This window comes from Streptomyces sp. NPDC059989 (assembly GCF_042736975.1).
Classification (GTDB): Bacteria; Actinomycetota; Actinomycetes; order Streptomycetales; family Streptomycetaceae; genus Streptomyces.
This window is the reverse complement of the sequence record NZ_JBHWUO010000011.1, coordinates 1-46,396: the sequence shown is the minus strand read 5'-3', so window position 1 is coordinate 46,396 and position 46,396 is coordinate 1. Positions and strand designations below refer to the sequence as shown.

The window sequence follows — 46,396 nt, the reverse complement described above, 5'->3', positions numbered from 1 at the left end:
CATTCGGCGGCTGCTTATTTTGTTTATATGCGCCTGGACGTGGGGTGTGGGGTGTTTCCAACCACCCTCGGGGGCGGGGGCGGGGGCCGCGGCGGGCGCCCACGGCCCGGACGGGCTAGCCCAGCTGGACGTTGTCGACGGTCCAGTACCAGTTGTTGTTCCCGCTGTAGCGGAAGCGGATCTGGACGTCGGTGGCACCCGCCGGGATCTGCAGCGGGAGGGACTCCGCCTTGGCGACGGTGTCCGCGGTGTAGGACTTGACCACGGTCGGGGCGGCGCCGTTGTAGGAGACCAGGACCTGGGCGGTCTGGCCGGACTCCTGGCGGTAGTGCGTCTGGAAGGTCAGGTTCCGCGTCGTGCCGCCGGTGACCGCCCACTTGGGGGTGATCAGGGTGGAGTCGAAGGTGCCGGTGTGGCTCTTGTCGTCCCACTCGTCGGAGTCGGCGACGGCGAAGACGTCACGGGAGCGGACGTTCAGCTCGCGCCACTGGTCGCGCTGCGACTGGCTCCAGAACTCGTCGGTCGCGAAGGCCCATCCGGCCCACTCGGTCACGCCGCCCGTGCCCATCTTGGAGTTGTCCACGGACCAGCCGGCGGGCGGGGTGTGCGTGAAGCCCTTCACGCCCGCCGGGATGCCCGTCTCGTCCACGCGGGCCTGGAGGGCCGGCCGCAGGCCGTCGAAGGCGTCGTTGTCCGGGGCGTTCAGCGGGACCCCGTCCAGCCCGGTCGTGGCGACGCCGACCTGCTGGAGCGCGGTGGCCGCCACGTCGACGAGCCGTACGTCGTCCCGTACCGAACCGGCGGGAATGCCCGCGCCCTTGGCGATGACGAAGGTGCCGCGCTCCTGGATGGTGGAGCCGCCGTGGCCGCCGGCGTTGGTGTGGCCGTGGTCGGTGGTGACCAGGATCTTCCAGTTCTCCTGGGCGTACGTCGGGCGGTTCTGGACGGCCGTGAGCAGCCGGCCGATGAGCGCGTCCACGCGGCCGATGGCGTTCAGGTACTCCTGGCTCGCGGCGCCGGAGGTGTGGCCGGCGTGGTCGATCTCGCCGAGGTAGACGAAGGCCGCGTCCGGGTTCTGGTCGCGCAGTTCGGCGGCGGCCGCGGCGGCGATCTTCGGGTCCTCGCTGCCGTAGCCGTCGCGGTCGCCCTTGAGGGAGAGGCGCTTGTCGACCTTGGCGGAGAAGATCGGGCCGTTCTGGTCGGTGGAGGTGATGGGCTCCCAGTCGGCGGCCGCATAGGTGTTGAGCGCCGGCTTGGCGTTCTCGATGCGGGTGAGGAAGTCCGGGTGGGCGGCGTAGTTCTTGCCGGTGAAGGAGTTGTCCTTCACGCCGTGCTTGTCGGGCCAGACGCCCGTGGCGATGGTGGACCAGCCGGGGCCCGAGGAGGTGGCGGCCATCGGGTTCGCGTACAGGGTGCTGCGGGCGGTCAGGCCCTGGGCCATCAGGCCGTTGAGGTTCGGGGCGTTGGCGGCCTTGACGCGGTCGAGGACGGCGCCGTCGATGCCGATGACGAGGACCTTGTCGGTGGTGGCGGCCGCGACGGCGGGGGTGGTCGCGAGGGTGGCGGCGACGAGGGCCGTGGCGGTGGCGGCCACGGCGAGGACACGTCCGGACAGGACAGTGGACACGTACTCCTCCTGGGAGCAAGTGAGCGGCGAGAAGTGCGGGGACATGCACCGGGTCCGGACCGAAGGTGCTCCAGCGCGCTTTCGGTCCAGACCCGTTATGCAAGCGTCACTATCCCGGTCGTGGGTGACCGGGAGGCGACCAGTCAGCTTCCGGTTGCCGACTTCCATGCGTCGACGTAGGCGGTGAGATTCTTGTCGATGTCGGTCCAGTCCGGCTCGAAGATCTCTACACCGGTCATGATCTTGGTGAGTTCGACGGCGTTGGCGTCGGTCGGCTTGACGTCGGTGCGCGCCGGGAAGCCGCCGCCCACCTCGCTGACCAGCTTCTGGGCCTCCTCGCCGAGCATGAAGTCGAGGAGCTTCTTGCCGTTCTCGGTGTGCGGGGCCTTGTCGACCAGGCCGGCCGCGTACGGCAGGGCGAAGGTGGTGGGCTTGCCGCCGTCCTTGGCCGGGAACCAGATGCCCAGGTTCGGCATGGACTTGGACTGCGCGAAGTTCATCTGGACGTCGCCGTTGGCGACGAGCAGCTCGCCCTTGTCGGTCTTGGGCGCGAGCTTGCTGGTGGAGGAGGACGGGCCGACGTTGTTGGCCTGGAGCTTCTTCAGGTACTCGTTCGCCTGCTCCTTGCCGCCGAAGTCGTGCATCGCCTTGATGAGCACGGCGGTGCCGTCGCCCGCGACGCCCGGGGTGGAGTACTGGAGCTTGCCCTTGAACTTCGGGTCGAGCAGCTCCTCCCAGGTCTTGGGGGCCTCGGCGAGCTCCTTCTTGTTGTAGACGAAGCCGAAGTAGTTGTTGACGACCGAGGTCCACTTGCCGTCGGCGGCCTTGTCGGCACCGTTGACCTTCTCGGAGCCCTGCGGCTTGTAGGCCTGGAGGAGGCCCTTGCCGTCGGCCTGCTGGATGAAGGGCGGCAGGGTGATCAGTACGTCGGCCTGGGTGTTGGTCTTCTCGCGGACGGCGCGCTGCACCATCTCGCCCGAGCCGCCCTCGACGTACTTGACCTCGATGCCGGTCTTCTTGGTGAACTCGGCGAAGACCTTGTCGTACCAGCCGTCGCCCTTGTCGCTCTTGAGTCCGTCGGCGCTGTAGACGGTGACGACCTTCTCCCCGCCCTTGGAGTCGGCGGAGGAGGCGGAGCCGCCGCAGGCGGTGAGGGAGGCGGCGAGGGCGAGGCTGCCGGTGACGCCGGCGGTGACACGGAGACTGCGACGATTGCTGGGCTTGCTGGGCATGGAACTTCCTTACGGGGAAAGGGAGTCAGCAGGGGAATCGGTTCAGCGGTACGCGGCTTTGGTGCGGATGCGGGAGACGGCCAGGAGGACCAGCAGGGTGGCGGCCATCAGGACCACGGCGACGGCGGAGCCGCTGAAGAGCGAACCGCGGTCGGTGGCGGTGAAGATGCGGACCGGGAGGGGCATCCAGTCCGGCGGGTAGAGCATCATCGTGGCGCTCAACTCGCCCATGGACAGGGCGAAGCAGAGCCCGGCGGCCGCGGTGAGGGACGGCAGCAGGAGGGGGAGCTTGACCCGCCACAGCACGTACGCGGGACGGGCGCCCAGGGAGGCCGCCGCCTGCTCGTACGCGGGGTCGAGACGAACGATGGCGGCCGAAACCGACTGGTGGGCAAACGCCGTGACAAGAATCGTGTGCGCCAGGATCACGATTGAGCTGGTGCCGTTGAGCAGCAGCGGGGGCTTGCTGAAGGCGACCAGGACCGCGAGGCCGACGACCACGGACGGCACGGCGACGGGCAGCATGAACAGCGCGTCCAGGGACCGCTTCCCGCGCTTGCCGAGGGCGGCGGCGGCCAGGGCGGCCCAGGTCCCGAGGGTGAGCGCGAGCAGGCTGGCGACGACGGCGGTGACCAGGCTGGTGGTCAGGGCCTGGAGGGATTCGCCCTGGACGGCCGAGGCGTAGTTCGCGGTGGTCGGGCCGGAGGGGAAGGCTCCGGACCAGTGGGTGGCGAAGGAGGCCGCGACCACGACGAGCAGGGGCAGGGCGAAGAGGGGGACGAAGAGGAGGCCGAAGAGGGCCCAGGCCGCCCAGCGGCCGGTCCGGCTATGCACCAGCACGCTTGCTCACCACCCGGTAGAGGCCGAACAGGCCGACGGAGATCGCGATGTTGACGACGGCGACCACGCAGGCGGCCGCGTAGTCGGATTCGAGGATCGCCTTGCCGTAGACGAGCATCGGGAGGGTCGTGACGTCCTTGGCTCCGGTGAACAGGACGATCCCGAACTCGTTGAGGCACATGACGAGGACGAGGCTGCCGCCCGCGGCGAGCGCCGGGAGGGCCTCGGGGAGGATCACCTTCCGGATGATCCGGGCGGGGCGGGCGCCGAGGCCGGCGGCCACCTCCAGCTGGGCGGTGTCCAGCTGGGAGAAGGCGGCGAGCAGGGGGCGCATCACGAAGGGCGTGAAGTAGGTGATCTCCGCGAGGAGGACGCCCCAGGGGGTGGTGAGGAAGTGGAAGGGGCCCTCGGCGGCGCCGGTGACGTCGGTGACGAGGCCGTTGGCCATGCCGGCGGTGCCGTAGATGAAGAGGAGGGCGAGGGTGATGAGGAAGGAGGGGAAGGAGAGGAAGACGTCGATGAACTTCGCGACGGCCTTGGCCCCGGGGAAGGGCACGAAGGCGATGACCAGCGAGAGCGCGAAGCCGAGGACGAGACAGCCGGCGGTCGCGCCGACGGCCAGCCAGACGGTGGTCCCGAGGGCCTCGCGGAAGCTGTGCGAGGCGAAGACGGAGGCGTACGCGTCGAAGGCGCCGCCGCCGTTCTCGGGGCTGAGCGACTGCTGGACGACCAGCGCGAGGGGGTAGAGGAAGACGAGCCCGAGCACGACCAGGGGCGGCAGGGCCCAGATACTGCGCGGCAGCCGATTCCCCTGCGGGGTTGCTCGGGGGTTCCGGCTACGGGCCCCCTGCGGGGTGGGCTCCGGGGCACCATCCAGCCCCGCCGGCGTTTGAGGCGCGGGGTCCGGGGCGGAGCCCCGCGACGTCCCCGCCGGGGATGCGGCAGGCCCGGGGGCACCATCCAGCCCCGCCTGGGGGTCCCTCCCAGCGGTAGCTGGGGGAGATTGAGGCGCGGGGTCCGGGGCGGAGGCACGGGGCTCCGCCCCGGAGGGGCCCTGGCCCGGGACTGGCAGGGTGCGGCGGCGCGTCGCGTCAGGCATCCGACACCCCTGCGGCCAGCAGCACCGCATCGCGCGGTTCGAAGTGCAGGGTGACCCGGTCGCCGAGGGCCGGGGTCGCGCGGAGTTCCGGCAGGTCCGCCTTGACGCGGTGGCCGTCGATGTCGACGTAGAGCCGGTGGGTGGAGCCGCGCCACTGGACCTCGGCGATCGTGCCGCTCAGGGCGTTGGGGCCGTCCCCGAGGCCGAGCAGGTGCGGCCGTACGCACAGGGTGGCCGTGGAGCCGGGCGCGGCACGGCCGGGGTCGAGGGCCAGCGGGCGGCCCGCGAAGACCGCCCCGGCCTCGGCGACCGTCACGGGCAGCAGGTTCGCGTTGCCGACGAAGGAGGCCGTGAACTCGGTGCGCGGGGCCCGGTACAGCTCCTGCGGGGTCCCGCAGTCCTGGAGGCGGGCCTTGTCCATGACCGCGATCCGGTCGGCCAGGGTGAGCGCCTCGACCTGGTCGTGCGTGACGTACAGGATGGACACGTCGGGCAGTTCGCGGTGCAGCCGGGCCAGCTCGGCGAGCATCCCGGAGCGCAGCTGCGCGTCGAGGGCCGAGAGGGGCTCGTCCAGCAGGAGCACGCCGGGGCGGATGGCGAGGGCTCGGGCGATGGCGACCCGCTGCTGCTGGCCTCCCGACAGCTCGCGGGGGTAGCGCCGCGCGTAGGCCGCCATGCCCGTCAGCTCCAGGGCTTCGGCGACCCGGCCCGGGATCTCGCCCTTCGGGGCCTTCTGCGCCTTGAGGCCGAAGGCCACGTTCTCCTCGACCCTCATGTGCGGGAAGAGCGCGTACTGCTGGACCACCATGCCGATGCCGCGCTTGTACGGCGGGAGCGCGGTGACGTCCCGGCCGCCGATCAGCACCCGGCCCGCGACGGGCCGTACGAAGCCGGCGACCGCGCGCAGGGCCGTGGTCTTGCCCGAGCCGGAGGGGCCGAGCAGGGCCATCACCTCGCCGGGCTCGACGGTCAGGTCCAGGGAGTCCAGGACGGTGTTGCCGCCGTAGGCGACGGACACCCCGTCGAAACGGATGCCGCTCACGCCGACTCCGCCAGCAGCTGCGGGAGTTCGGCGATGGAGCCGAGGACGTGGGTCGCGCCGTGCCCGGTCAGGGCCGCGCGGTCGTGGGCGCCGGTGAGGACTCCCGCGACGATGCCGGCTCCGGCGCGGCGGCCGCTGAGCATGTCGTACGCGGTGTCGCCCGCGACCACGAGGTCCCGTACGTCGGCCACGGCTCCGGTGCGCAGGAAGGCGGCCAGGACCATGTCCGGGAAGGGCCGGCCGCGGCCGCCCGCGTCGGCGGGGCAGAGGGTGAGGTCGGCGAGGTCCTGCCAGCCGAGGGCGGCGAGGATGGCGTCCTGGGTGACGCGGGCGAAGCCGGTGGTCAGGACGACGGTGCGGCCGTCGGCGCGGAGCTTTTCGATGGTGTCGCGGGCGCCGGGTACCGGGGCGATGAGGCCGCCGTCGACTAGGTCGCCGTAGGCCTCCTCGAAGGCGGAGTTGGCGCGCTGGGCGAGCTCCTCCGTGCCGAAGAGGTGGCGGAAGACGGAGATCTTCGACTTGCCCATGGTGTCGCGGACGTACTGGAGCTTCTCGGCGTGGTCGGGGGTGCCGGCTTCGACGCCGAGGCGCTCGGCGGCGCGCTCGAAGGCGCGCTCGACGAGGCCGCCGTCGGCGACGGTGGTGCCGGCCATGTCGAGGACGATCAGCTGCCTGCTGCCGTTGGCGGCGTTGCTGTTGGCGGCGTTGCTGCTCGTGTTCGTGTTCGTGTTGCTGTTGTCGGTCATGCGGCTCACCAGCCCAGTTCGTTCGCGGTGGTTTCGGCTATGGCGGGCGAGCAGGTCATGCCGCGGCCGCCGGGTCCGGTCACCAGCCAGACGCCGTCGGCCACCTGCTGGCGGTGGACGACGCGGGTGGTGTCGGTGCACTGCGCGTACACACCCGCCCAGCGGTGCCTGATCTTCGGCAGGGGGCGGCCCAGGAAGGACTCGACCACCTCGGTGAGGTGCTCGTAGGGGTCTTCGAGGGTGTCGAACGCGAAGGGGTGCTCGTACTCGTGGGTGTCGCCGATGGTCAGTCCGCCGTCCTGGCGCTGGACCATGAGCAGCTGCATCTTGTGCGCGGCGGCGATCGGGGCCTGCGCCTGCCCGGCGTTGAGCTCGTCGAGGGCGGCGGACTTGTAGGCGGGGTAGTAGCGGAAGCTGTCGGCGTCCGCGACCGAGGTGGTGAGCGGCTCGCCGAGGGGGGCGGTCTGCATCATCTGGAGCCGGACGCGGCGCACGGGCAGGTCGGGGACCAGTTCGCGGACCAGGCCGGACAGCCAGGCGCCGGTGGCGAGGACGACCGCGTCGCCGCGGTGGACGTCGCCGTGGTCGTCGCGGACGGCGCCGGGGCCGGTCACCTCGCGGACCTCGCGTCCGGGGAGGAAGGTGTAGCGGCCGGTCGCCCGGAGGGCTTCGCGGAGGTGGAGCTGGGCGGTGCGCGGCTCGACGGCCGCGTCGCGCTCGCACCACAGCGCGGCCTCGAAGGCGCCGCGCAGGGCCGGGTTGATCTCCCGCGCTTCCGCGGCGGTGACCAGTTCGTAGCCACGGGCGGCGGCGTCGGGGCGGGCCACGGCGGCCTCGGCGACGGCGTACTCGCGGGGGTTGCGGACGGGGGTGAGGGAGCCGATGGCGCGGAAGCCCAGGCCGGGCACCTCCGCGCCGATGCGCTCCCAGAGCTCGCGGGCCCGCAGGGCGGTGTCGAGCTCCTCGCCCCCGGCCCGTCCGCTGACCCAGATCTGGCCGAAATTGCGCAGTGACGCGCCGCGGGCCTCCGCTTCTCGCTCGATCTGGACGACCTCGTGGCCGCGTTCGACTGCTTGCCAGGCGTGCATGGTGCCGACCACGCCGCCGCCTACGACTATGACTCTCACGCGGTCCACGGTGGGCGCGGCCCGTGACCCTCGAGGATCCACCCGGCAACGGGCCGGTGAACAGCCCCCGACGCTTGGACTAGACCCGTTATCTTTCTGTGATGTGAATACGTCCCTTTATGGCCTGTACGGGTGGGTTGGCGCGGGACTATTCGGGCCGCAGGCGGGTCGTGAAGCTGAACCGGTCGCCACGGTAGAGCGAACGCACCCGCTCCAGGGGCCGGCCGTCCTGGTCCCGCGAGAAGCGGTGGATGAGCAGCATGGGGAGCGCGGGCGGGGTTCCGATCAGCAGGGCTTCGCGGGGCGTCGCGAGGACCGTCTCCAGCTTCTCGTCGGCGTCGCCGAAGGAGATGCCGAGGCTGTCGCGGAGGTATCCGTAGAAGGAGGAGTCCGGCCGGAAATCGACGTCGAGGCGGGGGGCGCGGGCCACCCGGATGTACGTGCTCTCCAGCCCGACCCGCTCGTCGTCGGCCAGCAGGACGCGCTCCAGGTGCCAGACGGGCTCGCCGGGCTCGGCGCCGATGCCGGGGGCGAGGTCGGGCGGGCAGGGGAACTGCTCCAGGCCGATGAGGTTTCGGCCGGGCCTGCGCCCCTGGCGCCGTACGCCTTCCGTATAGCTGGCGAGGGAGAGCGGCTGCTCCAGCTTCGGGCCGGCGACGACGGTCCCGCGGCCGGAGCGGCGCAGCCGGCCTTCGAGCAGCAGCTCGCGCAGGGCCTGGCGGACGGTCTCGCGGGACACCTCGTAGCGCTCGGCGAGATCGCGCTCGGTGGGGAGCGTGCCGCCCTCGCCGAGCTCGTCGAGGAGATCGGCGATGCGGGCCTTGACGGCGTAGTACTTGGGGATGCGGCCGTGCTCGGGGATGCCGGAGCGGACGGGCGAGCCCGGGCGGTGGTGCTGGGTCTGTTCTTCCACGGGGGGACTCTATGCGGGCCGCGTGTACGGGCGGCCGCGCGCGGGCCGTACGTCCGTAGGCGAATCAAGGGGCGGGACGGCGCAGCCGCCGGGCCCCCAGCAGCAGTCCGCCGCCGGCGGCGAGGGCGGCCACGGCCCCGGCACCGTACGCCCATTCGCGGGGGCCGGTGTGCGCGAGGGAGCCGGCCTCGACGGGGTCCTCGGGGCCCTCGACGGAGAAGTGGTAGCCGCCGGCCTCGCCGATCCAGTCGCCGTCGTCGCCCTTGCGCTGCACGAGGGCGGCGTCGGCGACGACCTCACCGGTGGGGGCGTCGGGCGCGAAGGCGAGGCCGACCTTGACGGTCCGCGATCCGCCGGGGGCGACGGTGAACCCGGGGAAGGCGTCGCCGCCGTCGAAGACGGCGATGATCTCGTCGCGGTCGGTCCGCTCCAGACTGACGGGGAGGGTGCCGCTCGGGGCGTCGAACTCCATCCGCAGGTGGGCGGGGCGCAGGGCGCGGGCCTTGTCGGTGAGGACGACGACGGGGTGGATGGCGGTGCAGGTGGAGTCCGTGGTGTTGGTCAGGTCCAGGTACCAGGTCTGCGGGCCGCCGCCGGTGCGGTACACGGCCGGGCCGCCGCGGATGCGGGCCCCGATGGGGAAGGCGGTGCTCTTCCCGTCTCCGCAGGTGGCCTGCGCGCGGGACGGCAGCGCGGGCGCGGGGCGGGCTCCGCCACCGGTGCCGATGTCCGCTGCCGCGGTGGGGGCGGTGACGGTGGTGGCGGCGGCCAGGAGTACGGCGGTGAGGGCAAGGGCTTTGCGCAGTCGCATGGAAGACCTTCGCTGCTCGCCGGACGGGACGATGGTCGGACCAGGTGACAATCACCCCGGCCCTGCCCGCACCCTGCCACGCACGCGCGACCTCCTCCCGCGTGCCGCGCCCGAGTTGCTCCGGTTTACGCCCAAACAGAGCAAGCGGTCAAGCCCCTTGCCGCCAGGCCGGGGGGCACGGACCACCGACCGCGGCGCCACTACGCAAGCGGCCCCGGGCTACGCCTGAGCTTCCGGGGCTCCGCCCCGCACCCCGCGCCTCGAACGCCGGCGGGGCTGGATACGACCCCGGTCGCCGGGTGCGGCGCGATTGCGCAAGCGACCCCGGGCTGCGCCCGGGCTTCCCGGGGCGCCGCCCCGGACCCCGCGCCTCAAACGCCGGCGGGGCTGGATGTGGCTGCTGCCGCCCGCAGGTGCGGGATGTTGCCCGTGCGGGCGTTCAAGCCTGCGCCGCGCTCAATTCCGCTGGGCGAGCCGGGTTGCGCGGAGCGCAAATCCAGCCCCCGCCGGGCACGATCCAGCCTCGCCGGCGTTTGAGGCGCGGGGTCTGGGGCGGAGCCCCAGGGCTTTGCGGGCCACGCCCGACGCCTTCACGGTTCAGCCCCGCCGGCGATTGAGGCGCGGGGGCCGGGGACGGCGCCCGGTGGCGAAGGGTCAGCCTGCCCGCCCGAAGAACGGCGCGAGCGCCAGCTCCGCCGCCCCCTCCGCCACCCCCCGAACGGCCAGCCCCACCACCGCCGGCTCTGCGGCCAGCGCCCGCGCCGCCAGTACCTCCCGCACGCCCTCCACGAAGACCTCCGGGGCCGCGCCCACCACGCGCCCGCCCAGCAGGACCTGGTCCACGTCCAGCAGCGCGACCAGGTTCGCCGCCCCCTCCCCCAGGATCCGCGCCGCCTCCGCCAGATCCCCCCTGGCCACCGCCTCCAGGCACAGCACCTCCGCACACCCCCGCCCCCCACACCGGCACGGCGGCCCGTCCAGCCGGAGCACCTGGTGGCCGAACTCCCCCGCCCCCGACCGCACCCCCCGGTAGACCTCGCCGCCGAGCCGCAATCCGGCCCCGAGCCCGGTCCCGACGTGCAGGTACACCGAGGTGGCGGCAAGGGAGGCCGGGTCCCGCGGCGCCGCCACCCCGGCATTCGTGTCCTTGTCCAGCAGCACCGGCACACCCAGCCGCCCCGCCAGCACCTCCCGCAGCGGAAAGCCCTCCCACCGCGGGAAGCCCGTCACCCGGCCCATCACCCCGGTCCGGTGGTCCAGCGGCCCCGGTGCGGCCACGCCGACGCCCAGGGGCCGCGGCCCGGCCGGATCGGACACCCGCGCGACCTCCCGTACGACCGCCTCCGCCACCGCCTCCGGCCCGGCCCCGAAGTCCAGCGGGCCGCCGCTCTCGGCGACGACCCCGCCCGCGAGGTCCACCCGTACCGCCCGGAGCTCGTCGCGGTCCACGTGCACCCCGACCGCGTACCGCGCCTGCGGCACCAGCCGGAGCAGGGTGCGCGGCTTGCCGCCGGTGGACGGGGCCCGGCCGGCCTCCGCGACCAGCCCCTCCGCGACCAGCCGCGCCGCGATCTTGCTGACGGCCTGCGGGGTGAGCCCCGTACGGGCGGCGAGTTCGCTGCGGCCCAGGCCGGCCGGCCCGGCACAGCGCAGCAGGTCCAGCAGCAGTGCCTCGTTGTGCCCGCGCAGCGCCGGCAGGTTCACGCCGCCGCCACCGCCACCGCCCTGCCAGTCCCCGCTACCCCTGTTCACCAGCCCATTGTCCACCCTCCTTGCACTTTGACAACACTGTTGCCAAAGTGGCCGGTATGAACGCCTCCGCCCCCGCCGCCACCCCCACCCCTCCGCTGCGCGTCGGCCTCGTCGGCTACGGACTCGCCGGTTCCGTCTTCCACGCCCCCCTCGTGGCCGCCACCGACGGACTCGTCCTCGACACCGTCGTCACCTCCGACCCCGGCCGGCAGGCCCAGGCCCTCGCCGAGTTCCCCGACGTCCGCATCGCCGCGTCCGCCGCCGAGCTGTGGGAGCGGAAGGACGGCGACGCCCTCGACCTCATCGTGATCGCCTCCCCCAACAAGACCCACGTCCCGCTGGCCACCGCCGCCCTCACCGCCGGCATCCCTGTGGTCGTGGACAAGCCGCTCGCCGCCACCGCCGCCGAGGCGCGCGAGCTCGCCGCCCTCGCCGAGCGGACCGGAACCTTCCTGTCCGTCTTCCAGAACCGCCGCTGGGACAACGACTTCCTCACCCTGCGCCGCCTCCTCGCCGGCGGCGAACTCGGCGAGATCCAGCGCTTCGAGTCCCGCTTCGAGCGCTGGCGCCCCCAGCTCAAGGGCGGCTGGCGCGAGTCGGGCGCCCCGGAGGAGATCGGCGGGCTGCTCTACGACCTCGGCAGCCACGTCGTCGACCAGGCGCTGGTGCTGTTCGGCCCGGCCGTACGGGTCTACGCGGAGGCCGACCTGCGCCGCCCGGGCGCCGAGGCCGACGACGACACCTTCCTCGCCGTCACCCACGCGAGCGGCGTCCGCTCCCACTTCTACGTCAGCGCCACCACCGCCCAACTGGGTCCGCGCTTCCGCGTCCTGGGCTCGCGGGCCGGCTACGTGAAGTACGGCCTCGACCCGCAGGAGGGCGCCCTGCGCGAGGGGCTGCGGCCGGGGCAGGACGCACCCTGGGGCGAGGAGCCCGAGCACCTCTGGGGGCGGCTGGGCTCCGGCGAGTCCCCGCTGACCGGCGGCGGGACCCCGGTTCCGACCGAGCCGGGCGACTACCCCGCGTACTACGCGGCGGTGGCCGCCGCGCTGCGCACGGGCGGGCCCGCTCCGGTCACCGCGTACGAGGCCGCGCACTGCCTCGACGTACTGGAGGCGGCCCGCGTCTCGTCCCGGGACGGGGTGGTCGTGGAGATCCCGGCCGCACCCGCCGCTCCGTAGGGGCGGGTGCGGCCGGGCGACCCGGCGCGGGACGCACGAAGGGGCGGGGCCGCCTCCAGTGGCAGCCCCGCCCCTTCCCGCATGCTCGCGCCGGTCGCGCCGGGTCGCGCCCCGGCGCGTCGCGTTACGCGCCCTTGAACTCCTGGCGCTGACGGCCCAGGCCCTCGATCTCCAGCTCCACGACGTCACCGGCCCGCAGGTACGGCTTCGGCTCCGGCTGGCCCATGGCCACGCCACCCGGCGTACCGGTGACGATGACGTCGCCCGGGTACAGGGTCATGAACTGGCTCAGGTACCGGACGACCTCGCCGACCGGGAAGATCTGGTCCGCGGTGTTGCCGTCCTGCTTGAGCTCCCCGTTGACCCACAGCTTCACGTCCAGGACCTGCGGGTCCTCGATCTCGTCGGCGGTGACCAGCCAGGGGCCGAGCGGGGTGAAGGTCTCGCAGTTCTTGCCCTTGTCCCAGGTGCCGCCGCGCTCGATCTGGAACTCGCGCTCCGAGACGTCGTTGACCAGCAGGTACCCGCCGACGTGCGCGAGGCCCTCCTCGGCGGAGCCCAGGTAGCGGGCGGTGCTGCCGATGACGACGCCGAGCTCGGCCTCCCAGTCGGTCTTCACGCTGCCGCGCGGGATCAGCACGGTGTCGTCCGGGCCGACCACGGTGTCCGCGGCCTTCAGGAAGAGGATCGGCTCGGCCGGCGGCTCGGCGCCGATCTCGGCGGCGTGCCCGAAGTAGTTCAGCCCGATGCCCACGATCTTGCCGATGCGGCCGACCGGCGCACCGATGCGCAGCCCCTCGGCGTCGAGAGCCGGGAGCTCGCCCGCTTCGGCCGCTTCCCGTACCCGGGACAGCACGGAGTCGTCGGCGAGCAGAGCGCCGTCCACATCCGTGATCAGGCCGGACAGGTCACGCAGGGTCCCGTCCTGGTCGAGCAGCGCGGGGCGCTCCGACCCGACCGGTCCGACACGCAGCAGCTTCATGGGCATTCTCCCGTGGTCGAGGGTGGTCGGCCCATGGGCATGCCCCGGGCCGGACGATGGGTTGCGGCCATCGGAGGATTGGTGAATCCTCCAAGAAGTCCGAACAATCCGCAAGACCCTGTTCACAGACTGGAACGCTCAGCTCCGGCAGCCCGGTGCTGAAGCCACGCCCGCTCCGCCACCGACCACGCGGTGGTGGTCAGCAGGTACAGCCCGGCGGCGAGCGGCACCACAGCAGCCGTGATCAGCGTCCCGAACGACAGCAGGGGCAGTACGCCGCCCAGCTTGCGCATGACCTCCTGCTGCTCGGCAGTCACCCCGGCCGGGACCGCACGGGCACCCGCCCGGCCCACGCCACCGCCACCGCCACCGCCCGCGGCACCCCTGCCCCCGGCACGCCCGGCACCCTTGGCACCCGCGGCAGCCGCGCCGCCCGGAACCAAGGCCCCGGCCGCGGCCGCCCGGCGCCCCCGCACCGCGCTCCAGGCCGCCACCACCGCGATGGCCGCGAACAGCCCGAGGAACACCAGCCCCTGCGCCCCGACCAGGCCGCCCTCCCCCAGCGCCTCGGTCCACCGGGCCCCGAGCGGCGCCGCGAACAGCCGGTGCGCGAGCAGCTCGTCCGACGACGAGAACGCCTGGTACATCAGGAAGAACACCGGCAGCTGCAACAGCACGGGCAGGCAGCCGGCCACCGGGGTCGCACCGCGGAAGGCCGCGCGGCTCAGGGGGTGCAGGGCGAGCCGTACGAGCACGGTGAACAGCACGATCGCGGCAGCGGTCGCGGACTCGGCCAGTACCGGTTCGAGAAGCTGGCCCAGCTCTACAACAAGGCGGGTGAAAACGGACACGCGGGCCCTCCGAAGGGTCTCGTCGAACGTCGAAAGAGATGCATTTCGGCGTGACGACCCGCGAGGGGCGTGGCAAGTGAGGAGCAGGGAGGTGCAGAAGTGGTGCGAGCTTGCGCGCCCCTACGCGGCCGTCGGGACCAGACGGCCGGGCGCCCTGGGCCGCGACCGGCCCGAGGCGTCGGGATCGCGCTGCGGCAGGAAGGCCGTGCGCTGCTCGCGATCACGGATCGCGGTGCGTATTCGGTGCGGCGGCACGGGCCGGACGAGGCGTGCGGCCGCGGCCAGGGCCGCGGAGCCCACGGCGACGGTGGCCGCGAGCGCGATCACCACGGCGCCCAGCCCGCTCTCCCCGGCGAACAGCCCGAGGACCACTCCCCCGAGCAGCACCAGCGGCAGCAGCAGGGCCACCGCCCGCGAGATCCGGGAGATCCGCGCGAACAAGAGGAAGGACAGCGGACGGTCCGCGCCGTGCCGGCGTTGCCCAGCCATGGAGACCTCCCCCTTCCCTCCCGCGTCGCACGAACTCCCGTACGAGATCCGGTACTCGCGATCGATACTAACCGGGCCCACTGACAACCGGCACCGGACCCGCCCCCGCCCCCGCCCCCGGCAGCGGATCGCGGGCAAGCACCGCGTCGTCCGGCCGCCCGTCACCCGCCCCCCGCGGCCCCAGCCAGGTCACCGCCAGCGCGACCGCCAGGTTCACGACGAGGGCGACCATCCCGGCGTTCAGCCCCCACACCGGGTCGTTGCCGGTGAAGACCAGCCCGCAGACGAGCCCGACCCCCGCGATCAGCCCGCTGACCGCGCCCGCCGCCGTCAACCTGCGCCACACCAGCCCCAGCAGCAGCATCGGTACCAGCTGCGCCATCCCCTCGTACGAGACGAGCGACAGCCGCACCAGCGTGTTCGGAGCGACGTACGTCATCACCAGCGCCACCGACCCGGCCGCCACCACGACCGCCTGCGAGGCGCCCTTCTGCCGCTCCCCCGACCGCCACCGCGGCAGCAGCGACAGCACGCTCCGCCCCCACATGGTGCCGATGACCAGCATGAACACCGCCATCGGCACGATCGACGACAGCGCGGCCGCCACCCCGACCACCCCGACCGCCCACGCAGGCAGGGAGTCCACGACCAGCTTGAGGAGCGCGAGGTTGGAGTCGGCGCCGGCCAGCCCCGGCACCACGAAGAGCGCGGCCATCCCCAGCAGCATCGGCACGAACAGCAGCACGTTGTAGGCGGGCAGCAGGATCGAGTTGCGGCGCAGCGCATCGGCGCTGCGCGCGCCCAGGTACCCCGCGACGGTGGTCGGGAAGATGACGACGGTCAGCGCGTTGAGCACGGAGGTGGAGGCGAACCACGCGGTCCCCAGCTCCCCGCGCCCGTCCGCCCCGCTCCCGTGCCCGGGCAGGGTCAGCCACTGCGGCTTCTCTTCCGCCAGCCGGTCGAAAAGCTCCCCGTAGCCCCCGAAGTAGTGCACGGGCACGTACCCGGCGAGGAACCCGAGGGTGCCGATGACCAGCACGTCCTTGAGTACGGACACCCACGCGCTGCCGCGCAGCCCGCTGACCACCACGAAGCCGGTCGTCACGGCGAAGGCCACGAAGTAGGCCCACTCCAGCGACACGGCCCCGTAGGTGACGGTGGAGACCACCACTCCCATCCCGGTGATCTGCAGCTGGATGTAGGGCAGCAGGAAGACGGTCGCGAGCACCGCCACGGCTGCCCCCAGCCAGGGCCGCCGGTAGCGGTGGGCCACCATGTCGGTGATCCCGACGAGCCCGTGGCGGCGCGCGTAGTCCCACAGCATCGGCCCCACCACGTACCCGACCGCGTAGCCGCAGGACATGTACGCGACGACGTACATCACCGGGGCCCCGTAGTTGTAGCCCCAGCCGGCCGCCCCCAGGTAGCTGAAGCTGGTGTAGCCCTCGCCCGCCATCAGCACCCAGATGAACACGGTCCCCAGCGAACGCCCGCCCACCGACCACTCGGCGAGCCCGCCCCCGCCCCCGCCGCGCCCGCGCACCGCGAGCAGCCCGAGCGCGACGGTCGCCACCATGGACACGCCGAAGACGGCGGTCGCGACGGCCGCCGCGCTCACCGGTGGTCACCGCGCCAGGCCAGCCACACGGCGAGCGGCGTCACCAGGGTCACCCCGACGAACCAGACGAGCAGGAAGGGCACTCCGGCGACCCTCGGCTCCACCCGGTTCACGAGCGGCAGCACCCCGAGGAAGGCCACGAACGGCACACCCAACCACAGCAATTGCGGACGCATCGCCCCAGCCTAGGAGGTGAGCGTCCCCCAGACGACGAGACGGTACTTGGAGGTGTACTCGGGCGTGCAGGTGGTGAGCGTGATGTACGCGCCGGGGTCGCTGTAGCCGTACTCGGGCTTCACGATGCTCCGCGGCACGGGCGCGATCACCCCGGTGTCCCGCTCGGTCGTCTCGCTCAGGACCTTCCCCACCACGTACGTGTACCTGCGCCCCTTCACGTCCACGATCAGCTGGTCGCCCTCCCGCAGCCGGTTGATGAAGCGGAACGGCTCCCCGTGGGTGTTGCGGTGCCCGGCCAGCGCGAAGTTCCCGCGCTCCCCGGGCCGGGCGGTCCCGGGGTACTGGCCGGCGTACCCCTTGTCGAGCACGCTGCGCTTGTCGACCCCCTGCGCGACGGGGACGACGAGGCCGAGCCTCGGGATGCGCAGGACGGCGTACGCCCGGTCCGACGCGGCGGGCGGTGCGTCGGCGGGGGCCGAAGAGGATCTCGAAGGAGACGCCCCGCCCTCCGATCCACCGGACGGAAGGACAGGAGGCGCGCCCGAGGACGGGTCCCCCACAGGACCGGAGGGAGAGGGAGAAGGAGAGGAGGAGGGTGACGAGAGGAAAGGGGACGCCGCCCACTCACTCTCCAAAGCCCGGACCTGCTCCTGGGCAGCCGCCACGGCCTGCCGATTGGTCCACCACACCTGGTGCACCACCAGCAACGCCACCACCACACCCACCGTGGTGATCGCCTCGGCGCACGCCCACAGCACGCCCGCGAGACCGGCCCGGCGCACCCGCCGGCCGCCCCCCTGCACCACCACGGGAATGCGATCTCGCACGGGCCGCACCTTAAGTCCTCCCCCGTCAACTGACCAGCGGCAGTACGGTGTAAACCATGCGCCCCGATACGACGCCTGCCGAGCACATCGCCGAAGCCGAGCGCCTCATCCGCACGGCGACCCGCTATCCCGAGGACCAGGAGCCCTTGCTCCTCCAGGCCGCGGCCCACCTCGAACTGGCCGACGAACGCGATCGGGCGAGCACCCTCTACGACCAACTCCTCTCGGCCTCCCCCGCCAATCCGTACCTGATCAAGGCCCTCCAGGCGGCGAACCTGTGGGAGTACGGCCACGAGCCGGAGGCCCGCGCCCTCATCTCGGGCATCCGCGCCGCCGCCCCCAAGGACCCGGCGCCGTGGGAGGTCATCGCGGAAGCCCTGGAGACCCACGACGAGTTGGAGGCCTCGCACGACTGCTTCACCGAGGCGGCGACCCTCCTCATCACCGACGAAGAGCCCCTCACCACCGCCACCACCGCCCTCCTGACGGGCCGCCACCGGGTGCGCCGCCTCCTCGGACGCCCGCACGACGACTGGGACATGGTCGCGGACACCCGCCACATCGGCCCGATCCCCCTCGACGAACTCCACGACCCGAAGCGCATCTGGGCCCTGGGCTCCGACGACCCGGCCGAACTCCGCGCCGAGATCGCCCGCCTGCGCGCCGAACTGGGCGACCGCCGCGCCGCCCTCTCCCGCCCCTTCCCGGTGGCGATCCTCCACTGGCCCGCGCGCGAGCTGGCGGAACTCCTCACCAGCTACCCGACCCTCGCCGCCGACTACCCCTCGCACGAGGCCCACCTGCTGGCGGTGGAGTCCTCCCTCCGCGCCCTGGCCGCCTCGGGCACGACGAACCTCGGCATCGTCACGGCGAGCGTCCCCTCCTACGAGGCCTTCGCCGCGTCGGAAAAAACCTCCCCGGCCTCCCCGTCCCTCCTGGCCGAATACGCCACCACCCTGGCCGCCCGAGGCAAAGCCACCCCCTGGCCCCCCACCCCCACTTCCCCGTGCTGGTGCACTTCGGGCAAGCCGTACAGCGAGTGCCACGGGGCAAGGTAAGCGGCCCAGGGCGTCAAGGCGTCAGGTGGGCGGACGGGCCGTCCGGGACTGTCATCCGGACGGCTCATCCATATGGCGAATGAGGGCACGGAGGTCCGCGGCGTCCATACCCCAAGGGGTAACGTCCTCCTCCGGGTCCGCCAGCTCCTGCACCAGCGGGTCATCTAGGATCTTGCCCATGAACTCCAGCTTGTGACCAAGCCGGTCGTGGACGATGCCGTCGATGGTGCCGCGCGCGAGGAGCACCGTGACACGCGTGCGCGTATCCGCAGCCAGCCCCAGCCTGTGGATCCGGTCCAGGCTCTGCAAGAACCGGCCCGCGGCGAAGTCCCTGTCCACGTAGATCGCATCGTGGCACACGTGGTGCAGGCTGATGCCTTCGCCCAGGGTCGCGGGATTGGACAGCAGGACCATGCAGTCGGGGTCTTCGCGGAACCTTCGGATCTCCTCGTCCCGGTCCGGTGTTCCGCCGTGCACCACGGCCGGCCTGTACCTGCCCAGCACCCCTGCGAGCGTGGTCAGGTTCCTGACGAACGTGGACCATACGAGGGTCTTCCGTCCGGCTCGGGCGTTCTCGGAGACCGTCTGCAGAACCGCCTCGTACTTAGGCGAGCTCTCATACCTGGGCAAGTCCCTCATGAGCTCTCTCAGGGGCATACCGTCCGAGGGACGCAAGGGGGGCACGTAGAACGGCAGCGGTTCGTAGCGATCGGACCCTGTATCGAGCAGCGCCGGGTTGGTGCTGGCCATCATGAGGTACACGAGGACCTTGCCGAGTCTGGTGAACTCCTCCTGCTCCCTGGAAGCCAGCCCGGTGAGCTGGTTGCGCAGCGCCGAGTACAGCTTGCGGTGCGCTGCTGGAAGGTCTACGTACTTGACCCGAACGTCAACGGGCGGCAGACCCAGCTCATTCTTCGTCGTGCGTGTGAACAGCGGCCGCAGGACCCTGCTTGCGTGCGCGAGGTCTCCGCCGGCCACAGCCCTGTCCACTGCCCTCCGGCCGTGCCCCGGCCACACGAAGGACAGCAAGCTCTCCAGGTCTCTGGCGCCGTTCGGCGCTGGCGTACCCGTCAGGATCAGCCGGTGGCTGGCCAGCGGACCGAGTGCCATGCAGGTGGCTCCGTACGTTCCCCTGACGCCCAGCTTCATCCGGTGGGCTTCATCCAGCACCATCATGGTGCGTCCCGTGCTGAGCCAGTCGGCGAGCTCCGTCTGGTAGCGGCTCAGCCTCTCGTAGTTGACAAGCAGTATCTCCGCATCGTTGTCGGGCGAGCGTTTGAAGACACGCACGGCCGGAGGTTCGGAGAAGCACAGGACCGCCTCGTCGCTCCACGCCTCGTATGCCGACTTGGGGCTGACAACGAGCATGCGACGTACCGAACCGGACCCCCTCAAGGCTGCGTACACGGCCAGGGCCGTGCGTGTCTTGCCTGCGCCGGGCACGCTGAAGTTTGCTCCGTGCGTGAGCGACAGCAGTTTGGCGATGTCCCGCGTCTGGAAGTCCGTGAGGGGCCCTATCCAGGCCGTTCCCAGCAGCCCGGGAACGGCCGAGACGGCAACCGGTGCCGTGACGTCCTGGCCCCGGCTGCCGGCCGTGAGGCGCGCCTCGACCGCCTGGGCATCCCGGACCGATGCCTCGGCGAGCTCCTTGAGGTCCGGCGCGAAGGACACACCAGCCGGATCGTGCCAGTGCCCCAGCAGGGGAAGGCGAGACAGGAAGTCCTCGAGGTCTACCTCCGCCGCGAGGTTTCCCCGCTGACTGCCGCTACCGAACCGGGCGATCAGCCTGACCAGATGCCCCTGGTCTCCGGGGAGGGCCCGGAAGACAACCTTCGTTCTGGTCTCGTCGAACCCCAGCCGGAGCGACGGCTCCTCCGTGTCGAGCACCCTCAGCCCTCGCTCGCCTTGATCAGCCAGTTAACGCCACTGCCCGGCTTGGCAACGCCGCGGCTGGCCTGGCGCGCCAGCTTCGCCATGCTCCCCTTCAAGCGCAGCAGTGCGCTGTCGAAGCTCTCCTCGTCCAGGCTGCCCTTCCCCAGGGCCTGCACGAGGTCGGCGACGCTCTGGTCGATCGCCGCCCGCGCATCGTCCAGCCGCTCTGCGGTGGTCTGCCGTACCCGCTTGAGCCGGTCATCGCGCTCCGCCTCGTCGAGCGCACGCCGCATTCCCCGGCGGGCCTCCGTCACTTCCCGCTGGGCGGCTTCCCGGCTCTCGGAGGAAAGGTGGCGAGCCGATTCCGAGGCCTTGGCCTTCAGCACCCGGTCCGTCGCCGCACGGGCCTGACGGACGGGGTCCGAATCAGCCGGGACCGAGACGCCGAGTCCTGGAATCGCTACTGGTGAGGCCGCCTCGCCGGCATCAGCCCTCAGCAGGTCCGGCAGGTTGGCTTCCAGGTATTCCGCCTGGAATCCCTCACCGATGAGACGCGTCTTCGTCTTCGCGAAGTCGAGGAGGATGGCGACGATCCTGTTCTCCTTGACCAGCTCGGCTCGCTCCTGGCTAGCAGCCGACGCCTTCATGTAGGTGCGGTGCAGCTCCTTGAGGTTCTCCTGGTGCCCCTCGAAGTCAGACAGCGCGAGCCGGGCCCCCTCCAGAGTCCCGCTCCGGTCGATCATGTCCCTGATGACACTCAGGATCCAGCGTTCCTGCTGGAACGTCTTGAGCTGCACATGGAAGGCACGGGCGATGTCAGCCGCTTTGCGGCCCATCAGCTCCTGCTCTTCCATGGCGATCAGCCGGTTGATGTAGGAGTAGTCCCGGCGCTCGTCGGGCCGGAGCTGCAGGGCCAGCTCGACCGCGTTGATGTCTTCCCAAGTGAAGGACGGAGGCAGCACGCCGACCCGGATCGACGGGCGCCCCAGCTTCCGGAGTGCGGCCGCGCGCGTGTTGCCGTTGACCAGGATGCCTTCGTGCGTGATGAGCCCCGGCTCCTGCTGGTCGATGGATTTGAGGCTGTCCATCAGGGCTTCGAAGTCTGGGTCGTTCTCGTCCGGGTTCGCCGGCTTCCCGACGAGGAGGCGGTTGAGGTATTCCTGACTCTCCGGACTCCACGGATTCGCATCCAGGCCGCGCGCGAGCTCCGGATCATGTCCCCGCTGCGCCCGGATCCGGTGCGTCGCCGGGTTGTAGTAGAGACGGTGGAGCGGCACGTCGATCACGCCCACGTGGAGCGGTCGTCCGTTCCAGTCGACGGTGACGGTCTCCCGGACACCCTCAGCCTCTACAGGCTCCTTGAGCCGGCGTGCGACGAACTCCACGTTCGCCTCGGCGTCCGGAGGAAGATCGAAGTTCAGCATCCCCACATGTCTCCTTGACTCGGGCGTCCGCCCGTCCTGCTGCCGGCCATCTCGCCCACGCTCGCTACGACTGCCCAAGCGCCTGGCGGACCGTCCCGCGCGACTCCGCCGGCAGGCTCCGGTACTCCCCCCACAGCCGATCCAGGAGGCTGAAGTCCCTGCGGTCTGCGGCCACCCACTGCGCGAAGTGCTCCCGCTCCACCTGGCTCATCTGCTCCAGACGATCGAGTACACCGCCCAGGTCAGTCTGCTGGCCGCGGCCTCCGATCCGGCAACGGCGGCACTCGGTGACCAGCTCGACGCTCACGCTGCCGGAGTTGGTGACCTCCCGGCGCGCGAGGTCCAGCTGAGCGGTCTCGATCCCGCCGTCGTACGCCTCGCCGGCAGCGATCCCGCACACGCGGCACAGATGATCGTCACGGTCGAGGATCTCACGCCGCTGCGGAGCCGACACCACCGCAGCCGGCTTGACCCTCGACTGGCCGGGCTTCCAGACTTCGGCCCCCATCTCCACGAAACGGTGCTCGTTCGAGCTGAGCGTCACGTCGTCCCGGTTGGTGGCGATGCGCCACCCCCGGTCTCTGAGATCGCGCATGCGGCGGTCAATCTGCGACGTCTCCGGAAACGCTTCCCGCAGCTGGGTCTTCGTGAAGACCTCCCCGACCCCGACCTCCGTAGCCAGCCACAGCGCGCAGCGGGCCATCGTCGAGAGCTCTCCGTTACGCCACGACGGAATGCCTGCGATCGTCACGATAAATCCCCTAAGTAGCGTTCACCAGCCGGCCGTTCCCGGGCCGACACTCATCGACAGAAGCCATTCTCTGGGGCAGCACGCCATGCAAATCAAGCCCGTTTGGATGTTTTCGCCTTAGCGCAAACACCTTTCGCGCCACGCTCCCCGAAGTGCAAACATCGGCCCGCTGCGGATAAGGGGTAGCGCAAACAGCTATCTGCGAATTCAAGGGTTTGCCGCTTGCGCATCCCACCGCTGATCAAAAGACTGATCCTCCGTCAATCTCGTTACTCAGGAGGATCCATGGCCGCCAGAGGTCAGGTCGGCAGCGCCTACTGGAGTGAGTGCAGCCCGGCACGGCTGAAGTACGCGGCGCGTTTCCGCGACCTCATATCCGCCATGCCGATGGAGAAGCAGGGGACTCGCGCCCACTACCTCGGCATCGCGTCGAGCACGTTGTCCAACTACTGGATTGGCCGCCGGGTGCCCTCCGCCGCCGTACTCGGAGCCATCCACGACGCGGTGCGCCGATGCGCCCCCGCCGTCCCGGACCAGCTCGAGCACCTCGAACGACTGCGGAAGCATGCGCGGCGGAACACCCCCGCCGTTCCGCCGCAGGAGCGCAGCGACATCCGCGCGGCAGAGCAGATTGCTACCACCTCGTCCGCGCCGTCCCCCCAGTCCGGCACGGGACCGGCAGAGGGACCGGCACACGACCGGCACAGCAGCGACGAAGGAAAGATCGGCGAAACCGTCCGTTCCTTGATCACGGCCCAGTCCGCTGGTGACCGCCGCGGGGTCATCGACATCGCCTGGTCCGCGAGCAAGGCGCTCACCCATGAGGAGCTCTGCGCCGCTGCCGCCGACCTGTACGCCAGCGGGCACCCCGGGCTCGGGGAAGCGCTCCTGCTCAGCGGACGCGAGCGCGGACACGAGGACACCATGCGGCTGGCGATCACGCTGATCTGTGCTGGCCTCACCGATCAGGCCGAACTCGTCCTGCGTGCCGCCCTGCCCCGAGGGGGAAGCCGACGGCCGTAGCCGACAGGAACATCCCGCACGTCACCGCATCTGCCGGGATCCGGCATCGCGGAGCAAGAACAGCACACCGCTCCACCTCCTCCCCCTGCCCGAAACCGTCCAGGGACACCGCACCCATGCCCGCTCTTTCAATGGAGTTGACCGTTACATGCTGAGCATCTCACTGTCCGCACTGGTCCTCATGATCGCCATCGCCGTGGTGTTCGCCCTGTTCATGGCCGGAGCTGCGGTCGCGGTGGCGCGGTGGGACCACCGTTCGGTGGCGGCGTCGATCATCACGGGGGCCGTTGCGTTCGCCGGAACTCTGACCCTGGCGTTCCTGCTGTTCGGGCTGGTACTCGGAGCGGGCACCTGACAGCCGCCGGCGGACAGGACCGCCCGGACTGACCGCGCCGGTAGGCTCATTGCCATCCCGCGGTCGGCTCCTCTGAGGCCGCCACCCCTTACCAGACAGGTGGTCCGCTTGCTGTCTCCGGACATTTCCGCTGCCCTGATCATCCAGGACCAGGCATTGCCCCAGGACGACCCCGAACTGGCCCTGGTCTACACACAGCTGCGCCGGCTCGACCCTGTGGGCCAGCGGTTCGCCACGGTACTGAGAGACACAATCGATCAGCTGCTGAACGGCGAAGTGACGGGCCGGTACGACTGGAAGTCTTTGTTCAAGACGGAGAAGACCCACGCCGGAACAGTCGTCGAGATCAACCTCCAGCGCGAGTTCGCGTTCGAGGACGGCATCGACATGGACTACCGGATCGGAGGCGTGGACGTCGACTGCAAGTATTCGCAGAAGTTCGGCGGCTGGATGATCCCGCCGGAGGCAATGGGGCACCTGTGCCTACTCGTCTGGGCGGACGACTACAACAGTGTCTGGAGCGCCGGCCTGCTCCGGATCGTCCCCGAGTTGCTGAACGGGGGAAGCAACCGGGACATGAAACTGCAGGTCAAGGCGGAGCACCGCACAAAAATCCGCTGGCTCTGGCGGGATGTCGAGCTGCCCGAGAACACCCTGCTCCACATGGATCCCGCAGACCGCGAGGCCGTGTTCGCCAAGAAGTCTGGCCAGGCCAGGCTCAACGAGCTGTTCTTGCGTGCTCAGCGCCGCCGGATCGGACGGAACGTCGTACGGACCGTTGCCCAGCAGAAGGACTACATGAAACGAGTCCGGGGAAACGGCGGTGCCAGGTCCTCGCTCCGCCGTGAGGGAGTCATCATCATGGGCGACTACAGCGCACACCAGGAGATCGCCCGGCAGCTCTCCCTCCCTGTGCCGCAGGAGGGCGATTTCGTCAGTGCCCGTGTCGTCCGGAGCATCCCGGGAGACAGCAGGCCCTCTGCCGTCATCAACGGGGAGTCCTGGGTCCTGGCCGAGAGCGGGGACCCGGTGATCCCGGCACCGCTCCTCCCCGCGCACACATCATCTAGCAGCGACTGAGGTCTGAAGCAATGAGCGACCCGTGGACGCCTCCGGAAGGGTCATGGGCTTCGTCGGCGGCGCGGCGCAGGAACATGCAGGCGATCCGGAGCCGTGACACCAAACCGGAACGGCTGATCCGCAGCATGCTGCACGCTCGGGGGCTGCGCTACCGAGTGGCGGCGCGGCCCGTCAAGGACCTTCGCCGGACCGCCGACATCGTCTTCGGGCCGGCGAAGGTGGCCGTGTTCATCGACGGCTGCTACTGGCACGGTTGCCCCGAGCACTATGTGCCTCCCAAGACGAACCCCGGCTACTGGTCCGGGAAGGTCGCTGGGAACATGGCACGCGACCGGGACACCAACCAGCGCCTGCGGGAAGCCGGCTGGACGGTGCTCAGGTTCTGGGAGCACGAAGCCGCTGCCGACTGTGCGGTCCGGATCGCGGCCGAGGTGGAAAAGCGCCGCGCCCGCGGAACCGGTGCGGGCACGGCCTGATTAGGACTGCCCCTGGCCCCGCTCGCGGGCCGCCATGAGGACCTCGATGATCGACTTGCCGACTGCCGCCGCGACGGGCGGCGGGAAGGCATTGCCGACCTGCCGGTACTGCGCGGTCTTGCCGCCGGTGAACTGCCAGTCCCGGGGAAAGCCCTGAATGATCGCCGCTTGCTCGACCGTGAGCATCGGCCCGTCGGGCCCGAAGAGATCCCTGCCCTCGGATCCCTTCTTCTCGCAGGTGACGATGTCATTGGCAACACCGAGTCCGGAGACACCAAGCAGCTTCCAGGACGCCTTGGCCCGGCTCGGGCCGAGGTCCGCCCCTCCGTGCTTCTTGGAACCACCGACGAGTGTGGGCGCGATGCCGCCGGCCTTGCTCCTCGGCTCAGCACCCTTGCCCTTCAGCTCGGCGTCACGGCGCGTGGCCTTGTCAAGCCACTCGTCGTACTTCTTGCGAGCGAGCTGCCCGTGGGCGCCGTCGTAGTAGCGCTCGTACCGCTCACGCATCGTCTCGTCGAGCGCTACCGCGACGCTGACCGGGTCCTCGTGAGTGGGGGTCGGCCACTCGTACTTCAGATCCTTGAGTACGTCGTCGCGGATGGCGACCAGAATGGCGCGCGGACGGAGCTGCGGCACGCCGAAGTCACTGGCCTCCAGGACGTCCCACTTGCAGACCGTATAGCCGAGGCCCCTGTCATGGGCCGCGCTCCCGTCCTCTTCGCGGTAGTCGCCACCCTGCAGCCTGGCCTGGATCCAGTCTCGGTAGTCGGAGAACTTCGGGTCCATGATTCCGCGCACGTTCTCGATCATCACCGCGCGGGGTTTCAGCTTCTTGACGAGGTCGAGCATCCTCGGGAAGAGATCACGCTCATCGTCCCTGCCCAGCTGCTTGCCCGCGTGCGAGAAGGGGGGGCACGGAACCCCGCCGGCCAGGAGGTCGAGTTCGCGCGGCTCGAGTTGCGAGCCCTGCTTCGTCAGGTGCTTGTCGGGCCGGAAGTCGTTGACGTCCATCTCGAGCACGTCGCAGTGCTGCTGCTCCCACGCCCACGTCGCGCGTGTCTCGATGTTTCTGCGCAGCGTAGCGGCCGCATGCTGGTCGATCTCCACCAGCGCAAGGTGCTTGAAGCCCGCCTCGTGCAGGCCGATGGCCTGTCCTCCGGCTCCAGCACAAATCTCGATCGAGGTGAATACCGCCTCAGTGCTGGTCATGCACCCTCCTTCTATCACGTACAGCGCTGGCGCCCTGTGCCACCAGCCATCACAGAGGGTGACAGACCCCACTGACATCGACCCCGGTTCCCAACAAGTGTGCGGCATCACCGCCCCCACTCCTGCCACTCGGCTGAGGCCCGTCACCGGCCAGCAGGGGCGGTACCGAACAGTTGCAGCTGCTGATGGCCGCGGGCATGGGCTGTGGGTGGGGTTTGGCGGGTGGTGGCCAAAGCGAGGAGGGTGCGGAGGGCCGAGATGACCTCCGTGGGGGTGTCGCGGATCATCGACGGGGTCGCGCTGACCACCAGGATGCCGTGGGATTCCAGGCGGAGGCGGCGGCGGAGGGTGGCGTGCCAGGCGTCGCGCGTGTAGTGGTACTCCGCCGAGTCGATCTCCAGGGCGACGCCCTCGTCGGGCCAGTAGGCGTCCGGGCTGGCCAGGAAGGTGCCGTCCGGGGTGTAGAGGCGGGCGTTCCACAGGGGGGTCGGGAGGTCCGTCGCCGTGAGGGTGTCGCGGGCCCGGGCCTCGGCGATCGAGCGGACTCCGGCGAGCAGTTCCGCCGCGGCGGCGCGGATCGCGGGGCGGGCGAGGAGTCGGGAGGCGCGGAGTTCGGCGTGCAGGTCGTGCGGGTGGCACCAGCCGGCCTGGACGACGTGGGCCAGGGTCGAGCGGATGCGGTCGGGGTCCTCGGCGCGGGCGGCGAAGTCGGCTGCCGCGCGGACCGGGCGGGTGCTGGGGATGCCGGAGACGGTGATGGTGCGCGGCCAGCGGGAGGTCGGGAGCGGCCGGACCTCCGGGGTGCCGGTGAGGCGGCGCGGGGCGCGGATCAGTACGTCGGCCGGGGTGTACGGGGCGTCGCGGATGCCGAGGAGGGCGAGCGCGGCGCCGCCGGTGAGGGCGGCCGTGTCCCCGGAGAGGGGGTCCGCGGCGGGCTCGGCGGCGTACAGGACGGCGGAGAGGGCGCGTTGCCGGTGGTCCGGGGCCCGGTCTGGAGGAGGTAGACGCGGGGCAGCAGGCGCTGCCAGGGGCCGCCGGGGCGGGCCCGGGAGGTGATCGTGCCGTCGGGAATGCCGGCGGCGGTGAGCTGGTGGCGCGTGGCCAGGTTGAGCTGGCGGCGGGGTGCGGTGGGGGACTGCTGCGCGGTGATCATCATGCGGCCGGTATGCCCGGCCCCATCGGGAAGACACCCCCCTGGTGGGTGTCCTTCGCCGCCGGTGGGTGTGTGGGTATGAGGGCGCGCGCGACCCCCGGCGCCACGGGGTCGCGCGCCCTGGATTCCGCAGTGTCGTGGTTGCGGCACCGGGGAGAGTTCGTGCGGAGTGGCGGAGACGAAGGGGCGTGAGGGGTCCCCCAGGGCCCCGCTAGCGGTTCGGGTGGTCCGGGGACAGGAAGACGATGACGCCCGTCTCCGTGCCGGGGCGGGCCGCGACCTCGTGCCAGCCGAGGCGCCGGTAGGTGGCCACGGTGTCGGTGGCGAGGCGGGAGGTCAGCAGCCAGGCGCGCCGGTCCGGGGCGTCGGCGGTGATCTCGGTGAGCAGGGCGCGGCCGGTGCCGCGGCCGCGCGCGTAGGGGCGTACGGCGAGTTCGTCGATCTCCAGCGCGCCGGTCAGGAGCTCCTTCACGCGGTCCGGGCCGAGTTGGGCCGCGACCTGCGCGTACGCCCGGTCCTTGGGGAAGGCGGCCGGCGTGACCCAGCCCGTGGCGAAGCCGTCGATGCCGGTCGCGGACTGGGCCAGGGCCGTACGGAAACCACGGCGCCGGGAGTCGGTCTGGAGGCGGGTGGCGAACTGGCGAATGGTTTCTTCGTCCTCGTTCCACGGCGGGCCGGAGAAGACGTCGGCGTAGGCGTCGACCAGTTCGTCCGCGAGGTCTAGGACGGCCTGTCCGTAGCAGATCACGATGTCCAGGCTCCTGAGGTCGGGTGGAATTTCCTGTTTGGGTGGGGAGATTGAATTTATGCGCTTCGGGTTCCCTGCGCCGCACATCGCACGGATCCGGCGAGTGTGCGACAAATCCCCTCCGCGCCCTCCGTGTCGGGACACCCCGCGGCCGCGTTGAGCAGGCGTGGAGAGACTGCTTAGGGCGGCCGGCCGGTGCGCCCTCGCCTTCGTTCTCGTCCTGGGTCTCGTTGCGCTGCTGCCGCGGGCGGTACGGGACGCGGTGCCGGATGCCGTGATCGGCGGAGCCGTGCTGGTGGTGGTGTGGGTGCTGGGCGCCCGCCGGGTCGCGGGGCGGCCGCGTTAGCCTCGTGGCACCAGAGGAGACAGGGAGTTGGACATGGTGCGGGTACCGAGTTCCGTGGTGGCGGCGGCCGGGCTGGTCGGCGGGTACGCCGTCGCCCGGTGGACGAAGAAGCGGCCCCTGGGTGGGGTCGTCCTCGGCGCCGCCGGGATCGCGGCCGGGCGGGAGTGGCACCGGCAGGGCGGGGCGCCGGCGGCGGCCGGGCTCGGGGCGCTGTACCTCGCCGGCTTCGCGGGCGCGCACCCGCTCGCCAAGAAGGTCGGCGCGTGGCCGGCCGTCTTCGGGGCCGCGGGGGTCGTGGCCGCCGCGGCGTGGGCTGTCGCCGACCGGGGCTGACCGCCGGCCGGGCAGGCGGTTTCGGCGGGGCCGGGTGTGTGGCGGGCGCCCCCGCAGGGCGCCGAACGCAATACGGCTGTCACTCTCCGACCCCTGGTCACGTTCGGCGCCCGAGGAGGTGCCCCGGCGCGCGCCCGGCCCCGCCGGAACCGGGTGCGGCGCCGCGGCGCAAGCGGCCCCGGGCTGCGCCCGGGCTCCTGGGGCTCCGCCCCAGACCCCGCGCCTCAAACGCCGGCGGGGCTGAATTTGACCCCGGCCGACTGCGCCGGTGCGGCTACAAGATCGGGGCTCCGCCCCGGGCCTCGCGGCCCTACGCCCCGAACGCCCGCGACACCGCGTAGATCAGCAGGCCCGCCAGGGCGCCGACCACCGTGCCGTTGATGCGGATGAACTGCAGGTCCCGGCCGATGTGGGCCTCGATCTTGCGGGAGGTGTGCTCGGCGTCCCAGCCCGCCACCGTGTCGGTGATCAGCGAGGTGATCTCGGCCCGGTAGGTGGTGACCACGTACACCACCGCGCCCTCGATCCAGCCCTCCACCTTCCGCTGGAGGCGCCCGTCCGTGGCGAGCCGCGCGCCCAGGGACATCAGCGAGGAGCGCACCCGCAGGCGCAGCTCGCTCTGCTCGTCCTCCGCCGCCGAGATGATCATCGAGCGGACCGCCGACCAGGCGGAGGCGATCACGTCCTGGACCTCGTCGCGCGCGAGGATCTCGGACTTGAGGCGTTCGACGCGGGCGCGGGTCTCCGTATCCGACTGGAGGTCGGCCGCGAAGTCCGTCAGGAAGCGGTCCACCGCGCCGCGCGCCGGGTGCTCCGGCATGTCCCGCATCTCGGTGACGAAGCGCAGCAGCTCCTTGTAGACGCGCTCGCCGACCTTCCGGTCCACGAACCGCGGGGTCCAGCCGGGGGCGCCGCCCTGGACGGCGTCCGAGATCGACTCCCCGTGCGTGATCAGCCAGTCGGCCGCGCGGCCGCACACCAGGTCCACGGCCCGGTGGTGCCCGCCGTCCGCGACGACCCGCTCCAGGGTCTTGCCGAGGCCCGGCGCGATCTCGGCCGTCTCGGCGCGGCGCGTGATCGCCTCGCCGACCACGGCTTGGACGTCGGAGTCGCGCAGTACGGTCAGGGCTCCGCGCAGCGCCGTGGCCAGCTCCGCGGTGACCCGGTCCGCGTGCGCGGGCTCGGCCAGCCAGGCGCCGAGGCGGCCGCCGATGCCGAGCGCGTGCAGGCGGGCCTTGACCACGTCGGCGGAGAGGAAGTTCTCGCCGACGAACTCCCCGAGGGTGACGCCGAGCTGGTCCTTCTTGGTCGGAATGATCGCGGTGTGCGGGATGGGCAGGCCGAGCGGCCGCTTGAAGAGAGCGGTGACGGCGAACCAGTCCGCGAGCGCGCCGACCATGCCGGCCTCGGCGGCGGCCGCGACGTAGGCCGCCCAGCCGCCGGCGCCCCAGGCGTGCTGGGCGTACTTGGCCAGTACGTAGACCAGCGCGACCAGGATCAGGAGGCCGGTCGCGGTGGTCTTCATCCGGCGGACGCCGCGGCGGCGCTCCTCGTCGGCGGCGTTGAACACGAACGCTCCGCGGGTGGGCGCCGGGGTCGGCTCCGCCGGGGGCTCCGCCGGTGGGGCGGCTCCTCTGGTGCTGGTGCGGTCGTTCACGTGGTCCTGCCTTCCCCCGGGGGCGCCGGTTTTGTCTGCATAGCATCCGACTATCGGGAGGCGGGAGGAGTTCCCGGCACGCCGTTTCGCTCCCGCGAGGGGATGCCGTGCCGGGGAGGCCGGATGAGCTCTGCTGACCTCTGCCGACCTCTGCTCCGGCCAGAGCCGCAGAGTGCGGCGCCGTTGCCGGGGCGCTGACCCAGGCCCCGCGCCTCAACCGCAGGCGAGGCTGGATGTGGCGGCCTACAGCTCCTTGCGCGGCGGGGTGCCCGGCGGCAGCTTCGGGGCCTTGACCTTGATCTCCACGCCGCCCCAGAAGGCGAAGCCCGTGACGACCACGCGCGGAGCGCCCGGTTGCGCCGGGCCCGGGCTGTCGCGTTGGTCGAAGGCGCCCATCAGGCCGAAGCCCCGTACGTCGACCTCCACGCCCGGCGGCACCGTGATCTGGATGCCGCCCATGATCGCGACGCAGTTGATCACGACCTCGCGCTGCGCGAAGTCCGCCTCGCGCAGGTCCAGCTCCCCGCCGCCCCAGAACGCCACCGCGTCGAAGCGGGCGGGCACCGTCCAGCGGCCCTTGCGCTGGAACCCCGACATGACCGCCACGGCCGTCGCGGACGTGCCCGTACCGCCGATCCGGGCCGGCCACGCCGAGCCGGATACGAAGGCCGCGGGAACGGGGGACGACGCCGGCATCGGCATCGGTTCCGCCGGCAGGTCCCGCGTCAGCGGTTCCAGTTCCGCGTACGTACGGGACTTGTACGCCGCCTCCAGCCGCTCCTCGAATTCCTCCATGTCGAGCCGGCCCTCGGCGACGGCGTCCCGCAGACGCTCCACCACCCGGTCCCGGTCGGCATCCGACGCCCTCAGCTCCGGCAACGGCTTCTCCGGCCGCTCGTCACTCATGCGCACCAGCCTATGCAGGGTTCCAGGGGAGTTGTATGGCCCGGCCCCCACTCCTACCCCGGCTTCTCCCTGATTTATCCCCCAACCCCGGCTCCGCCCCCTCAGCCCCGCCCCGCGTACATCCGCGCGATCACGTCCTCGATGTCCGGCTCCCGCACCGACAGGTCCACCAGCGGGTACCGCGCCGCCACCTCGGCGACCAGCGGCGCCGCCGAAGCCCCCGCCGGGAACGCCAGCCACTGCCGCGGCCCGTCCACCTTCACCACCCGCGCCCCCGCCACCTCGATCGGCGCCAGCTCCCGCTCCAGGTCCACCACCAGCGTCCGCTCGCCGTTGCCGACCGAGTGCAGCCCGCCCAGCGCCCCGTCGTACACCAGCCGCCCGTGGTCGATCACCATCACCCGCTCGCACAGCTGCTCGATGTCCTGGAGGTCGTGCGTGGTCAGCAGCACCGTCGTCCCGAGCTCCTCGTTCAGCTGCCGCAGGAAGCCCCGTACCTTCGCCTTGCTCACCACGTCCAGCCCGATCGTCGGCTCGTCCAGGTACAGCACGTCCGGATCGTGCAGCAGCGCCGCCGCGATGTCCCCCCGCATCCGCTGCCCCAGCGACAGCTGCCGTACCGGTACGTCGAGCAGCTCGCCCAGGTCGAGGCGGTCCACGCAGCGCTCCAGGTTCTCCCGGTACCGCGCCCCCGGGATCCGGTACATCCGCCGCATCAGCCCGTACGAGTCCTTCAGCGGCAGGTCCCACCACAGCGTCGTGCGCTGCCCGAAGACCACCCCGATCCGGTGCGCGAGCCGCATCCGCTCCCGCGCCGGGTCGATGCCCGCCACCCGCAGCCGGCCGCCGCTCGGCGTCAGGATCCCGGTCAGCATCTTGATCGTGGTCGACTTCCCGGCGCCGTTGGGCCCGATGTAGCCGACCACCTCCCCCCGGGCCACCTCGAAGCTGATCCCGTCCACCGCCCTGACCTGGCGTTTCTCCCGGCGCCACAGCCCCGCCCGGCGCCGTACGTCGAAGACCTTCTCGACCCCGTCCAGCGAGATCAGCGCATCCACCACAGCTCTAGCTCCCCGTACTCCGGTACGAACGGACTCCCGCGCGCCACGCCAGCGACGCGGGCAGGAACACCGCGAAGGCCACCAGCGGGCTCGCGTACGCGACCCACCCCGGCAGCCCCAGCGGATCGGGCCGCCCCAGCACGTGCAGCGCCGGCAGCCAGTTGACGAAGGCCAGCGGAACCACGAAGGTCACCCCGCGCAGCAGGTCCTTGGCGAACACCGTCGGCGGGTACTGGAGCATCGTGCAGCCGCCGTACGTGAAGGAGTTCTGCACCTCCGCCGCGTCCCCGGCCAGGAACTGGAACGCCGCCCCCGCCACCATCACCGCACCGAAGATCCCCGCCCCGGCCGTGATCATCACGGGCACCAGCAGCACCTTGCCGACGGTCCATTCCACGTCCAGCACCGACACCGCCCAGGCCAGCACCCCCAGCCCCTGCGCGCACCGCCCCAGCCGGCGCAGCGCGAACCGGTCCGCCGCCACCTGCGCGAGCACCGGGACCGGGCGCACCAGCATCGTGTCGAGCGAGCCGTCCCGGATCCGGACGCCGATCCGGTCGGTGTTGCCGAGCAGCAGGTCCGCCAGGCCCAGGGAGGTCGTGCAGGTCCCGTACAGCAGGGCGATCTCGGGCAGCGTGAACCCTCCCAGGACGTCCACGTGCGAGAACATGATGACGATCGCGACGAAGTCGAGGAGGGTGATCGCCGCGTTCCCGAAGGTCGACAGGAAGAATGACGTCCGGTACGTCATCGTCGAGCGGATCCACATCCCCACCACCAACCGGTAGCCGCGCAGCCCCTCCAGCGCGCGGTTGCGCCGGGGCAGTTCCGGGAACGCGGAAGCGGACGGCTCCCGCTCCAGCACCGCCTCCACCGCCTCCACCGCCTCAGCCACCCTGGACCACCACCTTCCGCGTCGCGGCCGACTGCAACAGCCGCCCCGCACCCAGCAGTACGAGCACCCACCCGGCCTGGAACACCAGCGCCTCCACCGCGCCCCCGGCCCCCGCGTGCTCGCCCAACAGCACGTCCATCGGCACCTGTAGCATCGCCGCCCACGGCAGGGACCGTACGAACTCCCCGAAGCCGCCCGGGAACGCGGTCAGCGGCAGCAGCATCCCCGAGAAGAAGATGGACACGACCGTGGCGATCATGTTGATCCCGGCCCCGTCCATCAGCCAGAAGGCCAGCAGCCCCAGCAGGTAGCGCACGGCGAAGCTCACCACCAGCCCGAGCACCACCGAGACCAGGAACAGCAGCCAGCGCACCGGATCGGCGGGCAGCGCCAGCTCGAAGAACAGCGCCCCCGCCACCAGCGGCACCACCCCGCGCCCCAGCAGCTGGAAGGCGGCCCGCCCCATGTCGGCCGCGAGCCACCACAACTGGAGGTCCGCCGGCCGGTACAGGTCGACGGCGATGTCACCCGTACGGACGCGCTCCTGGATCTCCTCCTGGAAACCGCCCCCGATCAGCGCCCCGGCGGCGAGCAGCGACTGGCTCACCCATACGAAGGTCAGCGCCTGCGCCTGGTCGTAGCCGCCGAGCCCGGGCCGCTCGTCCCACAACGCGATGTAGGTGTACGCGACGATGAAGCCGAACACGGTGTTGGTGAACACCCCGGCCGCCGTGGCGATCCCGTAGGTGGCGTAGCGCCGGAATCCGCCCACGGCGACCGCCAGGTAGAGACGTGCTCTCCCACGCGTCCTCTGACGCACCGTATCCCTCCGTTTTGCCCCGTCGTTCCTACGTCGGTCCCACGTCGGTCCTACGTCGGCCAAAGCGCGCGAGCTTAGTGCGGAGGGGCGATCCACGCGAACGAATTACGCCCGTCCGGAGCGGAATCACCGGCCATCGGGTAGACACCAGGGGTACAGAAGTGGATATTTCGCACGGCGCCGAGGAGTCCTGGAGATGAGCGACCAGTCACCACCACCGGGCTGGACCCCTCGCGATCCGGACACCCCGCCCGATGCGGCGCAGCCGCGCACGCAGCCAACGGGCAAGCAGCGCAAGCCGGGAAGGCCCGGGAAGCAGCAACAGCCGGGCCATCCGGGACAGCCGGAACGGGCGGGCCATCCGGGACAGCCGGGCGGGCCCGGCAAGAAGGCCAAGCGGAAGCGGACCGGCTGGCGGCGCGTCGTCCCCACCTGGCGCATGGTCCTGGGCGGCGTCCTGCTCCTCGCCCTGCTGCTCGGCGGCGCCCTCGTCGCCGGCTACCTGCTGGTGGACATCCCGCCGGCCAACGCCGCCGCCACCGCCCAGTCCAACGTCTACCTCTACTCCGACGGCTCCCAGATCGCCCGCGACGGCGAGGTCAACCGCGTCAACGTCCCGCTCTCGCAGATCCCCCGGACCGTCCAGGAAGCCGTACTGGCCGCGGAAGACCGGGACTTCTACTCCGAACGGGCCGTCGACCCCAAGGCGATGCTCCGCGCCGCCTGGAACACCGCGACCGGCAAGGGCACCCAGTCCGGCTCCACCATCACCCAGCAGTACGTCAAGAACTACTACCTGGGCCAGGAACAGACCATCAAACGCAAGGTCAAGGAGTTCTTCATCGCGATCAAACTCGGTCGCGAGAAGTCGAAGAACTACATCCTCGAGGGCTACCTGAACACCAGCTACTTCGGCCGCAACGCCTACGGCATCCAGGCCGCCGCCCAGGCCTACTACGGCAAGGACGTCGGCAAACTCACCACCGCCGAGGGCGCCTACCTCGCCACCCTCCTCAACTCCCCCAGCGCCTTCGACGTCGTCTCCCACCCCCAGAGCCGCCCGCGCGCCCTCGCCCGCTGGAACTACGTGCTCGACGGCATGGTCAAGAAGGGCTGGCTGCCCGCCGCCGAGCGCGCGACGACCCAGTTCCCCGAACCGGGCAAGGTCCGCGCCGCCGCCGGACTGTCCGGGCAGCGCGGATACCTCGTCGAGGCCATCAAGGACTACATCGTCGAAGGGAAGATCCTCGACGACAAAACCCTCGCCGAAGGCGGCTACCGCATCACCACCACCATCGACAAACGCCGCCAGAACGCCTTCGTCGAAGCCGTCGACGACCAAATGGTGAGCAAACTCGACCCGGAAACGCGCAAGGCGGACCGGGTCGTGCGCGCCGGCGGGGTCTCCATCGACCCGGCCACCGGCAAGGTCGTCGCCATGTACGGCGGCATCGACTACACCAAGCAGTACGTCAACAACGCGACCCGGCACGACTACCAGGTCGCCTCCACCTTCAAGCCGTTCGTCTTCGCGGCCGCCGTCGAGAACGACTCCCGCACCCAGGACGGCCGCCGGATCACCCCGAACACAATCTACAACGGCGACAACAAGCGCCGCGTCGTCGGCACCCGGATCCCCTACGCCCCCGAGAACGAGGGGCAGGTCTCGTACGGGAACATCAGCGTCAACACCGCCACCGACCTCTCCGTGAACACCGTCTTCGCCCAGATGGTCGTCGACGTCGGCACCGCGAAGGTCAAGCAGACCGCCGTCGACCTCGGCATCCCCGAGAACACCCCGAACTTCGACCCCGGCCCGGCCATGGCCCTCGGCACCCTCCAGGCCAGCGTCCTGGACATGACCCAGGCCTACGCGACCCTCGCCGACCACGGCCGCCGCACCCCCTACACCTTCGTGGAGAAGATCACCAAGGGCGACGACACGATCGGCCTGCCCGCCCGCACCCCCACCCAGGCCGTCACCCGCGAGGCCGCCGACACCACCACGTCCATGCTGGTCAGCGTCGTCGACAACGGCACCGGTACGGCCGCCCTCGCCGCCGGGCACCCGGCCGCCGGCAAGACCGGCACCGGCGAGCTGGACCGCTCGGCCTGGTTCGCGGCGTACACCCCGAACCTGGTCACGGTGGTCGCGATGATGGGCCAGGACCCGGACACCGGAAGCCTCCAGTCGCTGTACGACGCCCTCGGAGAGCCCCGTATCGGCGGTGGCGGCTACCCGGCCCGGATCTGGGCCCAGTACACGAAGACGGCCCTGGAGGGCACCGACCCCGTCGACTTCGACCTGGAGCTCCAGCCGGGCGGGGCACTGCTGCCGACCACCCCGCCGACGCAGTCGGACCAGCCGACGGAGACCCCGTCGGACGAGGACACGGAGACGCCCCCGGGACGGCCGACCAGGCCGGGACGCCCGACGCCCCCGACGGGCGGCCAGGACAACGGAGGACAGAACCAGGGAGGCCAGACGCAGGGGGGCCAGACGCAAGGCGGCCAGGACAACGGCGGACAGACGCAGGGCGGCCAGACCCAAGGGGGTCAGAACAACGGCGGCCAGACCCAGGGCGGCCAGGACAACGGCGGAACCACCACCGGAAACCAGGGCGGCACCACGACGGGCGCGGACGGCGGCGGAGTCACGGAGGGCCTGCGCCCGCCACCGTCGGCGTTCCTCGAATAGCCGGGATCCCGGGATCAGTGACCGGAGGTCGCCTTCAGCCCCACCACGGCGACCAGCAGCAGACAGATGAAGAAGATCCGGGCGGCGGTGACGGGCTCACCCAGCACCGCCATACCGAGCACGGCCGCTCCGGCGGCACCGATGCCCACCCACACCCCGTACGCCGTACCGATGGGCAGCGTCTTGGCGGCGTACGAGAGCAGCACCATGCTGGCGACGATCCCGGCGCCCGTGAACACGCTGGGCCACAGCCGGGTAAATCCTTCGGTGAACTTCATGCCGATCGACCAGCCGACCTCAAGCAGACCGGCGGCGAGAAGAAGAACCCATGCCATGACGGCACCTCCGAGACATCGAGCGATACGGGGTGCGTCGTCTTGTCGTACCCGGTACGGCGCGTCTCGTCGGGGTTCCCCACCACCGTAGCAAAGGGCAGGCAAAAGGGCCGGTGACGTCCGCCACCGACCCTTCTCGATCTACCGCTGCCGCTGTCGGCTCAGAGGTAAAGCCCGGTGGAGTCCTTGGACCCCTCCAGCCGCTCCGCGGCCACGGCGTGCAGGTCCCGCTCGCGCATCAGCACGTACGTCGACCCCCGCACCTCCACCTCGGCCCGGTCCTCGGGGTCGTACAGCACCCGGTCACCGGGCTCGACGGTCCGGACGTTCTGCCCGACCGCGACCACCTCGGCCCAGGCCAGCCGCTTGCCCACCGCGGCCGTCGCCGGGATGAGGATGCCGCCACCGGAGCGGCGCTCGCCCTCCGGCAGGTCGGACTTCACGAGCACGCGGTCGTGAAGCATGCGGATGGGCAGCTTGTCGTGGGTGGTGTTCTCGCTCACGCCTTGAACCTACCTGAGGGCGTCATCCGCGCTTGCGCCGCACCGACACGACGAGCAGCCCGACCACACCGGCGGCGAGCAGCGCGACGGGCACGATCCGCTCGACGCGCGGGGCCCCGTCCTCATGGCGCAGTCGGCCGGTCACGTCCGTCACGAGACGGTTGACCGCGACGAAGGCACGCCCGGCGGTGTGGTCGACCGTCGAGGCGACCCGTGCCTTCGCGTCCCCGATGATCGTCTTCGGGTGCATGCGCACACCGATCTCGTCGAGCGTCTCGGCGAGCTGCTCGCGTCGGCGGACGATGTCCGCCTCGATCTGTGCGGGGGTCCTGGCTTCCGGCACCGCGCGCCTCCGTCGTCGTTGTCGTGTCTCGCATGGGGCGTAGTCCCCCATCTACAGGCTGTCAGCTTAGTCTCGTGGCATACCGATGCCCTCCCGAGGAGACTGTTGAGATGAGCGAGCGACTGCAGCCGGGCGACACCGCCCCCGCCTTCACCCTGCCCGACGCGGACGGCAACGAGGTCTCGCTCGCCGACCACAAGGGCCGCAAGGTGATCGTCTACTTCTACCCGACCGCCCTGACGCCGGGCTGCACGAAGCAGGCCTGCGACTTCACGGACAACCTGGACCTCCTGGCCACGGCCGGCTACGACGTCATCGGCGTCTCCCCGGACAAGCCGGAGAAGCTGGCGAAGTTCCGCGAGAAGGAGCACCTGAAGGTCACCCTGGTCAGCGACCCGGAGAAGGAGACCCTGACCGCCTACGGCGCGTACGGCGAGAAGAAGCTGTACGGCAAGACGGTGACCGGGGTCATCCGCTCCACGGTGGTCGTGGACGAGGAGGGCAAGGTCGAGCACGCCTTCTACAACGTCAAGGCCACGGGCCACGTAGCCAAGATCATCAAGGACCTGGGCATCTGACCCGCCCCACCCGCCCGACGACACCCGGCGTCCGGCATCGCGGCACCCAACTCGGACTCGACGTCAGCCATTTCGCACACCCTCCCCGGCCGCCCCTTAGACTGAATCCGACCCAGCCGGACTCGATGTCCGAATTGGGTCACATGTCGCGGTTGTGGTGGAATTGGCAGTCACGCTTGGTTTAGGTCCAAGTGGGGTAAAACCCGTGGGGGTTCGAGTCCCCCCAACCGCACATCACACCGAAGGCCCCGTACGCAGATGCCGCGTACGGGGCCTTCGGCATGCCGGACGGGGTCAGCCCAGGAGCTCCCGGACCACCGGGACCAGGGCGCGGAAGGCCTGGCCGCGGTGGGAGATGGCGTTCTTCTCGGCGGGCGAGAGTTCCGCGCAGGTGCGGGATTCGCCGAACGGCTGGAGGATCGGGTCGTAGCCGAAGCCGCCCGTGCCCGACGGGGTGTGGCGGAGGGTGCCGAGGAGGCGGCCCTCGACCACGCGTTCCGTGCCGTCCGGGAGGGCCAGGGCCGCCGCGCAGGCGAAGTGGGCGCCGCGGTGGGCGTCGCCGATGTCCCCGAGCTGGGCCAGCAGGAGCGCCAGGTTGGCGGCGTCGTCGCCGTGGCGGCCGGCCCAGCGGGCGGAGAAGATGCCGGGGGCGCCGTTCAGGACGTCGACGCAGAGGCCGGAGTCGTCGGCGACCGCCGGGAGGCCGGTGGCCTGGGCCAGGGCGTGGGCCTTGAGGAGGGCGTTCTCGGCGAAGGTGACGCCGGTTTCCTTGACGTCCGGGATCTCCGGGTACGCGTCCGCGCCGACCAGCTCGTGCGGCAGGCCGGCGTCGGACAGGATGGCGTGGAGTTCGGAGATCTTGCCCGCGTTGCGGGTGGCCAGGATCAGGCGGTTGGGCTGCATGCCCCCATTATCCCGGGGTGCAGACCTTCGAGATCTCGCTCGCGGCGTCCGCGACCGGCGTGATGTCCGGGGCGGTGTTGCCCTGCTCGATGGACGTGCGGACGTTCTTGATGGCGGTGTTCATCGAGGTGATGGCCTTGCCCAGGTCGGCGTTGTCCGTCTGGTCGCCGATCTTCTTGAGGTTCGCGTCGATCTGGTTGAGCGCGTTCTGGGCGTCCTGCGGGCTGTTGCCGGCCTGGGAGACGGCCTGCTGGAGGTCGCCGACGCCGTCGGTGATGGCCACCGCCGTGTTCGCGCAGTCCATCGCCGTGGAGATCGCGTCGCAGGACGTCAGGGCCGGGATGGTCAGCGCGGCCGCGGCGGCTATGGCGGCCAGGCGGTACTTCGGCTTCGGCTTCAGCTGCGGCTTCATGAGGATCCCCCAAGGCGATCGGATGCGTGGACGGGCGCACGGTGGTGACACCGTGCGCCCGTATCTTCGTAGACGCGGGGCCTACAGCTCCAGTTCCAGCGCACTCAGCTGGAGGGCTTCCAGGTCCGCGCAGCCGCCGGCCGCGAGGTCCAGGAGGGCGTTCAGTTCCTTGCGGTCGAAGGGCTCGCCCTCGGCGGTGCCCTGGACCTCGACGAAGCGGCCGTCGCCGGTGCAGACCACGTTCATGTCGGTCTCGGCGCGCACGTCCTCCTCGTAGCAGAGGTCGAGGAGGGGCTCGCCGTCGACGATGCCGACGCTGACGGCGGCGACGGTGCCGGTCAGCGGCTTGCGGCCGGCCTTGATGAGCTTCTTCTTCTGGCCCCAGGCGACGGCGTCGGCGAGGGCGACGTAGGCGCCGGTGATGGCGGCGGTGCGGGTGCCGCCGTCGGCCTGGAGGACGTCGCAGTCCAGGACGATGGTGTTCTCGCCGAGGGCCTTGTAGTCGATGACGGCGCGCAGCGAGCGTCCGATGAGGCGGGAGATCTCGTGGGTGCGGCCGCCGATCTTGCCGCGGACGGACTCGCGGTCGCCGCGGGTGTTGGTGGAGCGGGGCAGCATCGAGTACTCGGAGGTGACCCAGCCTTCGCCGCTGCCCTTGCGCCAGCGCGGGACGCCTTCGGTGAAGGAGGCGGTGCAGAAGACCTTGGTGTCTCCGAAGGAGATGAGGACGGAGCCCTCGGCGTGCTTGCTCCATCCGCGTTCGATGGTGACCGGGCGGAGCTGTTCGGGCGTACGGCCGTCGATGCGAGACATGTCTCCGAGCCTAGTCCCTGCGGCGTAACGCGAAGACCCCGTCCGGGTGCGTCCGGTACGGGGTCCTCGGGTGGTGGGGTGGAGCCGGTGGGGCTCAGCTCACATCATGTCTTCGATGTCGGCGGCGATCGGGTCGGCGTCGGTGCCGATGACGACCTGGATCGCGGTGCCCATCTTGACGACGCCGTGGGCGCCGGCGGCCTTCAGCGCGGCTTCGTCGACCTTGCTCGGGTCGATGACCTCGGTGCGCAGGCGGGTGATGCAGCCCTCGACCTCTTCGATGTTCTCGATGCCGCCGAGCCCGGCGACGATCTTCTCAGCCTTGGTGGCCATGTGTTTCTCCCTGAGTGTTACGAAGAACGGGTCTCGGCGGCCAGGTACATGGTTCCCACCTGTGCGGTCCGCTTTGTCACGTTAACGCACGGTTGGCCCATCTACGCGGGCACATGACTGCCATCTGCCGAATGATGACGATCAGCAGCAGCCTGCCCGCAACTGGTCTACACCAGTGTGCCGCAAGTGCTGCGGCTCCCAAAAACGGGCCGGTCAGGGAGGACGCCGATGAGCGCGAGCAGCGCCGCAGCAGTGCCACAGCAAAAGTGGTGGAACGGCTTGTTCCAGGGGCTGCAGAAGATGGGGCGGAGCCTTCAACTGCCGATCGCCGTACTGCCCGCGGCGGGCATCCTCAACCGGCTGGGCCAGGAGGACGTCTTCGGCAACAAGGGCCTCAACTGGACGGTCGTCGCCAACGTCATGAAGGGCGCGGGAGAGGCGCTGCTCAACGCCGACCTCGGCCTGCCGCTCCTCTTCTGTATCGGCGTCGCGATCGGCATGGCGAAGAAGGCCGACGGCTCGACCGCGCTCGCCGCGGTGGTGGGCTTCCTGGTCTACCGGGGGGTGCTGCACGCGTTCCCGAAGGACTGCGCGGAGGGGAGCAAGGCCGTCGCCGGGGGCTGCCTGGCGGCGAACAACACGTTCACCGGGTTCGAGTACCAGAATCCGGGTGTCTTCGGCGGCATCATCATGGGCCTGCTGGCGGCCTGGTTCTGGCAGCGCTACCACCGCGTGAAGCTGGTCGACTGGCTCGGGTTCTTCAACGGCCGCCGGCTGGTGCCGATCATCATGTCCTTCGTCGCGATCGCCTTCGCCGGGCTCTGCCTGTGGATCTGGCCGCCGGTCGGCGACGCGCTGGAGAGCTTCTCCGACTGGCTGACCGGGCTGGGCTCGTGGGGGGCGGGGATCTTCGGCGTCGCGAACCGCGCGCTCTTGGTGATCGGCCTGCACCAGTTCCTGAACGTGCCGCTCTTCTACCAGTTCGGGTCGTACACCACGCCGAAGGGGGAGACGTACCACGGCGACGTCAACATGTTCCTGCACGGCGACCCGAACGCCGGCCTGTTCCTGTCCGGCTTCTTCCCGATCATGATGTTCGCGCTGCCGGCGGCGGCGCTGGCGATCACGCACTGTGCGAAGCCGCAGCGGCGCAAGGAGGTCGGGGGGCTGATGCTGTCGATCGGCCTGACGTCCTTCGTCACCGGGATCACCGAGCCGCTGGAGTACTCGTTCCTCTTCCTGGCGCCGCTGCTGTACGCGGTCCACGCGGTGTTGACGGGTGTGTCGATGGCGGTGACGTGGGCGCTGGGGGTGCACGACGGCTTCACCTTCTCGGCGGGCCTGATCGACTACGTCATCAACTGGAACCTGGCGACGAAGCCCTGGCTGATCATCCCGATCGGGCTGTGCTTCGCGGTCGTCTACTACGTGATCTTCCGCTTCGCGATCACCAAGTTCGATCTGGCCACCCCGGGCCGGGAGTCGGACGAGGAGATCGCGGCGATGCAGGCGGAGAACGTGAAGGCGTAGAGGGGCGAGGGCCTTACGCCCCGCGCCTCAAGGGCCCTCGGATCCTTCGATCCGAGGGCCCTTCGTCGTGTGGTTTAGACCACAGAAAATCGAAGGTTCCTTATCTAACCCCGACCGTGCTACAACTGGTCTACACCACCGAATGGTGTAGACCATGCGCGTGCCGAACAGCCGTGGTCTCCCTTTCTGAGACGCCGCCGTCCCCCCTGTTCATGTCCCCTGGCGGCGCCTTGCCCACTGGAGGAACCACATGTCCACAGCGACCGCTGCGGAAAAGAAGAAGGGCGCTGGCGTGATGGCCGTCATGCAGCGCATCGGCCGGAGCCTCATGCTCCCCGTTGCGGTGCTGCCTGCCGGTGCGCTGCTGCTCCGCCTGGGCGCGGACGACATGCTCGGCGACAAGGACGTCTTCCCGACGTTCATCCTCAAGATCGCCGGCTACATGGCCGCCGGCGGTGGCGCGATCCTCGACAACATGGCGCTGCTGTTCGCCGTCGGCATCGCGATCGGCTTCGCGAAGAAGTCGGACGGTTCGACCGCCCTCGCGGCCGTCACCGGTTACCTGGTCTTCCAGAAGGTGCTCGCCACCTTCACCGACAGCAACCTGCCGAAGGTCGCCAAGGTCGACGGCGACAAGATCATCCACGTGGACGCGGCCGTCAACGCCGGTGTCCTCGGCGGTGTCGTGATGGGCATCATCACCGCCCTGCTGTACCAGAAGTTCTACCGGACCAAGCTGCCGGACTGGGCGGGCTTCTTCGGCGGCCGCCGCCTGGTCCCGATCCTCTCCGCCCTCGCGGGTCTGGCCACCGGTATCGTCTTCGGTCTGATCTGGCCGGTCCTCGGCACCGGTCTGCACAACTTCGGTGAGTGGCTCGTCGGTTCCGGTTCGGTCGGCGCGGGCATCTTCGGTGTCGCCAACCGTGCGCTGATCCCGATCGGCATGCACCACCTGCTGAACTCCTTCCCGTGGTTCCAGGCCGGCTCCTTCGACGGCGCCAACGGTGCCGTCCACGGTGACATCGCCCGCTTCCTCGCCGGTGACCCGAACGCCGGACAGTTCATGACCGGCTTCTTCCCGATCATGATGTTCGCCCTCCCGGCGGCCTGCCTCGCGATCGTGCACTGCGCCCGCCCCGAGCGCCGCAAGGTCGTCGGCGGCATGATGTTCTCCCTCGCGCTCACCTCCTTCGTGACCGGTGTGACCGAGCCGATCGAGTTCACCTTCATGTTCATCGCCCCGGTGCTCTACGCGATCCACGCGGTCCTCACCGGTATCTCCATGGCGCTGACCTGGGCCCTGGGCATGCGTGACGGCTTCGGCTTCTCGGCCGGTCTGGTCGACTACCTGCTGAACCTGGGCATCGCCGACAACCCGCTGGGCCTGGCCGGCATCGGCCTGTGCTTCGCGGCGGTCTACTACTTCGTCTTCCGCTTCGCGATCACCAAGTGGAACCTCCCCACCCCCGGCCGCGAGTCGGACGAGGAGCTCGCCGAGCTGCTGAAGGCCGAGGCCAAGTAGGCCCGCCCGTCCATACGACGGAGCCCCCGCTCTCCCGGAAGGGAGGGCGGGGGCTTCGTCGTGCGTGCGGTGGCTCAGACCTCGTAGACGGCGCCCGAGTACGCGAGGTCCACCGGGCCGTCGTAGACCGCGCGGGCGTCGGCGAGGTTCTGCGCGGCGTCCGTCCACGGCGGGATGTGGGTGAGCACGAGCCGGCCGACCCGGCCGCCGCGCGCGTACTCGCCGGCCTCGCGGCCGTTGAGGTGGAGGTCGGGGATGTCCTCCTTGCCGTGCGTGAAGGAGGCCTCGCAGAGGAAGAGGTCGGTGCCCTCGGCGAGCAGGCCCAGCTCGGGGCAGGTCCCGGTGTCCCCGGAGTACGTGAGCGAGCGGCCGCCGTGCTCGATGCGGATGCCGTACGCCTCGACCGGGTGGCTGACCCGCTCGGTGCGGATCTGGAAGGGGCCGATCTCGAAGCTGCCCGGCTTAAGGGTGCGGAAGTCGAAGACCTCGCTCATCGAGCGCTCGTCGGGGACGTCGTCGTAGGCGGTGGAAAGGCGCTTCTCGGTGCCCTCGGGGCCGTAGACGGGGATGGTGCCGCAGCGGCCGCCCTCGTGCCGGTAGAAGCGGGCGACGAAGTACGCGCACATGTCGATGCAGTGATCGGCGTGCAGATGGCTCAGGAAGATCGCGTCGAGGTCGTAGAGCCCGATGTGGCGCTGCAGCTCGCCGAGGGCGCCGTTGCCCATGTCGAGGAGCAGCCGGAAGCCGTCGGCCTCGACGAGGTAGCTCGAACAGGCCGATTCCGCGGACGGGAACGACCCCGAACAGCCGACGACGGTGAGCTTCATGGAGCGTGAACCTCCGTGGACGGTCCGTGGACGGAATGCGGGCCGTGCGTGGGTCGAGCGTAAGGCGCGAAACGGCCGGTCGCTCCTCCGCGGCGGGCCGTTGTGGGGGGAATCACCTGCGCTGTCACCCGGGGGAGCGACGGCGGGCACGCACGTTGCCACACGTTGCCATGCCGGGGCGTTCCCGCGCGGCTACGGTCGAAGCATGGACACGTCCTGGTGGCCGGCGGTGGCCGCGGTCGTGGCCGTGGCGCTGGTGCTGCTGGTCGCCGGGGCTCGGCTGGGGCTCCCGCGCCGGGCCCCGCCCGCGCACGGGACCGGGCCGCCGCCGCGGCCGCGGGCGGGTGAGCTGTGGTGTCTGGCGGACGGCCGGATGTGCCTGGTCCTGGCGGTGGGGCCGGTACGGGGCCACCGGGCGCGGGTCGCGTGGATCACCGGCAAGTACGACGACCGGCGGGCCGGGGTGATCCCGCTGCCCCCGGGGACGGTGGGGGCGCAGGGCCGGGCGGCCTTCCTGGAGGCGGACCGGCCGGCGGAGGTGTCGCTGTGGGAGTTCCGCAAGCGGATGGGGGTGCTGGATCCGGCGGTGTGGGACGAGGTCAAGGGACTGGGAGGTGGCGGGTGACGGTGATCCGGATCCGGAGGGTGTACGACGCCGCCGAGCCGGGGGCGGACGGTGTGCGGGTGCTGGTGGACCGGCTGTGGCCGCGGGGGCTGTCGAAGGAGGCGGCGGGGGTGGACGAGTGGCCCCGGGCGGTCACGCCGTCGGCGGAGCTGCGGAGGTGGTTTCACGGGGGTGGCTCCGCGGGGGAGTTTCGACGGCGGTACGAAGCGGAGCTGGCGGAGCCGGAGGCAGTGACGGAGCTGGCCCGCCTGCGGGGGTTGGCGGCGGCTGGGCCGGTGACCCTGCTGACCGCGGTCAAGGACCCGGCGTCCAGCCATGCCGCGATCCTGGCGGAGCTGCTGGGCGGCTAGGCCCGCCGGGTTGCCGCTGCGCGGAGCCGGGTCCCCTACCCGCCCTTCCACCGTTCCCCGGGCTCCGCCCGGACCCGCTCAAGACCTGGGCTCCGCCCCAGACCCCGCGCCTCAAACGCCGGCGGGGCTATAGATAGCCCCGC

The 46,396-nt window shown here is 71.0% G+C and carries 48 protein-coding genes, 1 tRNA gene, 1 pseudogene and 1 riboswitch; of the genes and pseudogenes, 15 read left to right on the top strand and 35 right to left on the bottom strand.

All coding sequences use genetic code 11. The annotated features are described in order from the left end of the window. Positions 1-115 precede the first annotated feature (115 nt). The 10 genes from ACFWBN_RS12255 to ACFWBN_RS12210 all read right to left on the bottom strand — a co-directional run bounded on the left by ACFWBN_RS12255 (position 116) and on the right by ACFWBN_RS12210 (position 11,189). A complete protein-coding gene (locus ACFWBN_RS12255; RefSeq protein WP_385174735.1) occupies positions 116-1,627 on the bottom strand; it encodes an alkaline phosphatase family protein in 1,512 nt (503 codons plus the stop codon). A 143-nt stretch (positions 1,628-1,770) separates the two neighbouring features. Then, on the bottom strand, positions 1,771-2,859 hold the full coding sequence (locus ACFWBN_RS12250; protein ID WP_385174732.1) for a 2-aminoethylphosphonate ABC transporter substrate-binding protein: 1,089 nt from the start codon (positions 2,857-2,859) through the stop codon (positions 1,771-1,773). Between the two features lie 42 nt (positions 2,860-2,901). Further along, entirely contained in the window at positions 2,902-3,699 is a 798-nt protein-coding gene (locus tag ACFWBN_RS12245; RefSeq protein ID WP_385174729.1) for an ABC transporter permease, read from the bottom strand. Further along, the gene (locus ACFWBN_RS12240) at positions 3,686-4,576 is read right to left on the bottom strand and encodes a 2-aminoethylphosphonate ABC transporter permease subunit (RefSeq protein WP_385175120.1); all 891 of its coding nucleotides are present in this window, start codon (positions 4,574-4,576) and stop codon (positions 3,686-3,688) included. Before ACFWBN_RS12240 ends, ACFWBN_RS12245 begins: the two co-directional genes overlap by 14 nt. A gap of 214 nt (positions 4,577-4,790) precedes the next feature. Next, on the bottom strand, positions 4,791-5,840 hold the full coding sequence (locus ACFWBN_RS12235; RefSeq protein ID WP_385174726.1) for an ABC transporter ATP-binding protein: 1,050 nt from the start codon (positions 5,838-5,840) through the stop codon (positions 4,791-4,793). Then, on the bottom strand, positions 5,837-6,586 hold the full coding sequence (locus tag ACFWBN_RS12230; protein WP_385174723.1) for a phosphonatase-like hydrolase: 750 nt from the start codon (positions 6,584-6,586) through the stop codon (positions 5,837-5,839). Before ACFWBN_RS12230 ends, ACFWBN_RS12235 begins: the two co-directional genes overlap by 4 nt. A gap of 5 nt (positions 6,587-6,591) precedes the next feature. Continuing rightward, a complete protein-coding gene (locus ACFWBN_RS12225; RefSeq protein WP_385174720.1) occupies positions 6,592-7,713 on the bottom strand; it encodes a TIGR03364 family FAD-dependent oxidoreductase in 1,122 nt (373 codons plus the stop codon). 148 nt (positions 7,714-7,861) lie between these two features. Continuing rightward, positions 7,862-8,626 carry a GntR family transcriptional regulator gene (locus tag ACFWBN_RS12220; protein WP_385174717.1) on the bottom strand — a complete coding sequence of 255 codons (765 nt, stop codon included), beginning with the start codon at positions 8,624-8,626 and terminating at the stop codon, positions 7,862-7,864. A gap of 64 nt (positions 8,627-8,690) precedes the next feature. Further along, positions 8,691-9,437, bottom strand: coding sequence for a hypothetical protein (locus ACFWBN_RS12215; RefSeq protein WP_385174713.1), 747 nt, complete (start codon positions 9,435-9,437; stop codon positions 8,691-8,693). Positions 9,438-10,091: 654 nt separating this feature from the next. Next, positions 10,092-11,189: an ROK family protein gene (locus ACFWBN_RS12210; protein WP_385174710.1), complete on the bottom strand. Its 1,098-nt coding sequence runs from the start codon at positions 11,187-11,189 to the stop codon at positions 10,092-10,094. Positions 11,190-11,245: 56 nt separating this feature from the next. Here ACFWBN_RS12210 and ACFWBN_RS12205 point away from each other — a divergent pair, with 56 nt between their 5' ends. Beyond that, positions 11,246-12,370, top strand: coding sequence for a Gfo/Idh/MocA family oxidoreductase (locus ACFWBN_RS12205; RefSeq protein ID WP_385174707.1), 1,125 nt, complete (start codon positions 11,246-11,248; stop codon positions 12,368-12,370). A gap of 124 nt (positions 12,371-12,494) precedes the next feature. Here ACFWBN_RS12205 and ACFWBN_RS12200 read toward each other — a convergent pair whose 3' ends face one another. The 6 genes from ACFWBN_RS12200 to ACFWBN_RS12175 form a co-directional block, all read right to left on the bottom strand. Continuing rightward, positions 12,495-13,352: a fumarylacetoacetate hydrolase family protein gene (locus ACFWBN_RS12200; RefSeq protein WP_385174704.1), complete on the bottom strand. Its 858-nt coding sequence runs from the start codon at positions 13,350-13,352 to the stop codon at positions 12,495-12,497. A 122-nt stretch (positions 13,353-13,474) separates the two neighbouring features. After that, positions 13,475-14,203, bottom strand: coding sequence for a YidC/Oxa1 family membrane protein insertase (locus ACFWBN_RS12195; RefSeq protein ID WP_385174701.1), 729 nt, complete (start codon positions 14,201-14,203; stop codon positions 13,475-13,477). Positions 14,204-14,323: 120 nt separating this feature from the next. Then, a complete protein-coding gene (locus tag ACFWBN_RS12190) occupies positions 14,324-14,692 on the bottom strand; it encodes a DUF6412 domain-containing protein (protein ID WP_385174698.1) in 369 nt (122 codons plus the stop codon). 67 nt (positions 14,693-14,759) lie between these two features. Continuing rightward, complete coding sequence (locus ACFWBN_RS12185; protein WP_385175118.1) at positions 14,760-16,268, bottom strand: sodium:solute symporter; 1,509 nt, start codon at positions 16,266-16,268, stop codon at positions 14,760-14,762. Between the two features lie 38 nt (positions 16,269-16,306). Next, positions 16,307-16,486 carry a DUF3311 domain-containing protein gene (locus ACFWBN_RS12180; RefSeq protein WP_385174695.1) on the bottom strand — a complete coding sequence of 60 codons (180 nt, stop codon included), beginning with the start codon at positions 16,484-16,486 and terminating at the stop codon, positions 16,307-16,309. Between the two features lie 9 nt (positions 16,487-16,495). Continuing rightward, the gene (locus ACFWBN_RS12175; protein ID WP_385174693.1) at positions 16,496-17,314 is read right to left on the bottom strand and encodes a class E sortase; all 819 of its coding nucleotides are present in this window, start codon (positions 17,312-17,314) and stop codon (positions 16,496-16,498) included. 56 nt (positions 17,315-17,370) lie between these two features. On the opposite strand from ACFWBN_RS12175, the gene ACFWBN_RS12170 reads away from it, so the two are divergent. Then, positions 17,371-18,372: an SEC-C metal-binding domain-containing protein gene (locus ACFWBN_RS12170; protein WP_385174690.1), complete on the top strand. Its 1,002-nt coding sequence runs from the start codon at positions 17,371-17,373 to the stop codon at positions 18,370-18,372. A 51-nt stretch (positions 18,373-18,423) separates the two neighbouring features. On the opposite strand, the gene ACFWBN_RS12165 is transcribed toward ACFWBN_RS12170, so the two are convergent. From ACFWBN_RS12165 to ACFWBN_RS12155, 3 genes are all read right to left on the bottom strand, one after another. After that, positions 18,424-20,259, bottom strand: a complete 1,836-nt coding sequence (locus tag ACFWBN_RS12165; protein ID WP_385174687.1) for a DEAD/DEAH box helicase — start codon at positions 20,257-20,259, stop codon at positions 18,424-18,426. A 2-nt stretch (positions 20,260-20,261) separates the two neighbouring features. Continuing rightward, entirely contained in the window at positions 20,262-21,668 is a 1,407-nt protein-coding gene (locus ACFWBN_RS12160; protein WP_385174684.1) for a transcriptional regulator, read from the bottom strand. 64 nt (positions 21,669-21,732) lie between these two features. Continuing rightward, positions 21,733-22,419 carry a hypothetical protein gene (locus tag ACFWBN_RS12155; protein ID WP_385174681.1) on the bottom strand — a complete coding sequence of 229 codons (687 nt, stop codon included), beginning with the start codon at positions 22,417-22,419 and terminating at the stop codon, positions 21,733-21,735. 285 nt (positions 22,420-22,704) lie between these two features. Between ACFWBN_RS12155 and ACFWBN_RS12150 the strand changes: the two genes are divergently transcribed. The 4 genes from ACFWBN_RS12150 to ACFWBN_RS12135 all read left to right on the top strand — a co-directional run bounded on the left by ACFWBN_RS12150 (position 22,705) and on the right by ACFWBN_RS12135 (position 25,353). After that, positions 22,705-23,442 carry a hypothetical protein gene (locus ACFWBN_RS12150; protein ID WP_385174678.1) on the top strand — a complete coding sequence of 246 codons (738 nt, stop codon included), beginning with the start codon at positions 22,705-22,707 and terminating at the stop codon, positions 23,440-23,442. 148 nt (positions 23,443-23,590) lie between these two features. Next, positions 23,591-23,797 (top strand): hypothetical protein, encoded by a 207-nt coding sequence (locus tag ACFWBN_RS12145; RefSeq protein ID WP_385174676.1) that lies wholly within the window; start codon positions 23,591-23,593, stop codon positions 23,795-23,797. A gap of 99 nt (positions 23,798-23,896) precedes the next feature. Beyond that, positions 23,897-24,877 (top strand): NaeI family type II restriction endonuclease, encoded by a 981-nt coding sequence (locus ACFWBN_RS12140; protein ID WP_385174673.1) that lies wholly within the window; start codon positions 23,897-23,899, stop codon positions 24,875-24,877. A gap of 74 nt (positions 24,878-24,951) precedes the next feature. Next, positions 24,952-25,353 (top strand): very short patch repair endonuclease, encoded by a 402-nt coding sequence (locus tag ACFWBN_RS12135; protein ID WP_385175116.1) that lies wholly within the window; start codon positions 24,952-24,954, stop codon positions 25,351-25,353. On the opposite strand, the gene ACFWBN_RS12130 is transcribed toward ACFWBN_RS12135, so the two are convergent. The 3 genes from ACFWBN_RS12130 to ACFWBN_RS12120 form a co-directional block, all read right to left on the bottom strand. Continuing rightward, entirely contained in the window at positions 25,354-26,562 is a 1,209-nt protein-coding gene (locus tag ACFWBN_RS12130) for a DNA cytosine methyltransferase (protein WP_385174669.1), read from the bottom strand. A gap of 143 nt (positions 26,563-26,705) precedes the next feature. Then, complete coding sequence (locus ACFWBN_RS12125; protein WP_385174666.1) at positions 26,706-27,752, bottom strand: hypothetical protein; 1,047 nt, start codon at positions 27,750-27,752, stop codon at positions 26,706-26,708. Between the two features lie 174 nt (positions 27,753-27,926). Then, positions 27,927-28,463, bottom strand: coding sequence for a GNAT family N-acetyltransferase (locus tag ACFWBN_RS12120; RefSeq protein ID WP_385174663.1), 537 nt, complete (start codon positions 28,461-28,463; stop codon positions 27,927-27,929). A gap of 166 nt (positions 28,464-28,629) precedes the next feature. Here ACFWBN_RS12120 and ACFWBN_RS12115 point away from each other — a divergent pair, with 166 nt between their 5' ends. Both ACFWBN_RS12115 and ACFWBN_RS12110 read left to right on the top strand, forming a co-directional pair. Beyond that, positions 28,630-28,809 (top strand): hypothetical protein, encoded by a 180-nt coding sequence (locus ACFWBN_RS12115; protein WP_385174660.1) that lies wholly within the window; start codon positions 28,630-28,632, stop codon positions 28,807-28,809. Between the two features lie 33 nt (positions 28,810-28,842). Then, on the top strand, positions 28,843-29,142 hold the full coding sequence (locus ACFWBN_RS12110; RefSeq protein ID WP_385174657.1) for a hypothetical protein: 300 nt from the start codon (positions 28,843-28,845) through the stop codon (positions 29,140-29,142). A 310-nt stretch (positions 29,143-29,452) separates the two neighbouring features. On the opposite strand, the gene ACFWBN_RS12105 is transcribed toward ACFWBN_RS12110, so the two are convergent. From ACFWBN_RS12105 to ACFWBN_RS12085, 5 genes are all read right to left on the bottom strand, one after another. Continuing rightward, the gene (locus tag ACFWBN_RS12105; RefSeq protein ID WP_385175113.1) at positions 29,453-30,712 is read right to left on the bottom strand and encodes a DUF445 domain-containing protein; all 1,260 of its coding nucleotides are present in this window, start codon (positions 30,710-30,712) and stop codon (positions 29,453-29,455) included. Between the two features lie 330 nt (positions 30,713-31,042). Then, positions 31,043-31,705 carry a DUF1707 domain-containing protein gene (locus ACFWBN_RS12100; protein WP_385174653.1) on the bottom strand — a complete coding sequence of 221 codons (663 nt, stop codon included), beginning with the start codon at positions 31,703-31,705 and terminating at the stop codon, positions 31,043-31,045. A 101-nt stretch (positions 31,706-31,806) separates the two neighbouring features. Further along, positions 31,807-32,766: an ATP-binding cassette domain-containing protein gene (locus tag ACFWBN_RS12095; RefSeq protein ID WP_385174650.1), complete on the bottom strand. Its 960-nt coding sequence runs from the start codon at positions 32,764-32,766 to the stop codon at positions 31,807-31,809. 4 nt (positions 32,767-32,770) lie between these two features. After that, positions 32,771-33,661, bottom strand: a complete 891-nt coding sequence (locus tag ACFWBN_RS12090) for an ABC transporter permease (protein WP_385174648.1) — start codon at positions 33,659-33,661, stop codon at positions 32,771-32,773. Continuing rightward, a complete protein-coding gene (locus tag ACFWBN_RS12085; protein WP_385174645.1) occupies positions 33,654-34,481 on the bottom strand; it encodes an ABC transporter permease in 828 nt (275 codons plus the stop codon). Before ACFWBN_RS12085 ends, ACFWBN_RS12090 begins: the two co-directional genes overlap by 8 nt. 196 nt (positions 34,482-34,677) lie before the next feature. On the opposite strand from ACFWBN_RS12085, the gene ACFWBN_RS12080 reads away from it, so the two are divergent. Further along, the gene (locus ACFWBN_RS12080; protein WP_385174642.1) at positions 34,678-37,179 is read left to right on the top strand and encodes a transglycosylase domain-containing protein; all 2,502 of its coding nucleotides are present in this window, start codon (positions 34,678-34,680) and stop codon (positions 37,177-37,179) included. Positions 37,180-37,193: 14 nt separating this feature from the next. On the opposite strand, the gene ACFWBN_RS12075 is transcribed toward ACFWBN_RS12080, so the two are convergent. The 3 genes from ACFWBN_RS12075 to ACFWBN_RS12065 all read right to left on the bottom strand — a co-directional run bounded on the left by ACFWBN_RS12075 (position 37,194) and on the right by ACFWBN_RS12065 (position 38,360). Beyond that, a complete protein-coding gene (locus tag ACFWBN_RS12075) occupies positions 37,194-37,514 on the bottom strand; it encodes a DMT family transporter (RefSeq protein WP_385174639.1) in 321 nt (106 codons plus the stop codon). Positions 37,515-37,545: 31 nt separating this feature from the next. After that, positions 37,546-37,617: riboswitch (guanidine-III (ykkC-III) riboswitch) on the bottom strand. A gap of 58 nt (positions 37,618-37,675) precedes the next feature. After that, a complete protein-coding gene (locus tag ACFWBN_RS12070; protein WP_385174636.1) occupies positions 37,676-38,017 on the bottom strand; it encodes a GroES family chaperonin in 342 nt (113 codons plus the stop codon). Positions 38,018-38,039: 22 nt separating this feature from the next. After that, positions 38,040-38,360 carry a DUF3618 domain-containing protein gene (locus ACFWBN_RS12065; protein ID WP_385174634.1) on the bottom strand — a complete coding sequence of 107 codons (321 nt, stop codon included), beginning with the start codon at positions 38,358-38,360 and terminating at the stop codon, positions 38,040-38,042. Between the two features lie 110 nt (positions 38,361-38,470). Between ACFWBN_RS12065 and bcp the strand changes: the two genes are divergently transcribed. Together bcp and ACFWBN_RS12055 are read left to right on the top strand one after the other, a co-directional pair. Further along, the gene (bcp, locus tag ACFWBN_RS12060) at positions 38,471-38,938 is read left to right on the top strand and encodes a thioredoxin-dependent thiol peroxidase (protein ID WP_385174631.1); all 468 of its coding nucleotides are present in this window, start codon (positions 38,471-38,473) and stop codon (positions 38,936-38,938) included. Positions 38,939-39,086: 148 nt separating this feature from the next. Then, a tRNA-Leu gene (locus ACFWBN_RS12055) sits at positions 39,087-39,170 on the top strand. 62 nt (positions 39,171-39,232) lie between these two features. On the opposite strand, the gene rdgB is transcribed toward ACFWBN_RS12055, so the two are convergent. The 4 genes and pseudogenes from rdgB to ACFWBN_RS12035 all read right to left on the bottom strand — a co-directional run. Next, positions 39,233-39,841, bottom strand: a complete 609-nt coding sequence (gene rdgB / locus ACFWBN_RS12050; RefSeq protein WP_385174628.1) for an RdgB/HAM1 family non-canonical purine NTP pyrophosphatase — start codon at positions 39,839-39,841, stop codon at positions 39,233-39,235. Between the two features lie 7 nt (positions 39,842-39,848). After that, positions 39,849-40,253: a hypothetical protein gene (locus tag ACFWBN_RS12045; protein ID WP_385174625.1), complete on the bottom strand. Its 405-nt coding sequence runs from the start codon at positions 40,251-40,253 to the stop codon at positions 39,849-39,851. A gap of 81 nt (positions 40,254-40,334) precedes the next feature. Further along, complete coding sequence (gene rph / locus ACFWBN_RS12040) at positions 40,335-41,066, bottom strand: ribonuclease PH (protein ID WP_385174622.1); 732 nt, start codon at positions 41,064-41,066, stop codon at positions 40,335-40,337. A gap of 99 nt (positions 41,067-41,165) precedes the next feature. Continuing rightward, positions 41,166-41,405: pseudogene (locus ACFWBN_RS12035) on the bottom strand (glucose PTS transporter subunit EIIB); the annotation flags it as partial. Between the two features lie 222 nt (positions 41,406-41,627). Here ACFWBN_RS12035 and ACFWBN_RS12030 point away from each other — a divergent pair. After that, positions 41,628-42,929, top strand: coding sequence for a PTS transporter subunit EIIC (locus ACFWBN_RS12030; protein WP_385174618.1), 1,302 nt, complete (start codon positions 41,628-41,630; stop codon positions 42,927-42,929). Between the two features lie 250 nt (positions 42,930-43,179). Beyond that, positions 43,180-44,451: a PTS transporter subunit EIIC gene (locus ACFWBN_RS12025; protein ID WP_385174615.1), complete on the top strand. Its 1,272-nt coding sequence runs from the start codon at positions 43,180-43,182 to the stop codon at positions 44,449-44,451. A gap of 74 nt (positions 44,452-44,525) precedes the next feature. Here ACFWBN_RS12025 and ACFWBN_RS12020 read toward each other — a convergent pair whose 3' ends face one another. Beyond that, positions 44,526-45,278 (bottom strand): MBL fold metallo-hydrolase, encoded by a 753-nt coding sequence (locus ACFWBN_RS12020; RefSeq protein ID WP_385174612.1) that lies wholly within the window; start codon positions 45,276-45,278, stop codon positions 44,526-44,528. A 205-nt stretch (positions 45,279-45,483) separates the two neighbouring features. Between ACFWBN_RS12020 and ACFWBN_RS12015 the strand changes: the two genes are divergently transcribed. Next, entirely contained in the window at positions 45,484-45,903 is a 420-nt protein-coding gene (locus ACFWBN_RS12015; protein WP_385174610.1) for a hypothetical protein, read from the top strand. Between the two features lie 2 nt (positions 45,904-45,905). Further along, positions 45,906-46,253, top strand: coding sequence for a DUF488 domain-containing protein (locus ACFWBN_RS12010; RefSeq protein WP_385175110.1), 348 nt, complete (start codon positions 45,906-45,908; stop codon positions 46,251-46,253). Positions 46,254-46,396 lie beyond the last annotated feature (143 nt).

Excerpts from the sequence above, each read along its gene's own strand:
- ACFWBN_RS12250 (WP_385174732.1), bottom strand. The coding sequence starts at position 2,859 with ATGCCCAGCAAGCCCAGCAATCGTCGCAGTCTCCGTGTCACCGCCGGC.
- ACFWBN_RS12230 (WP_385174723.1), bottom strand. The coding sequence starts at position 6,586 with ATGACCGACAACAGCAACACGAACACGAACACGAGCAGCAACGCCGCC.
- ACFWBN_RS12215 (WP_385174713.1), bottom strand. The coding sequence starts at position 9,437 with ATGCGACTGCGCAAAGCCCTTGCCCTCACCGCCGTACTCCTGGCCGCC.
- ACFWBN_RS12205 (WP_385174707.1), top strand. The coding sequence starts at position 11,246 with ATGAACGCCTCCGCCCCCGCCGCCACCCCCACCCCTCCGCTGCGCGTC.
- ACFWBN_RS12200 (WP_385174704.1), bottom strand. The coding sequence starts at position 13,352 with ATGAAGCTGCTGCGTGTCGGACCGGTCGGGTCGGAGCGCCCCGCGCTG.
- ACFWBN_RS12190 (WP_385174698.1), bottom strand. The coding sequence starts at position 14,692 with ATGGCTGGGCAACGCCGGCACGGCGCGGACCGTCCGCTGTCCTTCCTC.
- ACFWBN_RS12185 (WP_385175118.1), bottom strand. The coding sequence starts at position 16,268 with ATGGTGGCGACCGTCGCGCTCGGGCTGCTCGCGGTGCGCGGGCGCGGC.
- ACFWBN_RS12180 (WP_385174695.1), bottom strand. The coding sequence starts at position 16,486 with ATGCGTCCGCAATTGCTGTGGTTGGGTGTGCCGTTCGTGGCCTTCCTC.
- ACFWBN_RS12170 (WP_385174690.1), top strand. The coding sequence starts at position 17,371 with ATGCGCCCCGATACGACGCCTGCCGAGCACATCGCCGAAGCCGAGCGC.
- ACFWBN_RS12160 (WP_385174684.1), bottom strand. The coding sequence starts at position 21,668 with ATGCTGAACTTCGATCTTCCTCCGGACGCCGAGGCGAACGTGGAGTTC.
- ACFWBN_RS12150 (WP_385174678.1), top strand. The coding sequence starts at position 22,705 with ATGGCCGCCAGAGGTCAGGTCGGCAGCGCCTACTGGAGTGAGTGCAGC.
- ACFWBN_RS12145 (WP_385174676.1), top strand. The coding sequence starts at position 23,591 with ATGCTGAGCATCTCACTGTCCGCACTGGTCCTCATGATCGCCATCGCC.
- ACFWBN_RS12135 (WP_385175116.1), top strand. The coding sequence starts at position 24,952 with ATGCAGGCGATCCGGAGCCGTGACACCAAACCGGAACGGCTGATCCGC.
- ACFWBN_RS12130 (WP_385174669.1), bottom strand. The coding sequence starts at position 26,562 with ATGACCAGCACTGAGGCGGTATTCACCTCGATCGAGATTTGTGCTGGA.
- ACFWBN_RS12110 (WP_385174657.1), top strand. The coding sequence starts at position 28,843 with ATGGTGCGGGTACCGAGTTCCGTGGTGGCGGCGGCCGGGCTGGTCGGC.
- ACFWBN_RS12100 (WP_385174653.1), bottom strand. The coding sequence starts at position 31,705 with ATGAGTGACGAGCGGCCGGAGAAGCCGTTGCCGGAGCTGAGGGCGTCG.
- ACFWBN_RS12080 (WP_385174642.1), top strand. The coding sequence starts at position 34,678 with ATGAGCGACCAGTCACCACCACCGGGCTGGACCCCTCGCGATCCGGAC.
- ACFWBN_RS12075 (WP_385174639.1), bottom strand. The coding sequence starts at position 37,514 with ATGGCATGGGTTCTTCTTCTCGCCGCCGGTCTGCTTGAGGTCGGCTGG.
- bcp (WP_385174631.1), top strand. The coding sequence starts at position 38,471 with ATGAGCGAGCGACTGCAGCCGGGCGACACCGCCCCCGCCTTCACCCTG.
- rdgB (WP_385174628.1), bottom strand. The coding sequence starts at position 39,841 with ATGCAGCCCAACCGCCTGATCCTGGCCACCCGCAACGCGGGCAAGATC.
- ACFWBN_RS12045 (WP_385174625.1), bottom strand. The coding sequence starts at position 40,253 with ATGAAGCCGCAGCTGAAGCCGAAGCCGAAGTACCGCCTGGCCGCCATA.
- rph (WP_385174622.1), bottom strand. The coding sequence starts at position 41,066 with ATGTCTCGCATCGACGGCCGTACGCCCGAACAGCTCCGCCCGGTCACC.
- ACFWBN_RS12030 (WP_385174618.1), top strand. The coding sequence starts at position 41,628 with ATGAGCGCGAGCAGCGCCGCAGCAGTGCCACAGCAAAAGTGGTGGAAC.
- ACFWBN_RS12025 (WP_385174615.1), top strand. The coding sequence starts at position 43,180 with ATGTCCACAGCGACCGCTGCGGAAAAGAAGAAGGGCGCTGGCGTGATG.
- ACFWBN_RS12020 (WP_385174612.1), bottom strand. The coding sequence starts at position 45,278 with ATGAAGCTCACCGTCGTCGGCTGTTCGGGGTCGTTCCCGTCCGCGGAA.
- ACFWBN_RS12015 (WP_385174610.1), top strand. The coding sequence starts at position 45,484 with ATGGACACGTCCTGGTGGCCGGCGGTGGCCGCGGTCGTGGCCGTGGCG.